Source organism: Burkholderia sp. ZZQ-2, from assembly GCF_050768715.1.
GTDB classification, from domain to species: Bacteria; Pseudomonadota; Gammaproteobacteria; order Burkholderiales; family Burkholderiaceae; genus Burkholderia; species Burkholderia cepacia.
Genome location: NZ_LDVA01000331.1, coordinates 1 through 56897 on the forward strand (window position 1 = coordinate 1; position 56897 = coordinate 56897).

Genomic DNA, 56897 nt, shown 5'->3' on the forward strand with positions numbered 1-56897 from the left:
CCGGCCGGGCGTGCCCGCGCTGACGCATTTCCCGGTGGACGCGTGGCGCCACGCGATCGACCGAGCGCTGCGCCGCAGCGGCCGCGACCTGCTCGGCTACGGCGATCCGCTCGGCGAGCGCGCGCTGCGCGAATCGATCGCGCGCCATCTGGCCGTGACGCGCGGCGTGCGCTGCGATCCCGAGCAGATCGTGATCACGGAAGGCGCACAGGGGGCGATCTCGTTGTGTGCGCAGCTGCTGACGAACCCGGGCGATACGGTGTGGGTCGAGGAGCCCGGCTATCGCGGCGCGCGCACCGCGATGCAGGCGGCCGATCTCGACGTCGTGCCGATGCCGGTCGACGCGGAAGGGATGCGCGCCGAAGCGGACGACTGGCGCGAGCGGACGCCGCGCCTCGTCTATACGACGCCGTCCAACCAGTTCCCGACCGGCGCCGTGCTGTCGATCTCGCGCCGGCTCGCGCTGATCGATGCCGCGCGCCGGCATCGCGCGTGGATCATCGAGGACGACTACGACAGCGAATTCCGTCACACCGGCGAGCCGATCGGCGCGATGCACGGGCTCGCGCCCGATTCGCCCGTCGTCTATCTCGGCTCGTTCAGCAAGACGATGTTTCCGGCGCTGCGCATCGGTTTTCTCGTGCTGCCCGACGCGCTGCTGGCCGCGGTGCGGCCGGTGCTGCCGGAGATGCTGCGCGGCGGCACGCGCCACGTGCAGCTCGCGCTGGCGGATTTCATCGAGACGGGCGAGTACGGCCGCCATCTCGGCCGCATGCGCCGGCTGTACCGCGACCGGCGGCGGTTGCTGCTCGCCGCGCTCGACGGCAGCCTGAGCGTGCCGCACCAGATCGAGGGCGGGCCGTGCGGGCTGCATCTCGCGCTGCGGATGCCTGCGCGCTACCGCGATCGCGCGATCGTCGACGCGGCGCGCGCCCACGGCATCGGGCCGTTCCCGCTGTCGGGCTTTTCGATCGATGCGGCATCGGCAGACAACGGGCTGGTGCTCGGTTTCGGCAATACGTCGGCCGACGCGTTCGAGCCGATGTTGCGGATGCTGTCGGCGATCGCGGAGCGGGTGGGCGGGGCGTGACGTGCGTACGCGTTGCCTGAGCCGGCGGCGCGGTGATCAGGTGCAGGAAGCCGCCGACCTTTGACTCGATACCGCTTCTCGGCGGTCGGCAGCAGCAAGTTCACCGCTGTCAGCGGGCCGTTTTTCGTCCATCGACCGGATGCAGCTGCCGGGTTCGGCTCCGCATACCGGCACAAGCCGCTCACCGCCGCGCACAACAATCGGACTTGTGCGGATTGACGAACCGCGCACTTTGTTCGAAACGAACGCCGTCGCGGCTCCGCGCCCGCCGTGCCGCCCGGCATACGGGTTTCGATTCGTATGTTCGAACAGGCCGCGTGGACTATAAATGGATGCGTGTACCGGTGCTTGTCAGGCGCCTGCGCGTCTCGCGCATGTCGGCGCCGCGACTCCCGGGGGAGGTGCACCGTGGTTCGCCAGACGCTTGCTCGCGCCGTGCTTCGCACCGCGTTGATCGGGGGCGTGTTTGCCGGCTGTTTGCTGCCTTCGCCGGCCGCCGTTTCCGGAACCCTCTCGCCATCCGCCACGCCACCCGCGACGAAGCAAAGGCCGGGTGCGATGCCTTATGCGATGCCGGTCGATTTTCCGGCGATCGTCGACCGCTACGGCCCGGCGGTCGTGACCGTCACGACCGCCGCACCCGACCAGCAGGCCGGTGTCCAGTCGTTCACGATCCTCGATCCCGACGATCCGCTCGCCGCATTCTTCCGGCGCGGCGCGCCGCCTCCCGCGCAGGGCCCGCAGACGCCGGCGCCCGACACGGCGCCGCGTGCGGTATCGGGCACCGGCTCGGGTTTCATCGTCAGCGCCGACGGCCTGATCCTCACCTCCGCGCACGTGGTCGACGATGCGACCGACGTGACCGTTCGGCTCACGGACCGCCGCGAATTCAAGGCGACCGTGCTGGCCGTCGATCCGCAAAGCGACGTCGCCGTGCTGCGCGTTACCGCGACGAAACTGCCGTTCGTGCGCATCGGCGATTCGGCGAAGGTACGCGCGGGCGAACCGGTGATGACGATCGGCGCGCCGGACGGATCGGGCAACACGGTCACGGCCGGCATCGTCAGCGCGACGTCGCACCGGCTGCCGGACGGCAGCGCGTTTCCGTTCTTCGAAACCGACATCGCCCCGAACCCCGACAACTCGGGCGGCCCCGTATTCAATCGCGCGGGCGACGTGATCGGCATTGCGGTGCAGGTGTATACGGGCACCGACCGCTACGCGAGCATGACGTTCGCGATTCCGATCGCGTTTGCCGCAAAGGTGCGTGCACAACTGCAGAAGCAGATGCAGGCGCAGGCGCAGCAGTCCCAGGAGCCGGGCGAGCCGTCGTCCGGCAACGCGCTTGGCGTCGACGTGCAGGATGTCGGCATCGGGCTGGCCGCCGCGTTCGGGTTGCCGCGTCCGGCGGGCGCGCTCGTCAACGGCGTGGCGCCCGGCTCGCCGGCCGCCGCGGCCGGCGTGAGGCCCGGCGACGTGATCGTCAAGCTGGGCGACAAGTCGATCGGCCGTTCGGCCGAGCTGAACGACCTGGCCGCCGCGCTGCCGCCCGGTCAGAAGACGCCGCTGCGCGTGATCCGCAATCGTGCGCCGGTGAGGCTGACGATCACGGGCGCCGACGAGGCCGCCGGCAACGCGGGCACGACCGTCGGCATGGCCGCGCCGAAGGCGGCCGCACGACCGGGGCCGGGAGCGAGTGCGGGCGCGGGCGCGGGCGACGGCGGCGACCGCCTCGGGCTGACGATGCACGCGCTGAGCGACGACGAGCGCCGCTCGACCGGGCTCGCGGTCGGGATGATGGTGGACGCGGTGCACGGCCCGGCGGCGAACGCGGGCATCCGGCCGGGCGACGTCGTGCTGGAGCTCAACGACACGCTGCTCGAGACGCCGGACGACGTGCAGTCGCTCGAAGCGAACGGCGGCAGCGTGATCGCGGTGCTGATCCAGCGCAACAACGCGCGGAAGTTCGTGTCGGTGCGTGCGCGTTAGGGCGTTGACGCGGTCGGTATCGTCCGCCTACCATCGTCCGGTATCGTCCGACACCGCACGAAGCCAGCCAGGCAACCAGGAGCCATCCGGCATGAAAGCAGCAACCTTCATCGTAGTCGTACACAGGCGCAGGGTCCGGTAGCGGCACCGCGCCGGCATCCCTGCGCCCCCGACTCGTTCGGGGGCTTTTTTTTGCATTGCGCACGGCCGTGCGGCACGTGCGCGGAGGACATCCGCTTGCAACCGAACCTGCCGATCGCTTCCGAACGGGCGTCGCCGAGGCACGCGACGCTGATCCTGCTGTGCGCGTGCTCGGTGCTGCCGCTGAGCCTGTTCCTGCCGTCGCTGCCGGCAATCGCACGCGACCTGCGCGCCGACTATGCGCTCGTCGCGCTTTCGCTCGGCGGCTACGCGGCGGTGGCCGCATCGCTGGAGTTCGTGATGGGGCCGCTGTCGGACCGGTTCGGGCGGCGGCCGGTCGTGCTGGCGGGCGTCGGCATTTTCGCGCTCGGCTCGCTCGGCTGTGCGATGGCGACCGATATCCGGGTGTTTCTGGCATGCCGGCTGACGCAGGCGGCGATCACGTCGGTTTATCCGGTGTCGATGGCGACGATCCGGGATACCGGCGGCGGTGCGCGCGCGGCGAGCCGGATCGGCTATGCGGCGATGGCGGCCGCGTTCGCGCCGATGCTCGGCCCGACGCTCGGCGGCGCGCTCGACCAGACGGCGGGGTGGCGCGCGAGCTTCTGGCTGCTCGGCGCGGCGGGCGTCGCGCTGTTCGTCTGGTGCGGGTTCGATTTCGTCGAAACCCATGCGAACCGGTCGTCGAGCCTCGGGCAGCAGCTTCGCGCGTATCCGGCGCTGCTGCGCGCGCGCCGTTTCTGGGCCTACGCGCTGTGCATGGCGTTTTCGACCGGCTCGTTCTACGCGTTCCTGGCCGGCGCGCCGCTGGCCGCGCAAACGGTGTTCGGCATCGCGCCCGCGGAGATCGGCTTCTACATGGGGACCATCACGGCCGGCTTCGTGTGCGGCAGCTTCCTGGCCGCGCGTTACGCGCGCCGCTTCGCGCTGGCCACGACGATCCTGTGCGGTCGGATCGTTGCATGCGCGGGACCGTTGATCGGCCTCGCGTCGATGTTCGGCGGCGCGACCTATGCGATCGCGTGGTTCGGGCCGTGCGTGCTGGTCGGCATCGGCAACGGGCTGACGAATCCCGGTGCCCATGCCGGCGCGGTGTCGGTGCGCCCGACGCTGGCCGGGAGCGCGTCGGGGCTGGCCGGTGCGATGACGATCGCCGGCGGCGCCGCGCTTTCGTCGCTGACGGGGGCGGTACTGACGCCCGGCAACGCGGGTTATGCGCCGCTGGCGATGATGCTGCTGTCGGCCGCGATCGCGCTGGCGGCGGCCGTCTGCGTGCGGGTGTTCGACGCGCGGGACGCCGGGCGATGAACGCGAATACGCAGCATCGCCGCGCCGGATCGGGCATCGGTGCGGGCATGGATGCGGGCACCGCTACCGTGCCGCGGGCGATTGGCGGACAATCGATCGAATATCGGGAGACGACGAACCCGCCGTGCGCCGAGCATGCACCGGCGCGCGAAGGGCGGTTGGACGAGGGAGCGATGAGCGACTTTTCTGATTTCCAGCGAGACATTGCCGACGCCGCGAGAGCGACATTCAGGGCGCTGCGGGCGCTGCACCCGGACGAGCATTTCTACGCGTTCGCGCTGTACACCGACAGCGGCGCGATGACGGTGGTGCCGGCCGCCAATTCGGTCGAGGGGCTGCGCCGGGTCCGCGAGCAGCAGGCCGTCGCGGACGACGACCCGTGGTATGCGTGGGGCTTTTCGGAATGGGCGTATGCGGCGGCGGAAGCGTCGCCGTTCAATGCGATCTGCGGCAAGCTCGCCGATGACGTGCTGAGCCCGCAGTTTGTCCGGTCGAGATTCCCGGAATTTTCGCGGCAACTGCACGCCGACATGATCGGTGCGCTGCGCCTGCTCGACCGCGAGGGCCTGTTCGGCACCGGCGACGAACGGGCGGCGATCACGCTGTTCGTGTCGATCAGCGATGACGACGCGGCCGAAGCGCTGGAAAACGAATCGGCGAAAGCGCTGAATCCGCCGGCCGTCGCCGACGCATTCCTGCGCCGCTACGACTGACTGAAATCGGGATATCGCACGGCGGCCCCGCGCGGGCGGCCGCCGTGCTTGCTGCGTCACGGCTTATGGCTTACGGCTTCGCGCCCACGACGAACTCGAACGTCGCGACGCCGTCGACGCCGCCCGTCACGCGGTCGCCCGGTTGCAGCGCGCCGACGCCGGCCGGCGTGCCCGTGAAGATCAAATCGCCGGCCTTCAACTCGACCGAGCGCGACACGTACGCGATGACATCGGGCACGGCCCAGATCATGTCGGCCAGGTCGCCTTGCTGGCGCGTGTCGCCGTTGACCGCGAGCCAGATGCGGCCCTTGGCCGGATGACCGGTGGCCGACGCCGCGCGCAACGCGGTCACGGGGCCCGACGCGTCGAAGCCTTTCGCCCAGTCCCACGGACGGCTCAGTTTCTTCGCTTCGGCCTGCAGGTCGCGGCGCGTGAGGTCGACGCCGACGCCGTAGCCCCATACGTGCGACAGGGCGTCGGCCGGGTCGATCGACCGCCCGTCCGTGCCGATCGCGACGACCAGCTCGATTTCGTGATGGAGGTCGTTCGTCAGCGGCGGATAGGGGACGGTGCCGCTGGCCGGGACGATCGCGTCGGCCGGCTTCGTGAAGAAGAACGGCGGTTCGCGGTCGGGATCGGCGCCCATTTCGCGCGCGTGGTCGGCGTAGTTGCGGCCGACGCAGAAGACGCGGCGCACCGGAAAGCGCGCGGACGACTGGTCGACTTCGACGGAAGGACGCTCGGCAGCGTCGATGACATAGGCGGACATCGGATGGCCTCGTTCGGTGGGAAGACGGATGCCGCGCCCGTGCGGCGCACGGGCCGGCATGCGTGCAACGATACCCGACGCGCGTGCGGCCGGATGCGACGCAACTGCGTTTTACCGGGACAAAACTACGCGTCGGGCGCTGCCGGTGTGTCGTCGCCGTCCGGCAGCGCGGCATTCGCGTCGCGGTACGCCTTCGGCGACACGCCGACCCGCGCGCGGAAGCGCCGCGCGAAATACCCTTCGTCGCGGAAGCCGACCGAGCGGGCGATGTCCGCGATGCGCCGGCTCGTGTGGGCCAGCAGCGACTGCGCGAGCGCGATCCGGCGCTCCGTCACGAGATCGGTGAAGGTGCTGCCGGTTTCCTTGCGGACCAGGTGCGCGAGGTAGTTGGGCGACAGGAACGCCGCCTCGGCGGTCGCGGCGAGCGTCAGGTCCTCGCGGGTGAGGTTGGCGCGGACGTGCCGCAGCACGCGCGCGAGCGCATCGCGCCGGCCGGCGCGCTGGGCGCCGCGCTGCGCGAGCTTGTCGAGCGCGCCCGCGTACTGCGTGCAGACGAGCCCGATCAGCTGCAGCAGGTAGCCGCGCAGCAACGTGGTCGAGCCGAACGTGCGCACGCGATCGGTGTCGAGCATGCACAGCGCGAGGCGGCGCGCTTCGTCGTAGGTGTCGCCGGTCAGGATGAAGTCGAGGTGTTCCTGGAAGCGGAACGGCGTCAGCTCGGGAAAGCGGTGGGCGGGCACGTCCTCCAGGTCGAGCGGGTCGACGTCGAGATCGGCACGCAGGAACGCCTGGCTGAAGTTGATCACGATGAAATGCGCGCCTTCCGGATGCGGGATCAGGTGCTCGCGGTGCGGCAGCACGAACGCGAGCGCGCCGCGCGGAAACGGCCGCGTGACGCCGCCGATCCGCTGCTCGGTGTCGCCGCCGAGATTGAACTGGATCTGGAAATACGCGTGCCGGTGCGGCTCGGTGATTGCCTGGCGCGACGCCTGGTCGCGGATGTAGAAGTCGAGCCGGTCGCTGCGTTCGGGCATCCCGTACAGGCGCGGCGGGGCGGTGGAGGGCATGAAGGATTCTGCTGGTCGTGACGCGGTTGAGCCGCGATGGTACAGCGAACCGGGCGCGACGGCGATCCGTGCCACCTTGCGGCCTGGCCCGGAACCGCTCGCGGCGTGCCGCGCGGCGGTCATTCGTCCGGGTGGAAACCGAGGTAGCGGGCGTGCGGGCTGTCGCCGCCGGCGCGCCGGCTTGCCCCGCCGACCGATGCGAGCGTGTCCACCGTCGTCGCGCGGTTCGAGATCAGCGTCCAGGCGGTGGTGGCGTCGGCGCCGGCCGGTGCGGACGCGCGCAGGTCCGTCAGCGCGGCAAGCAGCGTGGCAGCCGGCGGCGCGTGGATCGCGAACCCTTCGTTGGCCACGGCCGCCGTGTCGATCCCCAGCCTCTCGCACAACCGTGCCCGCAGCGGCGTTTCGGCTTCGCTCGCCGCGCGCGAGCGCGCGATGTTCTCGTGGGTGGCCGCGTCGACGATCGTGCCGCCGCGGACGAACGGCGTTTGCTGCCACGCGTCGGGCGAGCATTGCTTGCCGGCCGGTGCCAGCGGCACGAACGGATTCACTTCGGCCGGGTAGATCCGGCACACGAGCGGTCGCTCGTCGTAGATCGCGCACCGCAGGTCGTCGCGCAGGTTCGGGCACGGCCCCGCGTGGGACGCCGTGAGCATGACCGTCACGCGGACGGGCAGCGAGCCGCTGAGCGCGGCGGTCGAGCGTGCGCGTTTGTACGCGGCGAACGCGTTGTCGGGCTCGGGCTCGACGAGCCACGGCATCGCATCGCACAGCAGCTCCACGTGGCCGCCGCGTTGCAGCCACGCGGTGGCCTCGTCGATCGTCAGCGGAATGCGCAGGTCGCGGCAGCATCCGCCGCAGCCGTTGCAGGCAAAGTCGAGGTCGGTAGGGGTGTCGTTCATGCTTGATTCGATACGGATGACGGGGTGTCGCGAAGCGTCGCGACACGGCGGTGATTTCGTTTACCGGGCGACCAGCGGCGCGACCCGGCGCCGCAGCTCGGGCACGACGTCGGCGTCGAACCAGGGGTGGTGCTTGAACCACGCCTGGTTGCGCGGCGACGGATGCGGCAGCGGCAGCACGTCGGGGCCATAGTTGCGCCACGCGTGTACGGTGTCCGTCAGCGTGGCCTTGCGCGCGTCGCGCAGGAAATGCCGCTGCGCATACTGGCCGATCAGCAGCGTGAGCCGGATCGACGGCAACCCGGCGAGCAGCCGGTCGATCCACAGCGGCGCGCATTCGGGGCGCGGCGGGTTGTCGCCGCTCGTGCCGCGGCCCGGGTAGCAGAAGCCCATCGGCACGATCGCGAAGCGGGTTTCGTCGTAGAACGTGTCGGCGTCGACGTCGAGCCAGCCGCGCAGCCGCTTGCCGCTCGCATCGTCCCACGGGATGCCGCTCGCATGGACGCGTGCGCCCGGCGCCTGCCCGACGATCAGGATGCGCGCGTCGCGATGGGCACGCACGACCGGGCGCGGGCCGAGCGGCAGGTCGGCTTCGCAGGCACGGCACGCGCGGATTTCAGTGAGCAGCACGTCGAGCGGCGCGCGCGTGGGTTTCGGCATCGAATCGGATCGGGGACGGAGGGGTCGTGCGGCGCTCCGGGGACCGCGCGCCGGGCGCCGACAGGCGGCCCGGGCAGGCGTGGCGCGGGAGCGCGCGCCGCCTGCATCACGCGGCGCGCCTCACGCCCGCGACGGGCCCGGTGCGCCGCTTTCGGCGACGGCAGCATCATACAACGCGGTTTGCGCGATCGCGCGGGCGATCGCCGCGTCGTCGTGCGAACCGTCGAGCATGCCCCAGCGCCGGTATTGCGACAGGAACCACTCGCCTTCGCGCGGATCGGGGCGGTTCACGGTGCCGCCGTCGTGAAAGCGGATCGGCAGCGGCGGCACGGCGAACGGCCCCGATCCGTAGTCGCCGAGCAGGCGCGGCGCGATCAGCCGCGCCGGCACGCCGAGCGCGTCGGGCGACGCGAGCCAGCCGGCCGCCTCGCGACGGTGCGTGGCGCTGTCGAGCCACGCGCAGGCATCGACGAGCGTGCGGATCAGCGCGCGCGCGGTGGCCGGATACAGCGCGACGAAATCGCGCCGGGCCGCGAGCACCTTCTCCGGATGATCGGGCCAGATCTCGCTCGTGACGGCGACGGTCCGCCCCGCGTTGCAGGCCTCGGCCACGGCATGCCACGGTTCGCCGGCGCAGAAGCCGTCGAGTTCGCCGCTGGCGAGCGCGGCCACCATCTCGGGCGGCGGGATCACGACGCTGCGCACGTCGCGCAGCGGATCGACGCCGTGCGACGCGAGCCAGTGGTTCAGCCACATCGCGTGCGTGCCGGTCGGGAACGTCTGCGCGAGGAGCGGCTTGCGGCCGAGCGTCGCGAACGCGTCGCGCACGCTGCCGCTGGCGCGGTACGCGTCGGCGAGGCCGCGCGACAACGAGATCGCCTGGCCGTTGCGGTTCAGCACCATCAGCGCGGCCATGTCGGCCTGCGGGCCGCCGATCCCGAGCTGCAGCCCGCAGACCAGCCCGTACAACGCATGCGCGGCGTCGAGCTCGCCGCTCAGCAGCTTGTCGCGGACGGCGGCCCACGACGGCTGGCGGCTGAGTTCGAGCGTGAGGCCGTGCCGCGCACCGAGGTTCAGGTGCTGTGCGACGATCAGCGGGGCCGCGTCGCTCAGCGCGACGAACCCGAGGCGAAGATGCGCGCGTTCCGGCGCGACGGGAGAGGTGGTATCCATGGCGCTCATGACTGGGGTGACGCGTCGAGCAGTTGCCGCGCGACGTCGACGATGCGCAGGCCCTGGTCCATCGCGCGCTTGCGCAGCGCCGCATACGCGTCGTGTTCGGACAGCCTGCGCTGGTCCATCAGCATCCGCTTCGCGCGGTCGATCAGCTTGCGTTCGGCGAGTTCGCGCTCGACATCGGCGAGCCGGCGGCGCAGCGCATCGTCGTGCGAGAAGCGCGCGAGCGCGACTTCGAGAATCGGTGCAAGGCGTTCGGCCGACAGCCCTTCGACGAGATACGCGCTGACGCCCGCGCCGACCGCCGCGCGGATCAGCGACTGGTTGGCGTCGTGGCTGAACATCAGCACGGGGCGCGGCGCGGTCGCATGCATGACCGCGAGCTGCTCGAGCGTGTCGCGCGACGGCGAATCGGTATCGATGATCACGACGTCGGGATGCTGCTCCTCGACGGCGGCCGGCAGGCGCGCGGGCGTCGCGACGTCGTTCAGCATGTCGTAGCCGAGCTGCGCAAGCGCGTCGCCGAGCTCGCCGATCGGCTTGTCGGTATCGGTGACGAGCAGCACGCGCAGGCGGGGGGAGGAAGCGGGCGCACTCATGATGCGAACGGCGGCGGCGAAATCGTGGCGCGATGCGCGGATCGGAGGCGGCCCCGCGCGCACGTCGTGCCGGTGCCGCGCGCGGCGACCCGGCAGCCGGTGCGAACGGCGCCGCTGTTTTCATGACAGGTGGGCGGCCGGTGCCGCGTGGTGTCGCGCATGCTACGCGGCCCGGGAGAAGGCCGTGTCGATCGCGGCCCCGGCTGTGCCCGCGTCCGGCACCTCCGCCACGGCCGTTTCGCCGACTGCGCCGCCGACGAGGATCACGGCCGGACTGCCGAGCCGTGCTGCGTCGATGCCGTGCGCGAGATCGCCGAGCGTGCCGGTCCAGCGGCGTTCGTCGGGCGTGCCGGCCCATTGCACGGCCGCGGCCGGCGTCGATGCCGGCAGCACGGCGAGCAGGCCGGCGGCGATGCTGTCGACGCGGCTCATGCCCATGTAGATCGCGAGCGTGGTGCCGGTCGCGGCGAGACGCGACCAGTCGGGTTCGCCGTGGTCCTGACGATGGGCGGTGACGAACGTGACGCCGTGGCAATGCGCGCGGTGCGTGAGCGAGATGCCGAGGCTCGCGGCGGCGGCGAACCCCGACGAGATGCCGTTGACGATCTCGACCGGAATCGCGGCGGCGCGCAGCGTCGCGAGTTCTTCGCCGGCGCGCCCGAACAGCAGCGCCTCGCCGCCTTTCACGCGCACCACGTGCGCGCCGCGCAGTGCGTAACGGCGCATCAGCTTCTCGATGAATGCCTGCGGCGTGGAGCGGCAACCGCCGCGCTTGCCGACACGGATGACGCGCGCCTGCGGCGCGAGTTCGACGATGCCGGGCGCGACGAGATCGTCGAGCAGCAGCACGTCGGCAGCGGCCAGCGCTTTCACGGCCTTGAGTGTGAGGAGATCGGGATCGCCGGGGCCGGCGCCCAGCAGGGTGACTTTGCCTGTCGTCATGTCGTGTTCCAGTGCCGCCTGCATGCGGCGGCCGATAGCGCGTTGTTGCGCGGCGGCGGCGGGCGGTCGACGTATCGGCATCCGGCCGTGCCGCGCACGGGAGGACGCCGTTGTCCTGGGCGGCCCGCCTGCACGACGGGCCCGGTTTTGAGGGGACTGCCCACCGGCGCCGTTGCCGGTGTCATGCAGCGGGTTCAGCAATATCCGGGCCAACCGGTATCGCCCGTCGCGCCCGCGCGGCGGGAACGGCGCGCACCGCGCCGCGCGACGGCCACGTGCGGGCGAAATGCGGGCCGAGTATGGGCCGAATACGGGCCGAATACGGGCCAATTGCGGGCCAAGTACGGCCCCCGTGCCCGCCGGCGGCCGCCGCGCGCCGGCAGCCGCAATGCCGCATCGGCGTGCATCGTGCCCCGCCCGTGCGCACCGCGATGTCGCACGGCGACAGTGCTGCATCGCACCACATCTGTGCCTCGCTGCATCACCACGCATCGCGTGCCGGATGTCGCCGCGCGCCGCACGACGCCGGACGAGCCTTGCGCGGCGGGGCTGCAGGCCCGATTCGCGGCGACATGGCACGGCGTTTGCGTAAGCCGGTTCGGGCGAATCAATGGCGATTCGTCCGGCAGTATCGATTACAGACGCGCCCGGCAACGGGCTTCATGGGCAACGGCGTCCTACGCATCGGGTCTCGACGAGACCGGGTGCGCAGGACGCCGTTTTTCGTTTGGCGGATGACATGACCGACAAAGCTACCCGTATCGATCTCTTCAGCCTCCGCACCGCGCCGATGCGCGCGTTCCACCTGACGTGGATGGCGTTCTTCGTGTGCTTCTTCGCGTGGTTCGCGTGCGCGCCGCTGATGCCGCTGATCGCACGCGAATTTCATCTGACGGCGGCGCAGGTCGCCAACATCAACATCGCGGCCGTGGCCGCGACGATCGCCGTGCGGCTGCTGGTCGGCCCGCTGTGCGACCGCTTCGGCCCGCGCCGCGTGTACGTCGGCCTGCTGCTGCTCGGCGCGATCCCCGTGTTCGCGGTGTCGTTCACGCACGACTACCTGTCGTTCCTGATCTGCCGGCTCGGCATCGGCGCGATCGGCGCGGGCTTCGTGATCACGCAGTACCACACGTCGGTGATGTTCGCGCCGAACGTCGTCGGCACCGCGAACGCGACGACGGCCGGCTGGGGCAATGCCGGCGCGGGCGCGACGCAGGCGCTGATGCCGCTGCTCGTCGCCGCCGGCCTGATGCTCGGCTTCGGCGAGGATTCGTCGTGGCGTATCGCGCTGGTCGTGCCGGGCGTCGCGATGCTCGCGATGGCCTGGGCGTACTGGCGCTTCACGCAGGATTGCCCGCAAGGCGACTTCGTCGCGCTGCGCAAGGAAGGCGTGACGGTCGACAGCGGCAAGAAGGGCGGCTGGGCGAGCTTCTTCGCGGCCTGCGGCAACTATCGCGTGTGGATGCTGTTCATCACGTACGGCGCGTGCTTCGGCGTCGAGGTGTTCATCCACAACATCGCCGCGCTGTACTACGTCGATCACTTCAGCCTGTCGCTGAAGGACGCCGGTTTCGCGGTCGGCATGTTCGGGCTGCTCGCCCTGTTCGCCCGTGCGCTCGGCGGCTGGCTGTCCGACAAGGTCGCCGCGCGCCGCAGCCTCGACGTGCGCGCGATGCTGCTGTGCGCGCTGATCGTCGGCGAAGGGCTCGGGCTGATCTGGTTCTCGCATGCGCAAAGCGTCGGCGTCGCACTCGTCGCGATGCTCGCGTTCGGCCTCTTCACGCACATGGCGTGCGGCGCGACCTACGCGCTGGTGCCCTTCATCGACCGCAAGGCACTCGGCGGCGTCGCGGGGATCGTCGGCGCGGGCGGCAACGTCGGCGCGGTCGCCGCGAGCTTCCTGCTCAAAGGCGTCGGCGACGTGCAGCACACGCTCGGCCTGCTCGGCCTTGCCGTCACCGCGACCGCGCTGTGCGCGATGGCCGTGCGCTTCAGCGAAGAACACAAGGCGCGCGAAGCCGAGCTGCGCGACCGCGCGCTGGCTGCCGGCAGCGTCGCGAACTGATCGACCGAGGGAAACGTCATCATGAAACTCATCGTCATCGGCCACGGGATGGTCGGCCACAAGCTCCTCGAATGCGTCGCGGCGGAAGCGGGCGCGTCGGCGGCGCTGCAGGTCACCGTGCTCGGCGAGGAGCCGCGCCCGGCCTACGACCGCGTGCACCTGTCCGAATTCTTCGCGGGCAAGTCGGCGGACGACCTGTCGCTCGTCGAACCCGGCTTCTTCGAGCGTCATCCGCAGTTCGACCTGCGCCTGAACGCGCGCGTCGCGTCGATCGACCGCGACGCGCATACGGTCACGCTCGCGTCCGGGGAAACGCTCGCGTACGACAAGCTGGTGCTGGCGACGGGCTCGCGCCCGTTCGTGCCGCCGATGCCGGGGCACGATCGCGCGGGCTGCTTCGTGTACCGGACGATCGAGGATCTCGAGGCGATGCAGGCGTGCGGCACGCACGCGAAGCGCGGCGTCGTGGTCGGCGGCGGGCTGCTCGGCCTCGAATGCGCGAAGGCGCTGCGCGACATGGGGCTCGACACGCACGTCGTCGAATTCGCGCCGCGGCTGATGGCCGTGCAGGTCGACGACGGCGGCGGCCGGATGCTGCGCGCGAAGATCGAGGCGCTCGGCGTGACCGTGCATACGGGCAAGAACACGCTCGAGATCGTCGACGGCGAAGAGGGCACGCACCGGATGGCGTTCGCCGACGGCTCCCATCTCGACGCCGACATGATCGTGTTTTCGGCCGGCATTCGCGCACGCGACGAACTGGCGCGTGCGTGCGGCCTGGAAATCGGCCCGCGCGGCGGCGTCGCGATCGACGACGCATGCCGCACGAGCGACGCCGACATCTACGCGATCGGCGAATGCGCGGCCTGGAACGGCATGGTGTACGGCCTCGTCGCCCCCGGCTACGACATGGCGCGCGTGGTCGCGAAGCAGCTGGGCGGCGACACGAACGACGCACCTGCGTTCGCGGGCGCCGACATGAGCACGAAGCTGAAGCTGATGGGTGTCGACGTCGCGAGCATCGGCGACGCGCACGGCACGACGGCCGGCAGCCGCACCTACCAGTACGCGGACGAGCGTCGCCAGGTCTACAAGAAGCTCGTCGTGTCCGACTGCGGGAAGTTCCTGCACGGTGCGGTGATGGTCGGCGACGCGGCCGAATACGGCACGCTGCTGCAGATGATGCTGAACCGCATCGAGCTGCCCGAGTCGCCGGAATTCCTGATCCTGCCGTCGTCGGACGGCGTCGCGAAGCCGGCGCTCGGCGTCGACGCGCTGCCTGACGGCGCCCAGATCTGCTCGTGCAACAACGTGTCGAAGTCGCAGATCTGCACGGCGGTCGCCGGCGGCGCGACGAGCCTCGGCGCGCTGAAGTCGTGCACGGGCGCGGGCACGTCGTGCGGCGGCTGCGTGCCGCTCGTCACGCAGATCATGAAGGCCGAGATGAAGAAGCAGGGCCTCGTGGTCAACAACCATATCTGCGAGCACTTCCCGTATTCGCGCCAGGAGCTGTTCCACCTGATCCGCGTCGAGCGCATCACGACCTTCGACGCGCTGCTCGCGAAGCACGGCCATGGCCTCGGCTGCGACGTGTGCAAGCCGGCGGTGGCGGGCATCCTCGCGTCGTGCTTCAACGAATTTGTGCTGAAGAAGGAACACGCGGGGCTGCAGGATTCGAACGACTACTACCTCGCGAACATCCAGCGTGACGGCACGTATTCGGTCGTGCCGCGCATGCCGGGCGGCGAGGTCACGCCGGAAGGGCTGATCGCGGTCGGCCAGGTCGCGAAGAAGTACGGGCTCTACACGAAGATCACCGGCGGCCAGCGCGTCGACCTGTTCGGTGCGCGCGTCGAACAGCTGCCGTCGATCTGGGAGGAACTGATCGCGGCCGGTTTCGAATCGGGCCACGCATACGGCAAGGCGCTGCGCACCGTGAAGTCGTGTGTCGGCTCGACGTGGTGCCGTTACGGCGTCGACGATTCGGTCGGCCTCGCGATCGACCTCGAGAATCGCTACAAGGGGCTGCGCGCGCCGCACAAGATCAAGTTCGGCGTGTCCGGCTGCACGCGCGAGTGCGCGGAAGCGCAGGGCAAGGACGTCGGCATCATCGCGACCGAGAAGGGCTGGAACCTGTACGTGTGCGGCAACGGCGGGATGAAGCCGCGCCACGCGGAACTGCTCGCGTCCGACCTCGACCGCGCGACGCTGGTCCGCTACATCGACCGTTTGCTGATGTTCTACGTGCGCACGGCCGACCGGCTGCAGCGCACGAGCGTATGGCGCGACAACCTCGAAGGCGGCCTCGACTACCTGATCGACGTCGTCGTGCACGACCGGCTCGGGATCGGCGCCGAACTCGAAGCCGACATGCAGCACGTGGTCGACACCTACGAGTGCGAGTGGAAGCGGGCCGTCACCGATCCCGACACGCGCAGGCGCTTCCGTCACTTCGTGAACAGCGATGCGCCGGACACGACCATCGAATTCGTCGAGACGCGCGGCCAGATCCGGCCCGCGACGCCCGGCGAACGGGCGGGCGGCAAGCCCGTTTCGATTCCCGTCGTCGCCGAAGGCGTGACGCAAGCCGCAACCGAACCCTCCACCGTTTGACCCTGACCGACACCCGTGTCTTTTCCAAGGAGCCCATCATGAACGATCGTCTGCCGCCGTCCTGGACCCGCGTGTGCGCGCTCGACGACATCGTGCCGAACACCGGCGTGTGTGCGCTCGTCAACGGCGAGCAGGTCGCGGTCTTTCACGTCGCGCATGCCGAGGAAGGCGGCGTGTTCGCGATCGGCAACGTCGATCCCGTGTCGCAGGCGGCCGTGATGTCGCGCGGGCTGATCGGCAGCCTCGGCGAGCGCATCGTTGTCGCGTCGCCGCTGTACAAGCAGCATTTCGACCTGCGCACCGGCGAATGCCTGGAGGCGCCCGAGCAGTCGGTGAGCACGTATCCGTCGCGGGTCGAGGACGGCTTCGTGTGGATCGCGGCCTGACCGCCCCGGAGCGCGCATGACCGCCACCCCCATCAAGAGCGTGTGCCCGTACTGCGGCGTCGGTTGCGGGATGGTGCTGCACGTCGAGGAAGGCGAAGTCGTCAAGGTGTCCGGCGACGCCGACCATCCGGCCAACTTCGGGCGGCTATGTACGAAGGGCTCGTCGGCGCACGTCGCGCTGCGCCGCTCGGGGCGGCTGGACCGCGCGTTCGTGCGCCGCGCGCGCGAGGACGACCTCGTGCCGCTGCCGGCGCGCGACGCGATCGCCGACACCGCGCGCCGCCTGCGCGCGGTGCTCGATGCGCACGGGCCGGACGCGCTGTCGTTCTACGTGTCGGGGCAGATGTCGATCGAGGCGCAATACCTCGTCAACAAGCTCGCGAAGGGTTTCGTCGGCACCCACAACATCGAGTCGAACTCGCGCCTCTGCATGGCGAGCGCGAGCACCGGCTACAAGCAGTCGCTCGGCGCGGACGGCCCGCCCGGGTCGTACCAGGATTTCGATCGCGCGAACCTGTTCTTCGTGATCGGCGCGAACATGGCCGACTGCCATCCGATCCTGTTCCTGCGGATGATGGACCGCGTGAAGGCCGGCGCGAAGCTGATCGTCGTCGATCCGCGCCGCACCGGCACCGCCGACAAGGCCGACCTGTTCCTGCAGATCCGGCCGGGCACCGATCTCGCGCTGACCAACGGGCTGCTGCACCTGCTGCATGCGAACGGCCGCACCGACGGCGCGTTCATCGACGCGTACACCGAAGGCTGGGACGCGATGCCCGCGTTCCTCGCCGACTACACGCCCGGGCGCGTGGCTGAAATCACGGGGCTCGCGGAAGCCGACCTGCGCACGGCCGCGCAATGGATCGGCGACGCACAGGAATGGATGAGCTGCTGGACGATGGGGCTCAACCAGAGCACGCACGGCGTGTGGAACACCAACGCGATCTGCAACCTGCATCTCGCGACGGGCAGGATCTGCCGCGCCGGCAGCGGGCCGTTCTCGCTGACGGGCCAGCCGAACGCGATGGGCGGGCGCGAGATGGGCTACATGGGCCCCGGCCTGCCGGGCCAGCGCTCGGTGGCGTCCGACGGCGATCGCCGTTTCGTCGAGCAGCTGTGGCGCGTGCCGGCCGGCACGCTGCGCAAGGAAACCGGCAACGGCACCGTCGACCTGTTCGAGCGGATGGCGGCCGGCGACATCAAGGCATGCTGGATCATCTGCACGAACCCGGTCGCCACGGTGCCGAACCGGCAGAACGTGATCGCCGGATTGCAGGCCGCGGAACTCGTGATCGCACAGGACGCGTTCCTCGATACCGAGACCAACCGCTACGCGGACATCCTCCTGCCCGGCGCGCTGTGGGCCGAGGGCGACGGCGTGATGATCAACTCCGAGCGCAACATGACGCTGATGCGCGCGGCGGTCGCGCCGCCGGGCGACGCGCTGCCCGACTGGCGCATCGTCGCGGAAGTCGCGCGCGCGATGGGGTTCGGCGATGCGTTCGACTATGCGTCGGCGGCCGACGTGTTCGACGAGATCGTCCGCTTCTCGAATCCGGCGACGGGCTACGACCTGCGCGGCGCGAGCCATGCGGCGCTGCGCGACGGGCCCGTGCAGTGGCCGGTCGCGCCGGGCACCGCGCGCGAGCGGCACCCGATCCGCTACCTGAACGACGGCGTGAGCCAGCCGCTGCGCCCGGCCGCCGACGGCGACGACGCGCCGCGCATCGCGTTCCCGACGCCGTCGGGCAAGGCGCGCTTCTTCGCCCGGCCGCACGTCGATCCGGCCGAATTGCCCGACGACACGTTCCCGATCGTGCTGAACACGGGGCGGCTGCAGCATCAGTGGCACACGATGACCAAGACGGGCAAGGTCGCGATGCTGAACAAGCTGAACCCGCGCCCGTTCGTCGAGCTGCATCCGGACGACGCGAGCGCGCTCGGCATCGCCGCGAAGGACAGCGTCGAGATCCGCTCGGCGCGCGGCCGCGCGGTGCTGCCGGCCGTCGTGACCGAGCGCGTGCGGCGCGGCGACTGCTTCGCGCCGATGCACTGGAACGACGTGTACGGCGACGACCTGTGCATCAACGCGGTGACGAACGACGCGATCGATCCCGAATCGCAGCAACCCGAACTGAAATACTGCGCGGTCGCGCTGCGGCGCGTCGAGACCGCTGCGTTCGCGTCCGCCGACGACCGGACGGCGCAACCCGATGCCCGCGCCGACGACGCACGGCCCGCGTCGGCGACGGTGCAGGCGACTGCTTCACAGGAATCCGACATGGCAGACATCGACACTTTCGCGGCCGCGCTCGGCGTCGCCGACTTCGCGCCGCCGCCGTTGACGGACACCGAACGGCTGTATGTGGCCGGGTTCGTCAGCGGGCTGAAGGCAAGCGCCGGCCGGCGCGAGGGCGGCGTGCCGGTGCTGCCGGCCGGCGCGCCGCTCACGCCGCCGGTGCGGTTCTGGCTCGACGGGATGCTCGCGGGGTTGTTCAGCCGCTCGCTGCCGGCGAGCGTGCCAGGTGCCGCGGCCCCCGCGCTGCCGACCGATGCCGCCGCGTCCGGCGGCGTGCGGATCGTGCGCACGCGGCCGAAGGTCGTGCTGCTGTGGGCGTCGCAGACCGGCAACATCGAATCGTTGACCGAGGATTACGCGACGCAGCTGATGAACGCGGGCTTCGAGATCCGCACCGCGTGCATGTCCGACTATCCGGTGGCGTCGCTCGCCGGTGCGCAATACGTGCTGCTGATGACGAGCACGTTCGGCGACGGCGACGCGCCCGACAACGGCAGCGAGTTCTGGGAAGCGCTGCAGGCCGGCGGCGCTGCGCGCCTCGACGGCGTGCACTTCGCGGTGCTCGCGTTCGGCGACCGCAACTACGACCAGTTCTGCGGCCATGGCCGCCGGCTCGACGCGCGGCTCGCGGAACTCGGCGCGGCACGCCTGTGCGCGCGCGTCGATTGCGACGTCGAATTCCAGCGCGACGCCGACCAGTGGCTCGAACGCGTCGTCGCGCGGATCAAGGAGGCCGATGCCGCGCTGCACGCGGTGCCGTCCGGCGGCCTGGGCCCGTCGGGGCTCCTCCCGACGAAGGCGCATCCGGCGCCGTCGAAGCTCGTCGCGAACCTGCGGCTCAACCGTCCGGGCGCGGCGAAGGACACGCGCTACGTGTCGCTGTCGACCGAAGGCGCGAACCTCGAATACGAAACCGGCGACGCGCTCGGCGTGTGGCCGACCAACTGCCCGGAACTGGTCGACGAGCTGCTGTCCGTCACCGCGCTGAAGGCTGATGCACCCGTGTCGGTGGCGGGTGTCGGCGACGTGCGCCTCGGCGACGCACTCGCGCGTCATTTCGACATCACGCGCCCGCATCCGGACACGCTCGCGTTCATCGCGTCGCGCAGCGCGAACGGCGCGCTGAAGTCGCTGCTCGGCGACGACCGCAAGGGCGACCTGAAGCAATGGTTGTGGGGGCAACAACTTGCGGACGTGCTGCACGAGTTTCCGGTCGAGCTGTCGGGCAACGAACTCGTCGGGATGCTGAAGCGCATGCAGCCGCGTCTTTATTCGATCGCGTCGAGCCCGAGCGCGCACCCGGGCGAGATCCACCTGACCGTGTCGGCCGTGCGCTATCACAACGGCCGGCGCGCGCGCAAAGGTGTCGCGTCGACGTTCCTCGCCGATCGTGCGGACGACGGCCGCGTGCCGGTGTTCGTGCAGAAATCCGCGCATTTCCGGCCGCCGGTGAACGGCGACGTGCCGATCGTGATGGTCGGCCCGGGCACCGGCGTCGCGCCGTTCCGCGGTTTCCTGCACGAACGGCAGGCGCGCGGCGCGCGCGGGCGCAACTGGCTGTTCTTCGGCGAACAGCATGCGCAGACGGACTTCTACTACGGCGACGAGCTGGGCGCGATGCGCGACAGCGGTTTTCTGACGCGGCTCGACCTCGCGTTCTCGCGCGACCAGGCCGACAAGATCTACGTGCAGGACCGGATGCGCGAGCAGGGCGCCGAGCTGTTCGCGTGGCTGGAGGAAGGCGCGCACTTCTACGTGTGCGGCGACGCCGCGCGGATGGCGAAGGACGTCGATGCCGCGCTGAAGGCCGTCATCGCCGAGCACGGCGGCATGTCGGACGAAGCCGCGAGCGACTACGTCGCGCGGCTCGCGAAGGCGCGCCGTTACATGCGGGACGTGTACTGACCGCGAGCGGTACAGTGCGGCGCGACGCGGCCCGCCGGTTTGCGGGCCCGGCGCCGGGCGATGCGTCGGCCTGCGACGAGCCGCGCCGGGCCGTCGGGGAGGCCGTCGACGGCGAACGTCGCACGCGACAGGCCGGGCAACGGGCACGGCGTTCCTGCATGGCATGAACCGCCGGCCGCCGCCGGTTTGCGTTACTGCTGACGCTCCCACGCGCGCGCCTGTTCGGCACGGACGAACGTTTCCGACGACCGCGGCAGCAGGTTGCGGAACGCGCCGCCGTCGCTGTCGATCACGTCGACCATCTTCGCGATCATCTCTTCCGGATCGTGCTGTTCGAGCGGGAACGTCAGCCGCTCGGGCGTCACCGTGTGGACGGCCGGATCGTGCCAGCGCCGCGTCGTTTCCATCATCCGGTCGTTGAAACCCGTGCTGTACGGGCCGGGGTTCACGACCGCGACACGGATTCCGTGCGGCGCCAGCTCCGCATGCATCGCCTCCGCGATCGATTCGACCGCGTGCTTCGACGCGCAATAGGCGCCCGTGAACGGCCCGGTGATCAGGCCCGCGATCGACGACACGAACACGATCTTGCCGTGCCGGCGCGCGAGCATCCCACGCGCGACGTGCTGCGTGAGTTCGAGCGGCCCGAACACGTTGACGTCGAACAGGTCGCGGACGATCCCGACCGGCAGGTCGACGAGCGCGCCGGCTTCGCCGACGCCCGCGTTGTTCACGAGCACGTCGACGCCCAGCTCGGCCGCGCGGGCGCGATCGTCGGCCGACGTGACATCGAGCTTGATGGCGCGCAGCGTGGTGCCGCGTTGCGCGGCGGCGTCCGTCAGTGCGTCGATCTCGACGGTGACGCGCACGCCGGCCGTCACGTCGTGGCCGCGTTCGGCGAGCCGCAGCGCCACTTCACGGCCGAAGCCGGTGCCTGCGCCGGTAATGAGGATGCGTTTCCGTGCCATGTTGCTTACCTTGTGGTGGGAAGGGTTGCCTGAAAACGGTCGCGGCCGTGCCGGGCGATCGCGGTGTCTTCGTCGACGCTGCCGCCCGATACGCCGATTGCGCCGACGCAGCGTCCGCTGCCGTCGACGAGCGGTTCGCCGCCGCCGAACGTGACGAGCCCGCAGTGGCTGTGCTCGATTCCGCGCAGCGGCCCGTCGCCCGACATCGCACCGAGCGCGCCGGTCGATATGCGGAAGCGGACCGCCGTCAGCGCCTTGCGCTGCGCGAGATCGATCGCGCCGAGGAAGCAGTCGTCGGTGCGCGCGAACGCGAGCAGGTTCGCGCCGGCATCGACGATTGCGATGGCGACGCCGGCGACCTGCAGCGACGCGGCATGCGCGAGTGCTGCGTCGATCGTACGGCGGGCGGCTGCGAGCGGCAGCGCGGCGGTGAGCGGGTCCATGCGAAGCTCCAGTGGGACGACAGGCCTCAGTGTAGGCAGGTGCGGTATATGGGAGAATCCGCATTCCGCTCGAAAGAGTTTCAAGTTTTTCTAATGATGAGCCGACGCGATCCGATGGCCGGGCTGCACGTGTTCATGACGGTCGCGACGGCCGGCAACTTCACGCGGGCGGCTGCCGCGCTCGGCCTGACGCCGGCTGCCGTCAGCCTCGCGATCGGGCAGCTCGAGGGCGAGCTGAACGTGAAGCTGTTCAATCGCAGCACGCGCGGCGTGAGCCTGACGGAGGCCGGGCAGCACTACTGGCGGCAGACCGAGCCCGCGTACCGGCAGGTCGTGCATGCGCGCGACGCGCTGAGGGATGCGCGCAGCGAGCCGAGCGGCGTGTTGCGCGTCACCGCGCTGCCGCTGGCGCGCACGCTCGTGATCGCGCCGGTGCTGGCCGTATTCCGCGAGCGTTATCCGAAAGTGCGGCTCGAGATCCGTTATGAGAACGAACTCGTCGACATCGCGAAGGACGGGTTCGATGCGGGGATTCGCCTTGCCGACCGGCTGCAGCCGGGGACGATCGGCGTGCGGATCGCGCCGGCGCTTTCGTGCGCGCTGGTCGCGTCGCCCGGTTATCTGGCGCGGTACGGCACGCCGGCGTCGATCGCGGCGCTCGAACGTCATGCATGTATCCGCTTCCGGTTTTCGGAGAGCGGGCGGCTGCACAAATGGCTGCTGCACGACGGGCGCCGCGATGTCGATCTCGATCCGGAAGGCGTATTCGTGACGAACGATGCCGATGCGGTGATCGACGCGGCGCGTGCCGGTGTCGGGATCGCGTTTGCGTTCATGCGCGAGCGCATCGAACAGGACTTGCGCGACGGCACGCTCGTCGAGGTGTTGCCGGGCGCGTGCCGGACGCTGCCGCCGATGTGGCTGTATTACGTGAATCGCAAGCACGTGCCGGCGAAGCTGCGCGCGTTCATCGACGTGCTGCGGGAGCGCGACGGCGCAAGCGCGGCGTAAGCGTTGCGCCGGCTGCCTGCGGCGATTTGCCCGGCAGCGCATGATGGCGGCTCCAGCCACGAAACGATGGAGTCGCGTCATGACGGTATCTCTTCATTTTCCGGTTCGTACTTTGGCCATTGCCGCGGCGCTGGTGGCGGCCGTGACCTGCAGCGCGCCGGCCATCGGCCAGACATCGACCGTACCCGCTGGTTCGGCTGCGGCGACGCCCGACAATGCGGTGCTGCTCACCGTCTTCCTGAAACACGATCAGTCGCGTCCGCTCGCCGAGCTGAACGCGCAATTGGCGAAGCAGGGGTTCTACAAGGCGTTTCCGCCGCCGGGCGTCGAAGTGGTGAGCTGGACCGTGACGATGGGGATCGGGCAGATCGTCGTGTTGCGGTTGCCGGCATCGCGGGTGCGCGAGGTCAATCGGGTGCTCGAAGACACGGCGTGGGGTGCGTATCGGACGGAGTTCTATCCGACTTACGACTACAAGGCGATCGGGTTGGGGGAGCATGAACGGGCGAAGTGAGGTTGCGCGCACGTGCTGCATGGTCCCGTAAGAATGCAAGCAGAGGCCGAATAGCCCGATGAGGCTATTTGCCGGCAACATATCTTGACTGTTTCCCGATTATCGATATGCAGTGCCGTATTGGACGGATTCTTGTCAGTGGCGAGGTAAATTGCGAACCAATACTGGAGAATTTGATTTAATCACCATTCAAATGGGGTGAATTAATATGAGATAGTGCAGGGATAAGAAATATCCTAAAAGTGCATTACTCCAAATCCTTAAAATACTTGTCAATTGTTGACATTCGTCCTATGGTTTGCTGACGATTGCTTTGCTACTGTTCATCGGTCTGAAAGAAATCAAACAAAGAGCGATGAACTAAAAGGCCTACCGCCTGGTGTATTCCAGACTCTTGGGAATGGCGGTGGCCGTCGAAGAGACGGCTACTGCTTCGGGGAAAACAGCTTCCGGCGAGCGCCGTGCCGGCCGGAGTGCGCTCGGCGGTTCGGGCTGGCTGATCGCGGCCGCATCGCTGGCCGGCGCGCCTTCGCACGCACGGCGCAGATTGTGACGACGCCGGACGCGCCCACCCACGTGACCCGGACGCAGAACGGCTTACCGCAGGTGACTATCGCCAGGCTGATTCAGGGACAACTTGAGCAGAGCTTTCTCACGGTGTCGTCGAGCTCCGCTTGGGAGCTGAGGAGGTCGATTAATGAGAGGTTGATTGTTGCTAGAGGGGGGGATTTCCTATGTTGCAACCAATGACGTGTGGATTTCTTTGGATACTCTATTCCAGAGCATGAGGAAGATATCGGTGCTAGATCGCGATCTTTTTTGATGTGCGTCATGCTGGAATTGGTTGGATCGGTCTGGGTGGGGATGAATGTTGGGTGTGGTTTTTGGTTTTTTACTGATTTGGTTTTTTGATGTGTCTGGGTCTGGTGATGGTATGAGTAAATTCGGAAAGGTAGATCGGGAATTATCATGAGAGAATTCTCGGAAATTGATTACCAGAGGCAACTTATCGTATCTGGAATTGATGATTTTTCTCCTAATGCTGCGCTTCCCCATGTGTTTGGTGGCCAGTTCGGTTCGAGTCCTGAGAAATGGCGGGCGGCTGTTGTTGAGTTCCTGTGTATTAACGTTCGGGTGGGTTTGCTGGAGTGTGTGAACCGAAAGGAGATGTCGGGTGAAAATGGTGAGGTTTTGTTGCGGAGGTTGCTGAGTTTTGGTGATAAAGAAAGAAGCATGGATGTTGAATTGGTATGGAGCATTTTATATTTCAGTTCGACTCCAAAGATGGATGGAATATTGCAGTCGTTGGGTTTGAATTCTTGGGATGCACTCAATCAAGGCGTGAGTCGGCAGTTTTTTGAGATTTTGAGGGGGTTATATTTTAGGGTTTGAGTGGTTGGTGTGGTGATGTGTAGTGTCTGTTGTGACGTTCGGCTTCCAGCTGACGGCGCAGTTTTGACGGCGCCGGCTATGTGAAGGAAAGCTGGCGTAGCCCGCCAAGTGGGGAATGGGCTGCATCGATCAAGAGGGCATGCGGCATCAATAATTAGCAATATTTAATAAAAAAGAGAGAAGCAAATGAAAATGAATCGACTGTATGCGGCAACCGTGATCGGAGCGGCGGTATTGCTGGCGGGATGTGGCGGTGGAGATGGTGACGGTAGCGGTGCCAAGGCAACCGGTAACACCAGTAACAGCAACAACGGCTCGACCGGTTCGGCGACCGATACCACGTCGACCGATCAAACCGCCACATTCAAGTGTCCGAGTGGCTACAAGTCGATACAGGTGACGAAGAGCACGATCCCGAATGCAACGATGACGCTCGTGACCGACGATGGCGTGGCGACGTATACGTTCAAGACGCCGCAGGACGGCGTGGTTCGTGACGGGACGGTGTGTCTGGGCAAGCCCGATCCGGTTCCCGCAGGCGTTCAGGCCGATGTGATCTACGAGATCAAGACGTATGGCGGTTTCTACGAAATGTCCGACCGGAAACTGACCCTGAACTTCACGTCGAACCTCATTCCCGATCCGTCCCCGCCGGTGATCGAGCTGGCGGACGTATCGAGCGGGACGGTCACGTACAAGCCGGCTATTCAGGGGAGCCTCATTTCAACTCCGCCGAATTTCAGCCTGAGTGTCTATCCGAACGCTCCCGGTTTGTATGTGGTGCGCCTGAAACGATAAGCACCGTGCCCGGCCATGGCGAGCGTCCCGTGTCGTCAGACCGACGACTTGGCGCGTTGAGCCGCGGCAGTCATGGCGAGCACTGCTTCTTTGATATCGGGTCGCCCAGGCATCCTTGCACGTTTGGGCGGCGAAGGGCCAGCAAGATATGACAAGCTGGCCGAAAGCATTTGACCCCATTCAAAGAAGCCCGCCCGGCCTTGCGAATTCGTGCTCGTCGCGGCGCTCCGCCCGGCAGATTTCTCCCAAATGCATCACAAGTCATTCATCCGATGAAAAATCCCCGCCGGTTCCCGGTATGATGCGCACCTTGCGTTTGTCGAACGCCCTATTTTTGATGCAATTTTGATGGGCGAGGCCCCACAAAACCGCACAATCCGAAGCTGAAAGATTCTGTAATATAAATTCCGTATACTCGTAAGTTCTGATCCAGGCGCCGCCTGCCATTTCTTCGGCCGACCGCCCACGCAGAACAACCAGATACGTCGCCGCCTGGCCGTCTTGCGCCGCGACACGCTATGCACCACCACTGAACATCTATGTCTTCCCGCCACTCTGGTTCGCCCGGCCGCGCCGCGGCGGTGATCGCCCGTGTCCGGGCGCTGATCCGCAACGAGCGTGTGCTGTCGCCGCTGCTCGCGCTCGGCATCGGCCTGCTGCTGATCGTGGTTTTCCAGCACCTGTCGGAATCCGTCGACTACCGGTCGGTGATCCGCGAGTTGCGTCACATGTCCGTCGGCGAGTGGGGCGCATCGCTGGCCGCGACGGCCCTCAGTTATCTCGCGCTCGTCGCCCGCGATGCGGTCGGCCTGCGTTATGTCGCCGCGAAGGTGCCGCGCGTCGCGTTGTGGATCGGCGCGATCGCCGGGTCCGCGCTCGGTAACGCGACCGGCTTCGGCGCACTGACGGGCGGCGCGGTCCGCGCACGCGTGTACGGCGTGTCGGGCGTCACGCCCGCGCAGATCGGCCGGATGACGGTGTTCACGAGCGGCACGCTGGCGCTCGCCATGGTGTTGATGACGGCGGTCGGCATGGTCTGCGTGCCGGAGGCGCTCGCCGCGATGCTGCACGTCGCGCCCGGCGTGCTGACGTGGGGCGGCGCCGCGCTGCTCGTGATACTGGCCGCGATCGTCGCGATGTGCGGCAGAACGGCGCGCCCGGTCGTCACGCGTTTCAAGTGGCTGTCGTTCGACGTGCCGGCGCGGCGCGATCTCGTCGCGCAGGTCGTCTATGCGATCCTCGACGTGGTCGCCGCGGGCCTGACGCTGTGGGTGCTGCTGCCGGCCGCGCCGGTCGGCTTCCCGACCTTCATCACGGTGTATGCGGCCGCGCTGCTGCTCGGGATGATCGGCCATACGCCGGGCGGGATCGGCGTGTTCGAAGCCGCGATGGTCTTCACGCTCGGTCGCGAAGTGCCCCCGCACGCGATGGTCGCCGCGCTCATCGCGTATCGCGCAATCTACTTCGGCGTGCCGCTCGTGCTGTCGGCCGGCCTGCTGGCCGGTTTCGAGGGCCGCGCGCTGCGCCGCCGGCTCGTCACGCGGCAGGCCGTGCGCGTGTCGCAGCTCGCGCCGGTGTTCCTGAGCCTCGTGACGTTCGCGGTCGGTAGCATGCTGGTGATCTCGAGCGCGACGCCCGCGTTCTGGCACCGGATCGCGATCCTGCGCCACCTCGTGCCGCTGTGGGTGCTTGAAGGCTCGCAGGTGATTTGCAGCGTGCTCGGCGTCGCGCTGCTGTTCGTCGCGCGCGGGCTGCTGCGCCGCCTCGACGGTGCGTGGTGGATGACCTTCGCGCTGACGCTCGCAAGCCTCGCGCTGTCGCTCGCGAAAGGCCTCGCGTTCGTCGAGGCCGGCGTGCTCGGCACGCTGCTGGTGCTGCTGCTCGTCAGCCGCCGCCGTTTCAACCGCCATTCGTCGCTGCTCGCGGAGCGCTTCACGGTGAGCTGGTTCGTGTCGGTGGCGATGGTGCTGATGCTGGCCGTGTGGGTGCTGTTCTTCGCGTTCCGCGACGTGCCGTACACGCGCGAGCTGTGGTCGCATTTCTCGTTCGACGCGCGTGCGCCGCGTGCGCTGCGCGCGACGCTCGCAGCCGGCGTGTTCGTCGCGCTGTTCGCGCTGTGGCAACTGCTGCGCCCGGCGCCCGGCCGTTTCGTGAAGCCCGCGGCGCAGGACCTGTCGGATGCCGAACGGATCATCCGCGCGCAGGAATGCAGCGATGCGGGCCTCGCGCTGATGGGCGACAAGTCGTTCCTGTTCTCCGAATCGCGCCAGGCGTTCCTGATGTACGCGAAGTACGGCCGCACGTGGGCCGCGCTGCACGACCCGGTCGGGCCGCGCGAGGAATGGCCTGCGCTGATCGGCAAGTTCATCGCGCTCGCGCACGCGCACAGCGGTCGTGCGGCGTTCTACCAGGTGCGCGCCAACGCGCTGCCGCTGTATCTCGACGCGGGGCTCACGCTGATGAAGCTCGGCGAGGAAGCGCATATCGCGCTCGACCAGTTCGACCTGAAGGGTTCGAACCGGTCGCACCTGCGCTACGCGCTGCGCCGCGGCGACAAGGATGCGCTGACGGTCGAGGTGATCGCACCGCCGGACGTGCCGGCCACGCTGCCGGCCTTGCGCGACATCTCCGATGGCTGGCTCGACAGCCGCGACGCGCGTGAGAAGAGCTTCTCGGTGGCGGCGTTCCACGACGGCTATCTGGCGACGCAGTCGGTGATGCTCGTGCGGCAGGCCGACAAGCCGATCGCATTCGTCACGTTCATGACGACCGACCTCAACACCGAGGCGACGGTCGGCGTGATGCGGCACCTGCCGGACGCATCGCCGTACGCGATGGAATATCTGTTTACGCAGCTCGCGCTGCATCTGAAGGAAGCGGGCTTCCGCAAGCTGAGCCTGGGCATCGCGCCGTTCTCGGGGATGGGGGCGGCGAAGATGCCGTCGCCGTGGCACCGGGTCGGCCTGATGGTCTGGCGCTTCGGCGGCCGCTTCTACAACTTCCGCGGCTTGCGCGCATTCAAGAGCAAGTTCGAACCGCACTGGGAGCCGCGTTATCTCGCGGCCTCGGGCTCGGTCGGCGTGTTCGTCACGCTCGCGGACCTGTCATTGCTGGCTGGAGGTCGGCGTTCATGATGTTGAAGAAGGGAATCGCGCGGGCGGCAGCCGCCTGCGCGGGAATGATGCTGGCCGGCGCCGCGTGCGCCACGCAGCCGGCCGCGGTGAAGGCCGAAACCGTATCGGGCGGCCGCTACGGGCCCGTGACCGTGACCAAGCCCGGCGGGCCGCTGCGCGGCTTCGTCGTGCTGTTCTCGCGCGAGGCCGGCTGGAGCGCGGCCGACCAGCAGGCCGCCGATGCGCTCGCGAAAGCCGGTGCGATGACGGTCGGCGTCGATTCGGAGCGTTACGCGACGAATCTCGCCGCGAAGCAGGAGACCTGCCACCACCTCGACGGCGACGCCGAAGCGGTCAGCCACCAGCTCGAACGCCTCGCGCAATCGTCGCGCTATTTCACGCCGATCGTCGCGGGCGTGGGCCAGGGCGGCGCGATCGCGAAGCAGATCCTGTCGATGGCGCCGGAGAACACGATCGCCGGCGTCGTATCGGTCGGTCCGGCGGCCAGGCTCGATCCGCGCTTCAAGCCGTGCCCGCCCGATCCGACGATCGTGCGCCGCGCGATGCCGGGTTTCGTCGAAACGGCGGCCGCGGGCGATTCCGCGAAGCTCGTGTCGCTCGTCACGTCGCACCTGCGGGACACCACCAGCAGCGACGAACTCGACGTGTCGGATCTGCCGCTCGTCGAGCTGCCGGCCAAGGGCGGCAACGGCCAGCTCGCGATCGTGATCTCGGGCGACGGCGGCTGGCGGGATCTCGACAAGACGATCGCCGAGGCGCTGCAGCGCGACGGCGTGTCGGTGGTCGGCATCGACAGCCTGCGCTATTTCTGGAGCGAGAAGCCGCCGGCGCAGGTGAGCCGCGATCTCGCGCGCGTGATGCGCACCTACATGGCGCGCTGGCACGCGAATCGCGTGGCGCTGGTCGGCTACTCGTTCGGTGCCGACGTGATGCCGTTCGCGTACAACCGGCTGCCGGCCGACCTGCGCGACAAGGTCGCCGTGATGTCGCTGCTCGGCTTCGCGCCGGCCGCCGATTTCCAGATCCGCGTGACGGGCTGGCTCGGCATGCCCGCGAGCGACAAGGCGCTGAAGGTCGCGCCGGAAATCGCGAAGGTGCCGCCGCAGCTCGTGCAGTGCTTCTATGGCGCGGAGGAGAAGGACACGATGTGTCCGGCGCTCGTGAATACGGGCGCCGACGTGATCAAGACGCAGGGCGATCACCACTTCGGCCGCGACTACATCGCGCTCGAGAAGAAGATTCTCGGCGCGTTCGGCAAGCCGGTGGCGGCGCGCTGAACGCCGGCGCCCGCTTCGCGGCGGGCGCCGGCCGGACCTTTCCGGTTCTTCGTACGGGCGGCCAGCGTGCCGCCCGTTTCATTTTGCGGCGGGCGTTGCCGCGTTCTGCTGCGGCATCGCCGTTCTCGCATCGCGCTGATAGAAGCCCGGGAACCGGTCGAGCTGCCGCCGCGCGGCCGTGATGTCCGTGCCGTCGCCGAGCACCGCGCTCGAAAACCCGGTGCGCTCCATCAGCAGCAACTGGTCGACCAGCACGTCGCCGGTCGCGCGCAGGTCGCCGGCGAAGCCGTAGCGCTTGCGCAGCAGGTAGGCCTGGCTGTACGCACGGCCGTCGGTGAACGACGGAAACTGCAGGTCGATGCGCGCGGCCAGTGCGATTTGCGCGGCAAGCGGCGGCAGTTCCTCGTCGTTGCCGATCGTCAGCGTCGCGGCGTCGTGCCGCTGCGTATCGGCGGCATGTTCGACCGGCGTCAGCAGCCGGATGCGTTCGGTCGGGTGTTCTGGCTTCATGCGGGCTCCACCTGATGGCGCGCGTTGTTCGCCGCGGCCTTGAAGGGTTCCGTGCCGATGCGGCGGACGGTGTCGATGAACCGTTCGCTGCGGCCGTCGCTGTCGATCCGCGCGTCGAGGTACGCGTTGACGATCGCTTCGACGACATCGACGATCTCGTCCGCCGAAAACGACGGGCCGATCACCTTGCCCGGCCGCGCCGGGCCGCTTGCGGTCGAGCCGTCCGAGCCGCCGAGCGTGACCTGGTACCACTCGGCGCCGTCCTTGTCGACGCCGAGGATGCCGAGGTGGCCGCTGTGATGATGGCCGCACGAGTTGATGCAGCCGCTGATGTGCAGGTCGATGTCGCCGACGTCGTGCAGCATGTCGAGATCCTGGAAGCGCTCGGCGATCGCGTCGGCGATCGGGATCGAGCGTGCGTTCGCCAGCGCGCAGAAGTCACCGCCGGGGCACGCGATCATGTCCGTCAGGAGTCCGACGTTCGCGCTGGCAAGCCCGATCGCGCGGGCGTTTTCCCACAGCGGGAACAGGTCGTCGACATGCACCCACGGCAGCACGACGTTTTGCGTGTGCGTGACGCGCGCCTCGCCGGCCGAGAAGCGGTCGGCGAGATCGGCGAGCGCATCGAGCTGGTCCGGCGATGCGTCGCCCGGTGCCTGCAGGCGGCGCTTGAACGACAGCGTGACGATGCGCAGCGCCGGGTCGCGGTGATCGGCGACATTGCGTGCGAGCCAGCGCGCGAAGGCCGGATGGTGTGCCGCCTGGGCCGATACGCGCAGGTTCGCGTCGCGCGGGCTGACCGTGCGCGGCTTGAGGCACGGCGCGACGAACGACGCGGCGACGCGGTCGAACTCGACCTGGGCGATCGTGTGCAGCCCGCCGTCGTGTTCGACGATCTGGCGGAACTCTTCCTCGACGTCGTCGATGTAGCGTTGCCCCTCGGTCTTCACGAGGATCTTGATGCGCGCCTTGTACTTGTTGTCGCGCCGTCCGTAGCGGTTGTACACGCGGACGATCGCCTCGATGTAGTTCATCACGTGCTGCCAGGGCAGGAACGCGCGCAGCAGCGTCGCGATCGTCGGCGTACGGCCCATCCCGCCGCCCACGCTCACGCGAAAGCCGAGTGCGCCCGTATCGTCGCGCACGAGCTTGAGGCCGACGTCGTGCCAGTCGGTCGCGGCGCGATCCTCGGCCGCCCCGGTGATCGCGATCTTGAACTTGCGCGGCAGGAACGCGAATTCGGGGTGCAGCGTCGTCCACTGGCGCATCACCTCGGCGAACGGGCGCGGATCGGCGATCTCGTCCGGCGCGACGCCGGCGCGCTCGTCGCACGAAATATTGCGGATGCAGTTGCCGCTCGTCTGGATGCCGTGCATGTCGACGGTCGCGAGCAGGTCCATCACGTCGGCGGCCCTGGCGAGCGGAATCCAGTTGAACTGCACGTTGGTGCGCGTCGTGAAATGCGCGCTGCGGGTCGGCAGGCGCAGCGTGCCGAGCAGGGCCTGCGCGTCGCATGCGGCGCGGTAGGTGGCGTCGTCGGGCACATCGTAGTCGCGCGCGATCCGCGCGAGCACGCGCAGCTGCGCGCTGGACAGTTCGCCATAGGGCACGGCCACGCGCAGCATCGGCGCGTGGCGCTGCACGTACCAGCCGTTCTGCAGGCGCAGCGGCCGGAACGCGTCTTCGCTCAGCGTGCCGAGCTGCCAGCGCTCGAGCTGGTCGCGAAACTGGGCGGCGCGGCTGTGCACGAGCGCCCGGTCGAAAACGGTATATCGATACATGACGTGATACGCGAGAGGAGCCACGGCACGATGCGCACGGCTCGGGAGGGCGTTGCGACGGGTGTCAGGCAACCGGAGACAGCGTAGGGAACGCGGGGCGGCGGGACAAGCAGCAGATCGGGACGAAAAGGGCGCAGCAGATGGCCGGCGAAAGGCCGGTGCGGGCCGGTGCGGGCCGGGCATGCGCGCATGCCCGTGACAGGGGCTTACGCGTCGGCGTCGACGACGAGCGCCGGATCGAGCGCGCGGATGCGCTGGTCGATGAAGTAGCCGCCGCCTTCCTGGTAGCGCAGGAACAGCCGGCCGCACGCGCGGCAGCGGCTCACGGTGCAGCGGTTGTACGGGAAATGGCGCAGTGCGATCGGCGCGTCGTCCGACGCGTAGCGCGTGCCGGCCGGATGATATTCGGCGTAGGTCGGCTCAGCCTCGCCGGGCGGCGTGAGCGTGGCGACTTCGGTCAGTTGCGCGTCCTGCAGCGACAGCGGCAAGGTCGTCCATCCGGCGAGCGGCGTTTTCGTGCAGGTGCACGGCTGCGTGACGTGCGCTGCTTCGGTGGCCAGTTTCAACAGCGCGTCGTGATCGAGGTAGGGCAGTTGACTCATGGGAAGTCATGAAGAGGCGGCGGGATCAGCACTGTAACCCGCGCACGGGTTGCGTGCAGGGTCGTGACGCAGGCGGCGTACCGTGCGCGCTTCAGTCGCCCTTGCGGACCGACGGCTGCGCGACCAGTTCGCCGAGCACGCGGATCGCGCGTTCGATGTCGCGACTCCACGGATGGCCGAAGTTCACGCGCACGCAACGTTCGAAGCCGTGCGCGGCCGAAAACAGCGGCCCCGGCGCGAAACTGATCCCGCGTGCGATCGCCTGGCGATGCAGCTCCATCGCGTCGATCGCGTCGGGAAACGCGAGCCACAGAAAATAGCCGCCTTCGGGCCGTACCCACTCGACGCCGGCCGGCAGCCAGCGGCGCAGCGCGTCGTCCATCCGGTCGAGCTGCGTGTGCAGCGCGCCGCGCAGCTTGCGCAAGTGCCGGTCGTAGCCGCCGTGCTCGAGATAGTTCGCGATGCCGGCCTGCGCGGGAATGCTGGCCGACAGCGTCGTCATCAGCTTGAGCCGCTGCACCTTCTCCGCGAACCGGCCGGCGGCGGCCCAGCCGATCCGGTAGCCGGGCGCGAGCGTCTTCGAGAACGAGCTGCAGTGCATCACGAGTCCGTGCCGATCGAACGCGCGCGCGGGCAGCGGGTAGTCGGGGCCGAAATGCAGCTCGCCGTATACGTCGTCCTCGATCAGCGGCACGTCGCGCGCGGCGAGCAATTCGACGAGCGCACGCTTTTTTTCGGTGGACAGCGTGACGCCGGTCGGATTCTGGAAATTGGTCATGAACCAGCACGCGCGGATGTCGTGCCGGTCGAGTGCGTTCGCGAGCGCATCGAGATCGAGGCCCGTGCGCGGATCGACGGGAATCTCGACCGCGCGCAGGTCGAGCCGTTCGATCGCCTGCAGCGCCGCATAGAAGCCGGGCGCTTCGACGGCCACGACGTCGCCGGGCCGCGTGACGGCCATCAGGCACAGGTTCAGCGCTTCGAGTGCGCCGTTCGTGACGACGATTTCGTCGATGGGCTGCGAGATGCCCGTCGCGAGATAGCGCCGGGCGATCTGCTGGCGCAGCGCCTCGTTGCCGGGCGGCAGGTCGACGACCGTGCTCCACGGGCTGACGAGCCGCGTGGCCTGCGCGAGCGATTTCGCGAGGCGCGGCAACGGAAACAGTTGCGGCGACGGGAATGCGGAGCCGAGCGGCACGATGCCGGGCTGCGTGGCTGCGTCGAGGACGGAGAACACGAGGCTGCTGATGTCGACCTTGCGCGTGGCGCCGGCCCGTTTCGCGCGGCGTGTGGGCGCCGGGCCCGCCTCCGGCGTTGCGCCCGGCGCGACGTAGTAGCCCGAGCGTTCGCGCGCACGGATCAGCCCCCACTGTTCGAGCAGGTAGTACGCGCGAAACACCGTCGACTGGCTCACGCCGTGCTGCGCGATGATCTGCCGCAGCGACGGCAGGCGCGTGCCGACGGCGAGGTTGCCGTTGCGGATGTCGTCGGCGATCGTATGGGCGAGGGTTTCGTAGCGTTTCATCGGCGAGGGTGGCGCGCGCCGTCGCCGCGCGCGGGCCGGACTGGCGCCGCGCCGGCGGGCGCGGCTCATTGTCCGATGCGCGGCCCGAAAAGGAAAGTGCACGCGTGCCGGCCGCGCGTTCTCGCCGCGTCAGGCCGCGTTCGGCTCCACGTTCCGCCGGTTCGCACCGCTGCGCAGCGGCGGCAGCGGCTCGACCTTGCCGACGATGAACAGGTACGACAGCGCGCCGACCACGCACAACGCGCCGGCCACCGCGAGCGGCACGACGAACGAGCCCTTCGTGATCGACAGCATCACGCCCGTGAACGTCGTGATGAAGATCCCCGCGAGATTGCCCGCGAAATTCTGGATGCCGCCGAGCGACGCGACATGCGCCGGCGTCGGCGCGACTTCGCCGACGAGCGTCCATACGTTGGCGCCCGCGAACGACAGGCTGGCATACGCGAGCGCGAACAGCGCAAGGCACGCCCAGACGTTCTCGACAAAGGCCGACAGCGCGATCGACGAAGACAGCAGCATCCCGAGCACGAGGCAGGTCTTGCGCGCGGCGGTCGCGCTCCAGCCGCGGCGGAACAGGCTGTCCGACACGTAGCCGCCGAGCCAGCCGCCCGGAATCGCGAGCAGCGCGGGCAGCATGCCCCACGTGCCGAGTGACGCGAGCGAGAAGCCGCGCGACTGCAGCAGGTAGCTCGGGAACCACGTGATGAAGAAGTAGATCGCGAAGTTCAGGCAGAACAGGCCGATCATCATGCCCCACACGGTGCGATAGCGGAACAGGTCGAGCCACGACACCTTCGGGCCGTCGGTTGCGGCCGCAACGGCCGATGCGCCGCGCTGCGCGAGCAGGGCATCGACGGCATCGGGCGCGATTGCGCGATAGCGTTCCGGGTCTCGATAGACGAACCACCACGCCAGTGCCCACACGATGCCGATGCCGCCCGTGATCACGAACGACCCGCGCCAGCCGACGATCGAGATCAGCCACGCGACGAGCGGCAGCGACAGCGCGGAGCCGACGCGCGAGCCGCTGTCGAAGATGCTGCTCGCGAGCCCGCGTTCGCTGCGCGGGAACCAGTTGAACGCGACCTTCGCGAACGACGGGATCGCGGCCGCTTCGCCGACGCCGAGCATCAGCCGCACGCCGACGAGCTGCGCGAGGCCGCGTGCGGCGCCCGTCGCGACGGTGAACACCGACCACCAGCCGACCGCGAGCGCGAGGCTCACGCGCACGCCGACCTTGTCGATGAACCAGCCGGCCGGCAACTGCAGGAACGCGTAGGTCCAGAAGAACGCGCTCAGCACGAGCCCCATGCCGACCGCGTCGAGGCCGAGGTCGGCGCGGATGCTGGGCGCCGCGATCGCGAGGTTCGCGCGATCGATGAAGTTGATGACGTTGGCCAGGAAGCACATCAGGATCATGGCCCATCGGATGCGTGGCATGGGGTGTCTCCGTGCGGAATGTCGTGACGGGCGGCCGGCGATCCGCTGCGCCGGCCGCCTCGATGGGCGGGTTATTGCGACGCTTGCGGCGCGCGGTCGTACTTCGCCAGCGCTTCCCACAGGCCGTTCAGGTAGACCGCGCCGAGCGCGCGGTCGTAGAGGCCATAACCGGGCTTGCCCGTCTCGCCCCAGATCATCCGGCCGTGGTCGGGGCGCACGTAGCCGGTGAAGCCGGTGTCGTGGTACGCCTTCACGATTGCGGCGATGTCAAGCGAGCCGCAGCTCGACAGGTGTGCGGTTTCCTCGAAATCGCCGTTCGCATCGACCTTCACGTTGCGGATGTGCGCGAAATGGATGCGGCCCATCGCGCCGAACTCGCGCACGAGCGCTTCGACATCGTTCTGCGGGCCCGCGCCGAGCGAGCCCGAGCACAGCGTCAGCCCGTTTGCGGGCGTGTCGACGATGCGCACGATCCGCGCGAGATCGTCGCGGTTCTTCACGATGCGCGGCAGCCCGAAGATCGGGCGCGGCGGATCGTCGGGGTGGATCGCCATCTTCACGCCGGCTTCCTCGGCCGCGGGGACGATCGCCTTCAGGAAGTATTCGAGGTTCGCCCACAGCGCGTTTTCGTCGACTTCGCGATAGTCGGCGAGCAGCGCCTGCAGTTGTTCGGGCCGGTAGCTCGAATCCCAGCCGGGTAGCGCGATGCCGTCGTTCGGATCGATCCGGTCGACCGATGCGGTGCTGAACGCGAGGCAGGTCGAGCCGTCGTCGAGCGTCTTCGACAGCTCGGTGCGCGTCCAGTCGAACACGGGCATGAAGTTGTAGCAGATGACGCGGATGCCGGCCGCGCCCAGATGGCGGATCGTCTGCCGGTAGTGGTCGATCAGGCGGTCGCGGCCCGGTTTGCCGAGCTTGATGTCCTCGTGAACGGGCACCGATTCGACGACTTCGAACTGCAGGCCGGCGCGTTCGATCGTCGCCTTCAGCGTGTCGATCTTGTGCGCGGGCCAGACTTCGCCCACCGGTTCGTCGTAGATCGCGGACACGATATGCGTGACGCCCGGAATCTGGCGGATGTATTGCAGCGAGACCGGATCGGACTCGCCGTACCAACGGAAAGACATCTTCACTGGAGCGGCTCCTGGCTGGCGGTTCATGCATCGGGCGACCGGGCGGCAGTGTGCCGGCCCGTCGTCGGTGTGCGGATTATGATTGGTATGCCAGTTGTGTGGGATAGTGGTTTACCAGTTGTCCGATTCAGGATTGGCCGGAACGACGCTTCCGGGAGCGTCCAGTCGAGCTGGCCGACAGGCCGAACCGGATGCGGGCCGGAATTGGTGTACCATTTTGGCGATCCGGCGCCGCGACGGCGCCGGCCAGCTTGTTGAGAGCCTTTCGATGACCGATCTTTCCAGCCTGCCCGCCAACCGCGACACCGATGCCGCGGACCGCTCCTATATCGGCCTTGCGCGGCAGATTCACGCGATGGTGGCCGCCGGCGCGTTCGAAGCCGGCGCGCGGCTGCCGTCGGAGCGCAGCCTGGCCGACCAGTTCGGCGTGAGCCGCACGCAGGTGCGCGAGGCGATCATCGCGCTCGAAGTGCAGGGGATCGTCGAGGTGCGGATCGGTTCGGGCATCTACGTGTCGGCGGCCGATGCCGCGCGGCCGGTGACGTTCGAGGTGCCGCGCGGCCCGGGGCCGATCGAGACGCTGCGCGCGCGCGGGCTGATCGAGGCGGAGGTTGCCGCGCTCGCGGCGACCGAGCGCAAGGATGCCGATCTCGATCGCCTGTTTTTCTCGCTGACGACGATGCGCGAGCAGATGGACGACAAGGCTGCATACGACGCGGCCGATCGCCAGTTCCACCTGCGGATCGCGGAATCGACCGGCAACACGGTGCTGCTGCACATGGTCACCGCGATGTGGGACTGCGCGCGCAGCGATCCGCTGTGGGACAAGATCGAGGAGCACTTTCACTCGACCGCGCTGCGCGAGGCGTCGCAGGAGGATCACCAGCGGATCTTCGCGGCGATCATGGCGCGCGATGCGGGAGGGGCCCGCGACGCGATGCGCGCGCACCTGTCGCGCGTGATCGCGGAGTTCACGCAAGCGTGGCGCTAGCGCGCCGGCAGCAGGCGAGCGGTGCGACAGGCCCGCTGCCGCGGGCCGCGTTTCAGGCCGCCGCTACCACCATCAAAGCCCTTCGAACAACGCGACATGCTCGTCATACGCGCGCTGCTGCCGTGCGTACGCATCGTCGAGATGCTCGTGCAGTGCGCGCTCGGCCGCATCGGCGTCGTGCCGCTCGAGCGCGTCGAGCACTTTCTGATGCTGCGCAAGCGTGACCTCGCCGACGATCGGATCGCGCACGGTCACGTGCCGCACACGGTCGATCGGCGCGCGCACGATCTCGACGAGCTGCTGCACGCGCGGTAGCCGGGCGGCCGCGCTGACGGTTGCATGAAACGCGTTGTCGCACGCGATCGCCGCGACCGCGTTGCCGCGTTCGATCGCGCGCCGGTGCGCATCCTGGATGTCGTGGAGCTGTTCGAGCTCGCGCGCGCTGATGACTTCGGCCGCGCGGCGGATCGCGGCCGTTTCCAGCACCTTGCGGATCAGCGCGCTCTCGACGAACTGCTCGCGCTTCACGGGCGCGACGAAGGTGCCCGATTGCGCGGCGATCAGCACGAGCTCCTCGCGTGCAAGCTGCAGCAGCGCCTCGCGCACGGGCGTGCGCGACACGCCGAGCGCCTCCGCGATCGCGCGCTCGTAGATCACGTCGTTCGGAAGCAGCGTCATCGTCACGATCGCGTCGCGCAACAGCGCGTGAATCTGCACGGACAGGGCCTGCGAGCGGTCCAGCGTGAATTCGGCTGGGATCAGGCGGGCGATGAAGGTGTCCTGGGTGGTGCGTTCTGACTTCATGAATGGGCTAGAGGGTGGCAGGCGACCGGCGTCCTCGGTGGGTGCCGGTCGATCAGTATATTAGTGCGCATACCGATTTCGGCGGATCGGTGGCGGATTCTCGATCGATCGATTCCGGGGTTTACCCCCGTATCGGCACCGGAAGGTATCTCTATAATCGCCAACTAATATATTAGTTGGCCAACGCTTCGAAGAAAGCGTGACCGGCGACCCATTCCCACTGGAGACACGTATGCACCTCGAAGACTCAGCCGGACCCCGCCCGACGGCCCATGCCTCGACCGCCGCGCCGACGGCCGTGCGCTGGCGGATTTTCTGGCTGCTGTTGTTGCTGTCGTCGATCAACTACATCGACCGCGCGTCGCTGTCCGTCGCGCTGCCGATCATCTCGACCGAATTCAGCCTGTCGCCCGCGATGGAAGGCGTGCTGCTCAGCGCGTTCTTCTGGACGTACGCGCTGATGCAGATCCCGAGCGGGCTGCTGGTCGACCGCTTCAAGGCGCGCACCATCGTCGGCCTCGCGACGATCGGCTGGGGCGCATGTCAGGCCGTCGCGGCCGCGTGCTTCAGTTGGATGCCGCTGCTGCTGACGCGGCTCGGACTCGGCATCGCCGAATCGCCGATCATGCCGGCCGGCGCGAAGCTCGCGGGTACGTGGCTCACGCCGGCCGAGCGCGGCCGCGGCGCCGCGCTGCTCGACGGCGGCGCGCCGCTCGGCTCGGCGTGCGGTGCGATCATCATCACCGCGCTGATCGCGGGCCTCGGCTCGTGGCGGCTCGCGTTCGTCGTCGCGGGCGCGGGCACGATCGTCGTCGGCATCTTCGCGTGGTGGTACATCCGCAACCATCCGTCCGAGCATGCCGGCGTGAACGCGGCCGAGCTCGAGCACGTGACCGCGCATGCGGCCGCGGCCCGCGCGGGCGAGCCGAAGGGCAGCGTGCCGTTTCGCGAACTGCTGCGCGACCGTTCCGTGCTGTTCATGTTCGCGAGCTGGGCCTGCTACAACAGCGTGTTCTACGGGCTGATGACGTGGATGCCCAGCTACCTGCACAAGGCGCACGGCTTCGACCTCAAGCAGATGGGCGGCGCGACCTTCATCATCTTCATGTGCGGCTTCGTCGGCGAGCTGTTCGGCGGCTGGCTCGCCGACAAGTGGCGTGCGGCCGGCGGCGCGCCGAACCGCGTGATGCGCGCGATGTTCTCGGTCGCGGGCCTCGCGTCCGCCGCGGCGATCCTCGCGGTGAGCTTCGCGACGGGGCTCGTCAGCGTCGTCGTGCTGCTGTCGGTCGCGTTGTTCTTCATCCGCTGGTGCGGGATGTTCTGGGGCGTGCCGGCGGCGCTCGGCGGCCAGTCCCGGGCGGGCCTGCTCGCGGGCGCGATGAACTTCGGCGGCAACATCGTCGGCGTCATCGTGCCGATCCTGATCGGCCTCATCGTGCAGTTCACCGGCACCTATTTCCTTGCGCTGATGTTCTTCGTCGTCGCGGCATTCGGCCTGGCCGTCTGCGCGAGCCTCATCGATTACCGCGACCGGGGCCTCGACTGAAGCCCGTCGCCCGATTCAACCGGAACCGAACCATGTCGTCACTTCCCACCGAAACCCGGCAGCCGCCGGCCGCGTCGCGCACGCGCGCGATCCGGCTCGATCCCGCCGACGATGTCGTCATCGCCGTCGAGCAGCTCGTCAGCGGCACGCGCCTCGACGACGAAGGCGTGAGCGTCGCGGGGCTGATCCCGCCCGGTCACAAGATTGCGACGCGCGCGATCGACGCCGGCGCGCCCGTGCGCCGCTACGGCCAGATCATCGGCTTCGCGAGTCAGCCGATCCGGCCCGGCCAGCACGTCCACACGCACAACCTCGACATGGGCGAGTTCGCGCGCGATTACGCGTTCGGCGAAGGCACCCGCGATACCGCGTTCGTGCCCGAGGCGCAGCGCGCGACGTTCGACGGCATCGTGCGCGCCGACGGCCGGGTCGCGACGCGCAACTACATCGGCATCCTGACGTCGGTGAACTGCTCGGCGACGGTCGCGCGCGCTGTCGCCGATCATTTCCGCCGCGACATCCACCCCGACGCGCTCGCCGCGTATCCGAACGTCGACGGCGTGGTGGCGCTGACGCACGGCGTCGGCTGCGCGGTCGACCCCGACGGCGACGCCCTCGCGATCCTGCAGCGCACGCTCGGCGGCTATGCGTGCCATCCGAATTTCGCGGCCGTGCTGGTGATCGGGCTCGGTTGCGAAACCAACCAGATTCCGCGCCTGCTCGAAACCCAGGGGCTGACGGAGCACGCGCGGCTGCGCACGTTCACGATCCAGGACAGCGGCGGCACGCGCAAGACGATCGAGAAGGGCATCGCGCTCGTCGAGTCGATGCTGGCCGCCGCGAACGACGTGCGGCGCGAGCCCGTCGATGCGAGCCACCTGACGGTCGGCCTGCAATGCGGCGGCTCCGACGGCTATTCGGGCATCACCGCGAACCCCGTGCTCGGCGCGGCGGTCGACCTGCTGGTGAAGCACGGCGGCACCGCGATCCTGTCCGAAACGCCGGAGATCTACGGCGCCGAGCATTTGCTCACGCGCCGCGCGGAGTCGCGCGACGTCGGCGAGAAGCTGGTCGCGCGGATCCGCTGGTGGGAGGACTATTGCGCGCGCCATCACGCGGCGATGAACAACAACCCGTCGGCCGGCAACAAGGCGGGCGGTCTCACGACCGTGCTGGAGAAATCGCTCGGCGGCATCGCGAAGGCCGGCAGCACGAATCTCGTCGACGTCTACGAATACGCGATGCCCGTTCGCGCGAAAGGGCTCGTGTTCATGGATACGCCAGGCTACGACCCGATCTCCGCGACCGGGCAGGTCGCGGGCGGTGCGAACCTGATCTGCTTCACGACGGGGCGCGGCTCCGCATACGGCTGCGCGCCGACGCCGTCGCTGAAGCTCGCGACCAACAGCGCGCTGTGGCGGCGGCAGGCCGACGACATCGACCTGAACTGCGGCGATGTGCTCGACGGCGGCGCGCGCATCGACGCGCTCGGCGCGACGCTGTTCCGGATGATGCTCGACGCGGCGTCCGGCCACGCGACGCGCAGCGAGCTGCACGGCTACGGGCAGAACGAATTCGTGCCGTGGCAGATCGGCGCGATCACCTGATTTGAATCCTCTGCGGCAAGGAGTGCCACTGATGCAACCGAACATTTCATCCGCGCGCTTTCGTGGCGTGTTTCCCGTCGTGCCGACGATCTTCACCGACGACGGCCGTCTCGACCTCGACGGACAACGCCGCTGCGTCGACTTCATGATCGATGCGGGATCGAACGGCCTGTGCGTGCTCGCGAATTTCTCCGAGCAGTTCTCGCTCGCCGACGACGAGCGCGATGCGGTGATGCACTGTGTGCTCGAGCACGTCGCCGGCCGCGTGCCGGTGATCGTCACCACATCGCATTTCGGCACGACCGTGTGCGCGCAGCGCAGCCGCCGCGCGCAGGACGCGGGCGCCGCGATGGTGATGGTGATGCCGCCGTATCACGGTGCGACGTTTCGCGCGGGCGAGGCGGCGATCGTCGAGTTCTTCCGCAGCGTCTCCGATGCGATCGACATCCCGATCATGATCCAGGACGCGCCGGCGAGCGGCACGCACCTGCCTGCCGCGCTGCTCGCGCGGATGGCGATCGAGATTCCGAACGTGTCGTACTTCAAGATCGAGGTGCCGCAGGCGGCCGCGAAGCTGCGCGAGCTGATCGCGCTCGGCGGCGACGCGATCGTCGGGCCGTGGGACGGCGAGGAGGCGATCACGCTGATGGCCGATCTCGAAGCAGGCGCGACGGGGGCCATGACGGGCGGCGCGTATCCGGACGGGATCCGCCGGATCGTCGACGCATGGGCGGCCGGCCGTGCGGACGAAGCCGAGCGCGAGTACGGGCGCTGGCTGCCGCTCATCAATCACGAGAACCGCCAAGGCGGCATCGCGACCGCGAAGGTGCTGATGAAGGCGGGCGGCGTGATCGCGTCGGACGCCGTGCGTCATCCGCTGCCGTCGATGCATCCCGACACGCGCGCGAGCCTGCTGCGGATCGCCCGCTCGCTCGATCCGCTTGTGCTGCGCTGGGGCCGCTGAGCGCTGCGCGCGACGGCACGGTTCAACGATTTCACGATTCAACGATGTTCAACGAGGACGATTTATGCAGATTTCTGGCGCTTCCCTGATCGGTCGACGCAGCGCGGCCGGCGCCGCGGGATTCCAGGCGATCGACCCGGCGACCGGCGCGGTACTTGCCCCCGTGTTCGGCCGCGCATCGGCGCAGGACGTCGACGCAGCCTGCGTGCTGGCCGCACAGGCATTCGACGCGTATTCGCATACGTCGCTGCACGCGCGCGCGGCGTTTCTCGACACGATCGCCGAGAGGCTGCTCGCGCTCGGGGATTCACTGGTCGAGCGCTGCGTCGCGGAAAGCGGTCTGCCGCGCGCGCGCATCGAAGGCGAGCGCGCCCGCACCGTCGCGCAGCTTCGGATGTTCGCGCAGGTCGTGCGGGCGGGCGACTTTGTCGGCGTGCGCATCGATCCCGCGCAGCCGGCGCGTCAGCCGCTGCCGCGCGTCGACCTGCGCGTACAGCACGTCGCGCTGGGCCCCGTCGCCGTGTTCGGTGCGAGCAATTTCCCGCTGGCATTCTCGGTCGCGGGCGGCGACACGGCGTCGGCGCTGGCGGCCGGCTGCCCGGTGATCGTGAAGGCGCATCCCGCGCATCCGGGCACGTCGGCGCTCGTCGGTCGCGCGATTCAGCAAGCCGTGGAGGCATGTGCGATGCCGGATGGCACGTTCTCGCTGCTGTTCGACGACGGTTACGAGGTGGGTGCCGCGCTCGTGCGCGATCCACGCATCCAGGCGGTGGGCTTTACGGGCTCGCGCGGCGGCGGCGTCGCGCTGATGGCGCTCGCGGCTGCGCGACCGCAGCCGATACCCGTCTACGCGGAGATGAGCAGCGTGAATCCCGTGCTGCTGTTTGCGCATGCGCTCGACGCGCGCGCGGAGGCGATCGGCCGCGCATTTGCGGCGGCGCTGACGCTCGGCGTCGGTCAGTTCTGCACGAATCCGGGCCTGATTCTCGGCGTCGACGGCCCCGCGCTGCGGCGCTTCGAGGCCGCCGCCGCCGCCACGCTGGCCGATCTGCCCGCGGCTGCGATGCTTACGCCCGGCATTCACCGCGCGTACGACGAGGCGGTCGTGCGCCTTGGTGCGCAGGCCGGTGTCGAATTGCTTGCGCGCGGCGCGGCGGCCGATGACGGGATCCGTCATGCGGGCCGCGCGGCGCTGTTCGCGACGCAGGCCGACCGGTTCGCGCATCAGCCCGGGTTGCACGACGAAGTGTTCGGCCCCGCATCGCTCGTCGTGCGCTGCCCGGATCTCGACACGATGCATGCGCTCGTCGAGCGGCTCGACGGGCAGCTCACGACAGCGCTGCATGTCGACGACGGCGATCACGACGCGGCGCGTGCATTCATGCCGCTGCTCGAACGGCGCGCGGGGCGCATTCTCGTGAACGGCTTCGGCACGGGTGTCGAGGTCGCGCATGCGATGGTGCACGGCGGTCCGTATCCGGCGACGTCGGACGGCCGCTCGACATCGGTGGGCAGCCTCGCGATCGGCCGCTTCCTGCGCCCGGTCTGCTATCAGGACGTGCCCGATGCGCTGCTGCCCGATGCGCTGCGCGATGCGAATCCGCTGGGCGTGCCGCGCGCCATCGACGGACATCGCGATGCGCAAGCGTGACGGGCCGGTTCCCGAACCGGTGAAGCGACGACGGCGCGCTTTCGACTGATCATTGGCCGCTCGCCCGACGGCGTTTCATGCGTGTGCGGCGATGTGCCGGCGAAGCGGCGCCGTCGTCGCCGCGCACGCGCTGCGTGCGGCTTCTGCCGATTGCGCGGCGATGCGTTTTATGGTCTCGTTGCGGGATATCGCATCGACTCGAAAAAGGACGTCGAATGCAGCCGGGCGATTCACACGGGGTCCGATTAGTCAGGGGAATCGGCGCACGTACGCGCGCCCGCGGCGCCGTGCGCAGGCTGCTCATCATATTGACACTGGGCTTGCTCGCGCCCGGCCTGCCGGCTTTCGCCGACTCTCCCGAAACCGTCAACGACAACGTGCTGCGCGTGCTGGCCTGGCCCGGTTATGCGGACCGCGACGTCGTCAGCGCGTTCGAGTCGCAATTTCACGTACGCGTCGAAGTGACGTTCGTCGACTCCGACGAAGCGTTGTGGACCCGGATGCACAGCGCGGCGCCGCCGCCGTACGACGTGCTGGCCGCAAACACGGCCGAGATCCAGCGCTACGCGCACGAACGTCTGCTCGCGCCGATCGACCTGTCGCGCATCCCGAACCGGCGGCGGCAGTTGCCGAACTTCCAGCAGCTCGCGACGATCGACGGGCTCGTCGAAGAGGGGGCTGCCCATGCGATCCCGTTTACGTATTCGTCGATGGGGCTGATCTACGACCGCAAGCAGGTTTCCGCCGCACCGCGCTCGATGCGGGAGCTGTGGAATCCGCGCTACCGCGGCAAGGTGCTCGACTTCAACAGCGCGCAGCACAATTTTTCGTTCACGGCGCTGGCGCTCGGCTATCCCGATCCGTTCCGCCTGTCGCCCGCGCAGACGCTCGCCGTCGCGCACAAGCTGATCGACCTGCGCCGCAACCTGCTGACGTACTACACGCTTCCTGAAGAAGCGACCGCGCTGTTCGTCGAGCATCGCGCGGCGCTGATGTTCGGCAATTACGGCACGCAGCAGGTGGAACTGCTGCGGCGCGCCGGCGCGGACGTCGGCTACGTGATCCCGGACGAAGGCGCGCTCGCGTGGCTCGACTGCTGGGCCGTCACGCGCGGCGCGCAGCATCCCGAGCTCGCGTTCGCGTGGATCAACTACATGCTGGAACCGGCGATCGGCGCGCTGCTGACCGAACGCCAGGGCCTCGCGAACACGCTCGCGCCGCCGCCGGGCCTCGACACCGGGCACCAGCATCTCGTCTGGCTCCAGCCCGTCGAGGACATCGCGCGGCGCGAATCGCTGTGGAGCCGTATCGTGTCGGGCGACCGTCCGGAGCGGTTCGGAAAATGATCCGGCTCGGGCTCACATCGAAACTGTCGGTGCTGTTCGCATGCATCGGCGTGATCGCGTCCGGCACGACCGGCTATTACGCATATCGCGCGAACCGCGCGATGCTCGTGCAGGAGGCACAGCACAGCCTGCTGATGTCGACGCAACTGCTCGGGCAACGCTTCACCACCGCGCTGTCCGACGTCGCGGACGATGCGCTCGTGCTCGCGCAGATGCCGTCGTGCGCGCTGGTCTCGGGCGGCGACAACCGGGAAGGCGCGTCACGCGCGCGGCTCGAGCTCGAGCAGGTGTTCTACAGCTTCATGAGAAATCACCCGGAATACCTGCAGGTTCGCCTGATCGCGCGCGGGGATTTCGGGATCGAACGCATTCGCGTCGATCGCGATGCGCACGGCATCGTCGTGCTGCCGGACAGCGCGTTCCAGGAGAAAGGACAGTTTTCCTACGTATTCGATACGCTCGCGACGGCACCGGGTCATATCTACCTGTCGCCGATCGTGATCAACCACGAGACGGGAACGCATGCGGCCGAGGGGCTGCCGATCCTGCGCGTGGGCACGCCGGTCGTCGACGCGTCGGGCCAGACGGTCGGCGCACTCGTCGTCGATGTCGAACTGTCGCGCGTGTTCGACCGGCTCGAGCGCGATCTGCCGGAAGACTACGCGGTGTATCTCGCGAACGAGTGGGGCGATTTCCTCGTGCACCCCGATCCGTCGCAGACGTTCGGCTTCGATCGCGGGCGGCGCGTGCTGATGCAGGACCGCTTCGCCGTCACGCGCGCGCTGTTCGACAGCGCCCGCACGAACGTTACCCTCAATGGCCTGACCGATCCCGCCGATGCGCCGGGGCAGATGTTCGCGTTCGCGCGTACGCCGTTCGGGCACGACGAGGGCAACCGCTTCGTCGTGCTCGGGATGGGACGCCCGCTGGCCGACGTGCTGGTGCCGGCCGGCGTGCTCGGCGAACGGATCATCCGGATGGTGCTCGTGTCGAGCCTGATGGCGGTCATCCTCGCGATCCTGTTCGCGCGTGCGATCACGCGGCCGCTGCAGACGCTCGCGCGCGCGGCGACGCACGTGTTCGACGATCCGGCCGCCGAGCAGTTGCCGGTCGGGCGCGCCGACGAGATCGGCGTGCTCGCGCGCTGTTTCGACAGCATGCGCGTCGAGATTCGCACGCAGGTCGCGATGCTGCGCGCGAAGCAACTGGAGCTCACGCACCTCGCCGGCCACGATGCGCTGACCGCGCTGCCGAACCGCCTGCTGTTCATGGAGCAGCTCGATGCCGCGATCCGGCGTGCGGCCGCGATGCATGAAGGGCTGGCCGTGATGTTCGTCGATCTCGACCGCTTCAAGCAGATCAACGACCAGCACGGGCACTCGGCCGGCGACCGTGCGCTCGTCGCGGTCGCCAAGCGGTTGAGCCTCGTGCTGCGCGGCGGCGACATGGTCGCGCGGCTCGGCGGCGACGAGTTCATCGTGCTGATCGCGGACGTGCGCTCACCGGCGGTGATCGGCGACGTCGCGTCGCGCATCCAGCTCGTGATGGCTGAAGAACTGGAGTTCGGCGACCGGCGCATGGCCGTCGGCGCGAGCATCGGCGTCAGCGAGTTTCCGGCCGACGGCGCGTCCGCCGAGGAACTGCTCGTCAAGGCCGACGCGGCGATGTACGCGGCGAAGGCGTCTGCGCAATGCGCATACGTGCGCTACCAGGAACTGGTCGGCAGCGGGAGTGCCGCCGGCGGCGGCGCGGACGAAGCGGCCGGCCGCATCGCGTCGGGCGAAAGCCGGTGACGGCCGGCCGCACGATACGTGCGATGCAAACGCAACGAGCCCGTCGCGGGACGGGCTCGTTGATGGTGCAGGCTGCGCGCGAAGGCGCGCGGCGGCAGGCTTAGTGGCCGAAGTAGACCGAGTCGCGCGGGTTCTGCACCTTGACGACCGGTGCGCCACCCTGGACGGTCGCGGCCGGTTGCGCACCGTAGCCGCTGTTGTCGGCGCCGCGCACGCGGGCTTGCGCGGCTTCGATGTCGGCCGGGTAGTGCGGGCTCGCCTGGCTCGGCTTGTAGCCGGCTTTTTCGAGCTGAACCAGTTCGTTCTTCACTTGCGCGCGGGTCACGGTGCTTTGGGCGAATGCGCCGAACGAAGCGGACAGGGCGACAGCGGCAACGACTGCGGAAACGAGCGATTTCATGATGACCTCCGATGTTTATTGGCTTTCCGCGTTCGACACCATGTCGTAAGCGGTTGATTACATCGTAGGCGCCGGTCGACCTAGGGTAAACGTGAGTTTTGGTGAAAGATCGTTGTCGCTGGAGTAATAATTCCGAGATATGCGCGTTCCGTCCCTATTCGATGTTGCCGGATTTGCAAGGGAGCGGAGCGAATGCGCGCGACGCGGATGGCGTACACGGACGGGTGCCCGACGGCGAATGCGCGGGTGGAGAGGCGGCCGACGGGTGGTGTTGCCGACGGGTCAGACGTCGTCGTCGATTTCCTTGCGTTCCCGGCGTTCCTCGTTGCCGCGGCGCGCGCGCAGGCGCTGGCGTGACAGCACGGCGATCACCTGCTGGGTCGGCGCGCCGGACGGCAGTTCGTTGCGGATGCGATCGGGCACCATGGGCAGGCCCGCGCGCTGCCGGCGCAGCGCCTTGGCGATTGCCCGGCGGCATTCGTCACCGTGGCAATCCCATTCATCGCGGATTCTCTGGCAATAACGGCATTGTTCCATCCGGACAGTCTAACGCGTCTTCGGGAACGGGGCTGGACGCCGGCCTGAGTGGATCAGGCGCCGGGTGCGGCATCGGCGAGCGCGTTTGCATGAGACTGGAAGCGGCGATGTTCTTCCGGCGGCACGAGCGAGCCGCCCGTCGCCCAGATGACGTGCGTTGCCCGGCGCAGGTCGATCGCGTGGCGATGCACGTAGTCCTTTCCGGCCGGGGAGTGCGTCAGCCAGCCGGGGCCGCCGACGGCAGCGGCGGCCGACGGCTCGAGTTCCACGCCCGTCGCGCGCCGGACCGCGAGCAACTGCGCGTAAAGCTGCGCGTCGCTGACGGTGAAGACGCCCGACAGCTGGGACGCCATCAGCGGGCTGACGAGGTGCGACGCCTGCGCGACTGCCAGGCCATCGGCCTCGGTCCGGTTGTCGAGCCCCGCGTCGTAGACGGATACGGGCTTCCCGAGGCCGGCGGCCAGTTGGACCAGCATGCACGGCGAAGCGACGGGTTCCGCGAAAAAGCAATGCACGTGCTCGCCGAACAGCGCCTTGAGACCATAGGCGATGCCGCCCGGTGCGCCGCCGACGCCGCACGGGATATGGACGAAGAGCGGATGCGCCGCATCCACGCCGCGGCCCGCCCCGGCGAGCTGTGCGGCGAGATGCCGGGCACCGGCCGCGTAGCCGAGGAACAGCATCAGCGAGCCTTCGTCGTCGACGAAGTGGTTGCGCGGCTGATGGCGTGCCTGCGAGCGTCCCGCCGCGACGGCTTGCGCGTAGTCGCCGTCATGTTCGATCACGCGAACGCCGCGTGCTCTCAGGCGCGCCTTCTTCCACGGCTTCGCGTCGGTCGACATGTGAACGACCGACTCGAACCCCAGCGCGGCGGCCATCACGCCGATGCTCAGGCCGAGATTGCCGGTGCTGCCCACGATGACGGTGTGCGCGGCAAACAGTTCGCGTGCGGCGGTCGAGGCGAGGAGCCGACGGTCGCCCGCGGGTTCGAGCAGGCCGTGTTCGATCGCGATTGACTCCGCGAGCGCGAGCACTTCATGAAAGCCGCCGCGCGCCTTGATCGAGCCGGCGACCGGCAGTGCGTCGTCGCGCTTGATGAACCACGCGCCGTGTTCGTCTGCCGGGAGCGACAAGCTGCGCTGCAGGCTGTCTGCCGGCATCAGCGGCGATTCGATTTTTCCCGCGCTCGCCGCGAGTTCGGGAAACAGCTCGGCCATCAGCGGTTCGCAGCGCGCCAGCCGTGCTTCGGCCATTGCAATGGCGTCGATCGCCGGTGCGTCGTGCGGCAGCGGGCTGCCGGCGTGGGGGTTCAGCCACAGCAGCGGGTGGCGCGATTGCAGCTTGGCTAATAGATCGGAAGGCTGGAGCGTGAAGGTCATGGATCGGTCTTGCGTCGGATGAACGGCGAATCAGGCTTGAATGCTACGATTCGAACCGGTTGCGCGAAAGCGCCGATTTCTAATGAATGCATTAGCCTGACTTATAACGATGCGACTCGACGGTTCGATCCTTGGTGCGTTGCTGTGCTTTGAAACGGCCGGCCGGTTGCTGAGCTTCACGAAGACGGCACAGGCGTTCAACCTGACGCAAAGCGCCGTGAGTCAGCAGATCCGGAACCTGGAGGACCGGCTGGGTTACCCGCTGTTCGTGCGTCAGGCGCGCGGGCTGAAGTTGACCGAGAAGGGCGCGACCCTGCTCGGAACGATGTCGAGCGCGTTCGGCGACATCCATCGCACGCTTCAGGCACTCGGGATGCCGGACGCGCCACTGCAGGTGAGTTGTCTGCCGTCGCTCGCGCTGCAATGGCTGATGCCGCGCCTGTCCGAATTTCATCGGCTGCAACCGGACGTGCCGGTTCGCGTGAAGGCCGAGTTTCAGGTGCTGGATCGTCAGGCCATGGAGACCGACGACATCGACGTGGCGGTGCGCTACGACCCGGTGCAATACGGGCGGCTGCATGCCGAGGCCATCCTCGACGAAATCCTGTTTCCGGTCGCCACGCCCGCGTATCTGGCGCAGCATCCGTCCTTTGCCGGCGGGGAGTCGCTGGACGGCGTCGTCCTGCTGCACGACGCGGCTCCGTGGGGCGGCGCACCCGAGTTCGTGGAGTGGCGCACGTGGCTGGAGGCGGTGCGTCCCGCGTGGACGGCGCATCTTGACGGCCCGCAGTTCAATTTCTCCAGCCTGGCAATCACGGCCGCGCTGAACCATCAGGGCGTCGCGATGGGGCGCGCCGCGCTGGTACATGACGAGATCGCGAGCGGACGGCTCGTGGATGTTTTCGGCAGGCACGTGCGTGCGCCGGCGCGCTACATGCTGTTGTCACGCAATCCCGACGATCCGCGCACCACGGTTTTTTCGGACTGGCTCAAGGCCGAGTGCGCACGCTTCGATGCGGCTCGGTCACGCCTGCTTTCGAACGGAAGCCGGCACGGGTAGCCGAAGCTGCCGGATGGCTGGGTCGGAGTGCGAAGGAGTTGAGAAATGAGCGCCGCAAACTACGATTTCCCGTCCGTCTCCATACGGAATGCTTGCGCACGGACGCGGATGGCGAGCGTTACTTGAGTTGCCAGATACCCCAGACGGCGATCAACAGGCCAAGGCCGAATCCGCAGCCGAGCAACACGTAGGTTTCCATTGCAGGTCTCTGAAAGCGTGGCAGCGCCGATGCGGACATCGGCGTGCGAGCAGGACAGTCGGTGACGTATCGTTCGCATCGTCGGGCGCGGCGATACGCCGGGTCCGCGAATACTACGCTCGGCAGCTTTCAGAACGCATGCGGGATCGATGGCAATCCGCCGCCCGTCAGTGCGTGCCCGCGTGCGTGTTGTCCACCTGGGTAACGTGCGATCCGCCGTGCCGGAACACGCCCGATTTCCAGATCATCTGCGATGCCGCGACGAGCACGAAGAGCAGCACGACCATCCTGAAGCTGCGGGGCGACATCTTGTCCCGCAGCGGGCGAACGAGCCACATGCCGGCAATGGCCGGCAGGCTGGCCGCCGCCGAGATCGCGAGGTCGGCGGCGCTCGCGTGCGCGGCGCCGCTGAACGTCGTGAGCAGCGTGACGATCGACACCACGAGGATGATCGCGATCTGCTTCGTGAAGACGCGCCCGGTCGCGCCGGACGAAATCAGGTAGGTGGCGAGCAGCGGGCCGGGAACCGACGCGATGCTTTCCATCAGCGCGGCGCCGAAGCCGAGTGCGAAGCCGACGGGTTTCTGCCAAGCGGGAGGCAGGTTGAGCTTCGGCGCGGCGAGCATCAGCGTCGCGGCGACGATCAGCAGCGCGCCGGACGCCGCCTGCGCATGACCCGGATTGAGCGAGAGCAGGATCGCGACACCGACGATGTTGCCGATCACGGTGCCCGCGATCGGTGCGGCGATCTTGCGTGCGGTCGCCAGCACCTGGCCGCCTTCCAGCGCCTGCGGAATGTTGCCGAGGATGATCGGCATCGACAGCAGCAGCACCGCATGCCGGATCGGCAGGAACTGGCTGAGTATCGGCATCGCGATCAGCGGCACGCCTATGCCGGTGATCCCCTTGGCCATGCCGCCCAGCAGCAGCGCGACGGCGATGCCGGCCAGATCGAACGCGCCGAGCCCCTGCAGGCTGGAAACCAGCACACCTTCAGTCAGATTGAAATGCATCATGGAATGGCTTGTCGCGGCATATCCGGCAGCGAGCGCTGTCGAAGGAGCCCGTTGCGGCGCGTGCGTGTTGCACGCATGTGTTCTGGATCGGCTTGGCCGGGCGTCGATCGCACGGCGCCGCATCGTTGCGCGGCCGGGTCCGCAGGCAATCGACGCGCGGTTCGAGGATGCATCTTACCCGAGCGTTGCGGAGGATATTCGGCGCGGGGCGCGGCGTGCCGCCGGTATCGTCGGCGCGATCATGTACGCGGTTCAATACAATTCATGACCGTGTATCGCCTCATGCGCGATATGCATCTACTGGAACAAGGAGACCCGATGACCCTTGCGCAGTTGCAGGCCCTGGCGGCCGTGGTCGAACTCGGCTCGCTCACGGCCGCGGCCGACCGGCTGAGCCGCAGTCAATCCGCGATCAGTCATGCGCTGACCGAGCTGGAAGACGTCACGGAGGTCAAGCTGCTCTGGCGCGACCGGCAGCCGGTCGTCCTGACGGCGGCGGGCGAACGCCTGTGGCCGTACATCCAGAACGTGGTGCGCGAAGCGCAGTTGCTGCGCCAGCAGTTCAGCCTGTCGCGCGGCAAGCTCGAAGGGAAGCTGGTGGTCGCGTCGCTGCCAAGCGTGTCGCTGGCATTCGTCGTGCCGGCACTCGAGGCGCTGAAGGAGATGCACCAGGGCGTGTCGGCGGTGCTGCTCGAAGGCACGGACAGCGAAGTCGAAGGGTGGATCGAGGACGGTACCGCCGACGTCGGCGTGGTGGCCGGCACGAAGACCTTCGCGCACACGCTGCCGCTGCTCGACGAGGACTTCGTCGCGGTGGCGGCGGATGGCATGTTCACGGGCCGCAAGAGCGTGTCGGCGAAGCAGTTGTCCGCGGCCCCGTTCATTTTCTCGAAGGCAGGATGCGGGCCGGTGATCGCGGATTACTTCGCGCGCAGCGGCACGCCGCTGCACGCCGCGTTCAACGTGGTCGAGATGCGCACCATCCTGTCGATGGCGGAGGCGGGCATGGGCGTGTCGATCGTTCCGCGCATCACGCTCACGTACACCCCGTTCGGCGGCCGCGTGCTGGCGCTTTCGCCACGGCTGCATCGTTCCGTCCGGCTGTCGTGGAACACGTCCGGCAATGCGATCGCCGATGCGTTCGTGCGGCTCGTCGACGCACAACGCGCGAAGGCGGCGAAGGCGATTCACGCGCGCGCGAAAAGGAGCCGGTAACGAACGGCCGGTGCGATGAAAAGCGCTCATGGGCGGCTTGCAGTTTATTCATGCCGATGGTGGTCGAGATGCAATACATTGATCGAACTCGCCCCTGACCGCTTTGCCCCGAAGGAGATTGCCGTGCCGGCCTTGCCCACCTTGCTTGCATTCGGACTCGTGTCGCTCGGCATGGTGCTGACACCCGGGCCGAACATGATCTACCTGGTGTCGCGCTCGATCTGCCAGGGCCGCCGTGCCGGGCTGGTGTCGCTCGGCGGCGTCGCGTTGGGGTTCGTCTTCTACATGGTGTGCGCGGCGCTGGGCATCACCGCGCTGGTGTTGGCCGTGCCGTATGCGTACGACGTGCTGCGCTTTGCCGGTGCGCTTTATCTGGCGTACCTGGCGTGGCAGGCGCTGAAGCCGGGCGGCCGCTCGGCGTTCCAGATCAGGCAGCTGCCGCACGATAGCCGCGCCAGGCTCTTCACGATGGGCTTCGTCACGAACCTCGCGAATCCGAAGATCGCGGTGATGTATCTGTCGCTGCTGCCGCAGTTCATTTCGCCGGGGCACGGCAGCGTGCTCGCACAATCGCTGGCGCTCGGCAGCGTGCAGATCGCGGTGAGCGTCAGCGTGAATGCGCTGATTGCCTGCATGGCCGGCGCCATCGCGGGTTTCCTGGCGGGGCGGCCGGTCTGGGCGTCGGTTCAGCGCTGGTTGATGGGCACGGTGCTGGCGGGACTCGCCGTGCGTATCGCACTGGAGTCGCGCAGCTGACGCGAGTGAGTGGCCGACGGGTTGCGGGATCGCAGGGGGCTTCCGAGTTGCATCGTGACGAACGCGCCCGGTTTCGTCAGCCCTGTCTGTTGCCCTGCGCTTCGTTGCCGACCCGCACGGGCGCGGCTTTTGCGTTGCGCCGGCCGCGCGTCGCGAGCCAGCACAGGATCGACCCGCCGCATACCATCGACGCGCCTTGCCAGAATTCGATCGACAGCGGCGCATGCAGCAGCGTCGCGGCGAGCATGGCGGCGAGTACCGGGGTGAAATACGATGCGCCGACGATGATCGTCACGTTGCCGTGCATGATGCCGGTGTTCCAGGCCGCATAGCCGAACCCCAGCGCCGATGCCGCCAGCACGATGTAGATGGCCGCTTGCAGGCTGAACGTCATGCCGCCGCCGCCTTCGACCGCGAACTTGATCCAGAGCGCCAGCGCAACCAGCATGAAGAACGGCGTGACGCCGTTCTTGCCGTCCGCGATGCGCGCCGTCACCGTGCAATAGCCGGCCCAGATCAGCGCGCCGAAGAACGCGAGGCCGTAGCTCAACGGATTGTCCGTGACGTTGCGCAGCATGCCGGCCGGATCGAGCCCCTGGTCGCCGCCGAGCACCCGGCAGATCCCGAGCATCGACAGCAGGACGCCGGGCACGACCAGCAGGTTGGCGCGCTGCTTGTTGAACACGATTGCCGCGACCAGCGTGAAGCTCGGCCACAGATAGTTGACCATCGCGACTTCGATCGCCTGCCGGCCGTTGCTGGCATAGCCGATCGACAGCGAGAGACACACCTCGTACGAGACGAACAGCAGCCCGCCCCAGAGCAGATAGTTTTTCGGGAACCGGCTCAGGTCGGGGAACCCGACCGAGAACAGCAGAAGCACGGATGCCACCGTATAGATCATCGCTGCGCCGCCGGTCGCGCCGAGGCTTTCGCTGACTCCACGAACGAGGGCGACCACGGAGGCCCACAACAACACCGCGCCGAGCCCGGCGAGCGTTGCCTTATTCTTGCGCTTCATGCGTCCTGCCTGTTTCAACATTCAAATTCGCTATCGGATGATTCGGTTCCGCCCGCGCGGGATCCACGGGTACGTCGATCAAGATGGTCTCGATCCCGGTGTGCCGGCCGCGCACCGGGATCGGCATGTCACGGCCGCCGACCCCGGACGCGTCGTCGCCGTCGAACGGCGTCGTCCCGTCGTCTTCGCCGAAGCAGTTGACGGTCGCGAACGTCCCGCTCGTGGCGGAGTACGAGGCGCGCAGTCTACCGCGTGTCGTCGCGCGATGGCTTGTGACGGGCGTACAACAGGTGCCCGTGCGCCATCGCGGTATAGTCGCGCGGCAGATTCGCATCGAGCAATTGGTCCGGTTTTCGTTGAAGCCAGTCGCCCGTATCGCGCTTTCAGGGAGGGAAGCCATGAAAGAAGTGCCGTATTTCTCGCAGTGGGAATCGATGCACCTGGTTTCGCGGTTCGTGTCCCGCGAATTGCGCGCGGAGGACGACCCGTTGTGGCATCGCTCCGGCGCAAGCACGCCGGAGGAATACGCGCAGTGGAGCCCGAACATCTGCGGTATCGCGTGCCTGAAGATGCTGCTCGCATACCGCTCGAACACGATCGTGCCGCTGCTCGAACTGGTACGCGAGGCCGTCGGGTTCGGCGTCTACCGGCCCGAACTCGGCGACACGGGCAAGCGTCTGCATTACCGGCCCTTCGTGCACTGGGTGCGCGAGCGCTACGGGATCGATGGCGATGTGGTGGAAGGAGTCGATTCGGCCGCGCTCGAACCGAAGCTGCATGACGGGCACATGCTGATGGCGTCGGTGCATCCCGGCATCCGGCACGACGGCTTCGAGCCGCCGTCGCGGGGCGGCCACCTGGTGCTCGTGTTCGGCGCGAACCGCGACACCGGCGACTGGCTGTTCCACAACCCGTCCGGGTTCGACGTGCGCACGCAGCGCAACGTGGCGATGCCGCGCGCCACGTTCGACCGCTATTTCGCGAACCGCGGCATCCTGATTGCCCCATGACGTTGCGCATGCAACGAATCCCGCGCGCACGGCGTCAGGCGCCCGTCGCAACGGGCGCCTGACCGATCACCGGCCGTTGCGCTTCTTGCTCAGCTCGATCGTCTCGAACAGCGTGTAGTCGGCGGTCGGGTGCTGGTCGGCGCCCGGTGCGTGGTAGTAGCGCATCGTGATCGTCGTATGCCCGCCCGGCTTGCCCGGGTCGTGGTCGAACACGGCAATCCCGTAGCCGGTGCCGGTATCGCGACGCGCGGACCAGATCGCATCCTCGAGCGCATCGGCCGGCTGGCGCACGAACGTATTCGGTGCCGTGCCCGGCACCGGCCGGTTGGGCTTCGTGAACACCTTCGCCCGCGCAAAGCCGGTCGCCGGGTTCTCGCCGTATACGTCGAGCGGCGCGCTGGTGCCGCCGCCGCCCAGGATCAGGTGGATCGTGCCGTGGCTCGTGTCGAACGT

The 56897-nt window shown here is 68.4% G+C and carries 50 protein-coding genes (1 of these 50 running past the window's edge); 27 read left to right on the plus strand and 23 right to left on the minus strand.

Going from position 1 to position 56897, the window contains the following annotated elements:
• From ABY44_RS31220 to ABY44_RS31235, 4 genes are all read left to right on the plus strand, one after another.
• A partial coding sequence (locus ABY44_RS31220) for a PLP-dependent aminotransferase family protein (RefSeq protein WP_431643109.1) occupies window positions 1-1090 on the plus strand: 1090 nt, incomplete at its 5' end.
• Window positions 1091-1498: 408 nt separating this feature from the next.
• Complete coding sequence (locus ABY44_RS31225; RefSeq protein WP_060170591.1) at window positions 1499-3079, plus strand: trypsin-like peptidase domain-containing protein; 1581 nt, start codon at window positions 1499-1501, stop codon at window positions 3077-3079.
• 237 nt (window positions 3080-3316) lie between these two features.
• Window positions 3317-4528, plus strand: coding sequence for an MFS transporter (locus tag ABY44_RS31230; RefSeq protein ID WP_060170594.1), 1212 nt, complete (start codon window positions 3317-3319; stop codon window positions 4526-4528).
• A 173-nt stretch (window positions 4529-4701) separates the two neighbouring features.
• Window positions 4702-5241 carry a DUF4303 domain-containing protein gene (locus ABY44_RS31235; protein ID WP_059488020.1) on the plus strand — a complete coding sequence of 180 codons (540 nt, stop codon included), beginning with the start codon at window positions 4702-4704 and terminating at the stop codon, window positions 5239-5241.
• Window positions 5242-5311: 70 nt separating this feature from the next.
• Here ABY44_RS31235 and ABY44_RS31240 read toward each other — a convergent pair whose 3' ends face one another.
• The 7 genes from ABY44_RS31240 to cobA all read right to left on the minus strand — a co-directional run bounded on the left by ABY44_RS31240 (window position 5312) and on the right by cobA (window position 11353).
• Window positions 5312-6010 carry a fumarylacetoacetate hydrolase family protein gene (locus tag ABY44_RS31240; protein WP_060170596.1) on the minus strand — a complete coding sequence of 233 codons (699 nt, stop codon included), beginning with the start codon at window positions 6008-6010 and terminating at the stop codon, window positions 5312-5314.
• 125 nt (window positions 6011-6135) lie between these two features.
• The gene (locus ABY44_RS31245) at window positions 6136-7077 is read right to left on the minus strand and encodes a helix-turn-helix transcriptional regulator (RefSeq protein ID WP_027791818.1); all 942 of its coding nucleotides are present in this window, start codon (window positions 7075-7077) and stop codon (window positions 6136-6138) included.
• 119 nt (window positions 7078-7196) lie between these two features.
• On the minus strand, window positions 7197-7976 hold the full coding sequence (locus ABY44_RS31250) for a YkgJ family cysteine cluster protein (RefSeq protein WP_060170599.1): 780 nt from the start codon (window positions 7974-7976) through the stop codon (window positions 7197-7199).
• Window positions 7977-8036: 60 nt separating this feature from the next.
• Window positions 8037-8636: a uracil-DNA glycosylase family protein gene (locus ABY44_RS31255; RefSeq protein ID WP_060170601.1), complete on the minus strand. Its 600-nt coding sequence runs from the start codon at window positions 8634-8636 to the stop codon at window positions 8037-8039.
• A 120-nt stretch (window positions 8637-8756) separates the two neighbouring features.
• Window positions 8757-9809: a CmpA/NrtA family ABC transporter substrate-binding protein gene (locus ABY44_RS31260; RefSeq protein WP_431643113.1), complete on the minus strand. Its 1053-nt coding sequence runs from the start codon at window positions 9807-9809 to the stop codon at window positions 8757-8759.
• A 5-nt stretch (window positions 9810-9814) separates the two neighbouring features.
• Entirely contained in the window at window positions 9815-10411 is a 597-nt protein-coding gene (locus tag ABY44_RS31265) for an ANTAR domain-containing response regulator (RefSeq protein ID WP_042977474.1), read from the minus strand.
• A 162-nt stretch (window positions 10412-10573) separates the two neighbouring features.
• Window positions 10574-11353 carry a uroporphyrinogen-III C-methyltransferase gene (cobA, locus tag ABY44_RS31270; RefSeq protein ID WP_060171228.1) on the minus strand — a complete coding sequence of 260 codons (780 nt, stop codon included), beginning with the start codon at window positions 11351-11353 and terminating at the stop codon, window positions 10574-10576.
• Between the two features lie 739 nt (window positions 11354-12092).
• Here cobA and ABY44_RS31275 point away from each other — a divergent pair.
• The 4 genes from ABY44_RS31275 to ABY44_RS31290 are packed head-to-tail and all read left to right on the plus strand — an operon-like array spanning window position 12093 to window position 20621.
• Window positions 12093-13418, plus strand: coding sequence for an MFS transporter (locus tag ABY44_RS31275; protein WP_060170606.1), 1326 nt, complete (start codon window positions 12093-12095; stop codon window positions 13416-13418).
• Window positions 13419-13439: 21 nt separating this feature from the next.
• Complete coding sequence (gene nirB, locus ABY44_RS31280; protein WP_060170608.1) at window positions 13440-16031, plus strand: nitrite reductase large subunit NirB; 2592 nt, start codon at window positions 13440-13442, stop codon at window positions 16029-16031.
• A gap of 38 nt (window positions 16032-16069) precedes the next feature.
• The gene (gene nirD / locus ABY44_RS31285) at window positions 16070-16417 is read left to right on the plus strand and encodes a nitrite reductase small subunit NirD (protein WP_060170610.1); all 348 of its coding nucleotides are present in this window, start codon (window positions 16070-16072) and stop codon (window positions 16415-16417) included.
• A 16-nt stretch (window positions 16418-16433) separates the two neighbouring features.
• Entirely contained in the window at window positions 16434-20621 is a 4188-nt protein-coding gene (locus tag ABY44_RS31290) for a bifunctional nitrate reductase/sulfite reductase flavoprotein subunit alpha (protein ID WP_060170612.1), read from the plus strand.
• 191 nt (window positions 20622-20812) lie between these two features.
• Here ABY44_RS31290 and ABY44_RS31295 read toward each other — a convergent pair whose 3' ends face one another.
• Window positions 20813-21589: an SDR family oxidoreductase gene (locus ABY44_RS31295; protein ID WP_060170614.1), complete on the minus strand. Its 777-nt coding sequence runs from the start codon at window positions 21587-21589 to the stop codon at window positions 20813-20815.
• A 5-nt stretch (window positions 21590-21594) separates the two neighbouring features.
• Complete coding sequence (locus ABY44_RS31300) at window positions 21595-22032, minus strand: GlcG/HbpS family heme-binding protein (RefSeq protein ID WP_060170616.1); 438 nt, start codon at window positions 22030-22032, stop codon at window positions 21595-21597.
• Window positions 22033-22128: 96 nt separating this feature from the next.
• Between ABY44_RS31300 and ABY44_RS31305 the strand changes: the two genes are divergently transcribed.
• The 7 genes from ABY44_RS31305 to ABY44_RS31335 all read left to right on the plus strand — a co-directional run bounded on the left by ABY44_RS31305 (window position 22129) and on the right by ABY44_RS31335 (window position 30158).
• Complete coding sequence (locus tag ABY44_RS31305; RefSeq protein ID WP_081072598.1) at window positions 22129-23043, plus strand: LysR family transcriptional regulator; 915 nt, start codon at window positions 22129-22131, stop codon at window positions 23041-23043.
• A gap of 79 nt (window positions 23044-23122) precedes the next feature.
• A complete protein-coding gene (locus ABY44_RS31310) occupies window positions 23123-23557 on the plus strand; it encodes a hypothetical protein (RefSeq protein WP_021162920.1) in 435 nt (144 codons plus the stop codon).
• 400 nt (window positions 23558-23957) lie between these two features.
• Window positions 23958-24110, plus strand: coding sequence for a hypothetical protein (locus tag ABY44_RS31315; RefSeq protein ID WP_220091928.1), 153 nt, complete (start codon window positions 23958-23960; stop codon window positions 24108-24110).
• A gap of 416 nt (window positions 24111-24526) precedes the next feature.
• Window positions 24527-24949 carry a hypothetical protein gene (locus tag ABY44_RS31320; RefSeq protein ID WP_124840467.1) on the plus strand — a complete coding sequence of 141 codons (423 nt, stop codon included), beginning with the start codon at window positions 24527-24529 and terminating at the stop codon, window positions 24947-24949.
• Window positions 24950-25141: 192 nt separating this feature from the next.
• A complete protein-coding gene (locus ABY44_RS31325) occupies window positions 25142-25747 on the plus strand; it encodes a hypothetical protein (RefSeq protein ID WP_060170621.1) in 606 nt (201 codons plus the stop codon).
• A gap of 539 nt (window positions 25748-26286) precedes the next feature.
• Window positions 26287-28881, plus strand: a complete 2595-nt coding sequence (gene mprF, locus ABY44_RS31330) for a bifunctional lysylphosphatidylglycerol flippase/synthetase MprF (protein ID WP_059697370.1) — start codon at window positions 26287-26289, stop codon at window positions 28879-28881.
• A complete protein-coding gene (locus ABY44_RS31335; RefSeq protein WP_059697369.1) occupies window positions 28878-30158 on the plus strand; it encodes a virulence factor family protein in 1281 nt (426 codons plus the stop codon). The genes mprF and ABY44_RS31335 overlap by 4 nt, the downstream gene beginning before the upstream one ends.
• A gap of 78 nt (window positions 30159-30236) precedes the next feature.
• Here ABY44_RS31335 and ABY44_RS31340 read toward each other — a convergent pair whose 3' ends face one another.
• The 6 genes from ABY44_RS31340 to uxuA all read right to left on the minus strand — a co-directional run bounded on the left by ABY44_RS31340 (window position 30237) and on the right by uxuA (window position 37149).
• On the minus strand, window positions 30237-30668 hold the full coding sequence (locus ABY44_RS31340; RefSeq protein WP_060170624.1) for a DUF934 domain-containing protein: 432 nt from the start codon (window positions 30666-30668) through the stop codon (window positions 30237-30239).
• Entirely contained in the window at window positions 30665-32449 is a 1785-nt protein-coding gene (locus ABY44_RS31345) for a nitrite/sulfite reductase (protein ID WP_091919301.1), read from the minus strand. Before ABY44_RS31345 ends, ABY44_RS31340 begins: the two co-directional genes overlap by 4 nt.
• 206 nt (window positions 32450-32655) lie before the next feature.
• Entirely contained in the window at window positions 32656-33051 is a 396-nt protein-coding gene (locus tag ABY44_RS31350) for a hypothetical protein (RefSeq protein ID WP_027791795.1), read from the minus strand.
• Between the two features lie 91 nt (window positions 33052-33142).
• Window positions 33143-34576, minus strand: a complete 1434-nt coding sequence (locus ABY44_RS31355) for a PLP-dependent aminotransferase family protein (protein WP_059683774.1) — start codon at window positions 34574-34576, stop codon at window positions 33143-33145.
• A gap of 129 nt (window positions 34577-34705) precedes the next feature.
• Window positions 34706-36016 (minus strand): MFS transporter, encoded by a 1311-nt coding sequence (locus ABY44_RS31360; protein WP_060170628.1) that lies wholly within the window; start codon window positions 36014-36016, stop codon window positions 34706-34708.
• 71 nt (window positions 36017-36087) lie between these two features.
• The gene (gene uxuA, locus ABY44_RS31365; protein WP_196487865.1) at window positions 36088-37149 is read right to left on the minus strand and encodes a mannonate dehydratase; all 1062 of its coding nucleotides are present in this window, start codon (window positions 37147-37149) and stop codon (window positions 36088-36090) included.
• Between the two features lie 268 nt (window positions 37150-37417).
• On the opposite strand from uxuA, the gene ABY44_RS31370 reads away from it, so the two are divergent.
• On the plus strand, window positions 37418-38140 hold the full coding sequence (locus ABY44_RS31370) for a FadR/GntR family transcriptional regulator (RefSeq protein WP_059697364.1): 723 nt from the start codon (window positions 37418-37420) through the stop codon (window positions 38138-38140).
• A gap of 72 nt (window positions 38141-38212) precedes the next feature.
• Here ABY44_RS31370 and ABY44_RS31375 read toward each other — a convergent pair whose 3' ends face one another.
• Window positions 38213-38944, minus strand: a complete 732-nt coding sequence (locus tag ABY44_RS31375) for a GntR family transcriptional regulator (protein ID WP_059697363.1) — start codon at window positions 38942-38944, stop codon at window positions 38213-38215.
• Between the two features lie 232 nt (window positions 38945-39176).
• Between ABY44_RS31375 and ABY44_RS31380 the strand changes: the two genes are divergently transcribed.
• The 6 genes from ABY44_RS31380 (at window position 39177) to ABY44_RS31405 (ending at window position 47851) form a co-directional block, all read left to right on the plus strand.
• Window positions 39177-40490, plus strand: a complete 1314-nt coding sequence (locus tag ABY44_RS31380; RefSeq protein WP_060170630.1) for an MFS transporter — start codon at window positions 39177-39179, stop codon at window positions 40488-40490.
• Between the two features lie 32 nt (window positions 40491-40522).
• The gene (locus ABY44_RS31385) at window positions 40523-42097 is read left to right on the plus strand and encodes a UxaA family hydrolase (RefSeq protein WP_059683767.1); all 1575 of its coding nucleotides are present in this window, start codon (window positions 40523-40525) and stop codon (window positions 42095-42097) included.
• 31 nt (window positions 42098-42128) lie between these two features.
• Window positions 42129-43061, plus strand: coding sequence for a dihydrodipicolinate synthase family protein (locus ABY44_RS31390; RefSeq protein ID WP_059683765.1), 933 nt, complete (start codon window positions 42129-42131; stop codon window positions 43059-43061).
• A 64-nt stretch (window positions 43062-43125) separates the two neighbouring features.
• Window positions 43126-44712 (plus strand): aldehyde dehydrogenase (NADP(+)), encoded by a 1587-nt coding sequence (locus ABY44_RS31395; protein WP_059683764.1) that lies wholly within the window; start codon window positions 43126-43128, stop codon window positions 44710-44712.
• A gap of 215 nt (window positions 44713-44927) precedes the next feature.
• A complete protein-coding gene (locus tag ABY44_RS31400; RefSeq protein WP_060170632.1) occupies window positions 44928-46058 on the plus strand; it encodes an extracellular solute-binding protein in 1131 nt (376 codons plus the stop codon).
• The gene (locus ABY44_RS31405; protein WP_060170634.1) at window positions 46055-47851 is read left to right on the plus strand and encodes a GGDEF domain-containing protein; all 1797 of its coding nucleotides are present in this window, start codon (window positions 46055-46057) and stop codon (window positions 47849-47851) included. The genes ABY44_RS31400 and ABY44_RS31405 overlap by 4 nt, the downstream gene beginning before the upstream one ends.
• A gap of 100 nt (window positions 47852-47951) precedes the next feature.
• On the opposite strand, the gene ABY44_RS31410 is transcribed toward ABY44_RS31405, so the two are convergent.
• The 3 genes from ABY44_RS31410 to ABY44_RS31420 form a co-directional block, all read right to left on the minus strand.
• On the minus strand, window positions 47952-48251 hold the full coding sequence (locus tag ABY44_RS31410) for a DUF4148 domain-containing protein (RefSeq protein ID WP_060170636.1): 300 nt from the start codon (window positions 48249-48251) through the stop codon (window positions 47952-47954).
• A 282-nt stretch (window positions 48252-48533) separates the two neighbouring features.
• Complete coding sequence (locus ABY44_RS31415; RefSeq protein ID WP_027791787.1) at window positions 48534-48788, minus strand: hypothetical protein; 255 nt, start codon at window positions 48786-48788, stop codon at window positions 48534-48536.
• A 53-nt stretch (window positions 48789-48841) separates the two neighbouring features.
• Window positions 48842-50167 carry a D-serine ammonia-lyase gene (locus tag ABY44_RS31420; protein ID WP_060170638.1) on the minus strand — a complete coding sequence of 442 codons (1326 nt, stop codon included), beginning with the start codon at window positions 50165-50167 and terminating at the stop codon, window positions 48842-48844.
• A gap of 109 nt (window positions 50168-50276) precedes the next feature.
• On the opposite strand from ABY44_RS31420, the gene ABY44_RS31425 reads away from it, so the two are divergent.
• The gene (locus tag ABY44_RS31425) at window positions 50277-51227 is read left to right on the plus strand and encodes a LysR substrate-binding domain-containing protein (RefSeq protein WP_060170640.1); all 951 of its coding nucleotides are present in this window, start codon (window positions 50277-50279) and stop codon (window positions 51225-51227) included.
• A 366-nt stretch (window positions 51228-51593) separates the two neighbouring features.
• On the opposite strand, the gene ABY44_RS31430 is transcribed toward ABY44_RS31425, so the two are convergent.
• Window positions 51594-52442, minus strand: coding sequence for a sulfite exporter TauE/SafE family protein (locus tag ABY44_RS31430; RefSeq protein WP_060170642.1), 849 nt, complete (start codon window positions 52440-52442; stop codon window positions 51594-51596).
• Here ABY44_RS31430 and ABY44_RS31435 point away from each other — a divergent pair.
• The 3 genes from ABY44_RS31435 to ABY44_RS31445 all read left to right on the plus strand — a co-directional run bounded on the left by ABY44_RS31435 (window position 52441) and on the right by ABY44_RS31445 (window position 54413).
• Window positions 52441-52710, plus strand: a complete 270-nt coding sequence (locus tag ABY44_RS31435; protein WP_060170644.1) for a hypothetical protein — start codon at window positions 52441-52443, stop codon at window positions 52708-52710. The genes ABY44_RS31430 and ABY44_RS31435 overlap by 2 nt on opposite strands.
• Before the next feature lie 50 nt (window positions 52711-52760).
• Window positions 52761-53657 (plus strand): LysR family transcriptional regulator, encoded by an 897-nt coding sequence (locus ABY44_RS31440; protein ID WP_060170646.1) that lies wholly within the window; start codon window positions 52761-52763, stop codon window positions 53655-53657.
• Window positions 53658-53780: 123 nt separating this feature from the next.
• The gene (locus ABY44_RS31445) at window positions 53781-54413 is read left to right on the plus strand and encodes a LysE family translocator (protein ID WP_060170648.1); all 633 of its coding nucleotides are present in this window, start codon (window positions 53781-53783) and stop codon (window positions 54411-54413) included.
• Window positions 54414-54489: 76 nt separating this feature from the next.
• Here the strand turns inward: ABY44_RS31445 and yddG are convergent, their stop codons facing one another.
• Together yddG and ABY44_RS31455 are read right to left on the minus strand one after the other, a co-directional pair.
• Window positions 54490-55434, minus strand: coding sequence for an aromatic amino acid DMT transporter YddG (gene yddG, locus ABY44_RS31450; RefSeq protein WP_155637840.1), 945 nt, complete (start codon window positions 55432-55434; stop codon window positions 54490-54492).
• Entirely contained in the window at window positions 55418-55834 is a 417-nt protein-coding gene (locus ABY44_RS31455; RefSeq protein ID WP_155637841.1) for a hypothetical protein, read from the minus strand. Before ABY44_RS31455 ends, yddG begins: the two co-directional genes overlap by 17 nt.
• Between ABY44_RS31455 and ABY44_RS31460 the strand changes: the two genes are divergently transcribed.
• Window positions 55833-56444 carry a C39 family peptidase gene (locus tag ABY44_RS31460; RefSeq protein ID WP_060170652.1) on the plus strand — a complete coding sequence of 204 codons (612 nt, stop codon included), beginning with the start codon at window positions 55833-55835 and terminating at the stop codon, window positions 56442-56444. The two genes, ABY44_RS31455 and ABY44_RS31460, sit on opposite strands and share 2 nt — an antisense overlap.
• 66 nt (window positions 56445-56510) lie before the next feature.
• Here the strand turns inward: ABY44_RS31460 and ABY44_RS31465 are convergent, their stop codons facing one another.
• Window positions 56511-56897: the end of a purple acid phosphatase family protein gene (locus ABY44_RS31465; protein ID WP_060170655.1), read on the minus strand. 1299 nt of this gene lie beyond the right edge of the window; only the last 387 of its 1686 coding nucleotides appear in the window; its start codon lies beyond the right edge, outside the window — the gene reads right to left on this strand; the stop codon is at window positions 56511-56513.

Excerpts from the sequence above, each read along its gene's own strand:
- yddG (WP_155637840.1), bottom strand. The coding sequence starts at position 55,434 with ATGAAGCGCAAGAATAAGGCAACGCTCGCCGGGCTCGGCGCGGTGTTG.
- nirB (WP_060170608.1), top strand. The coding sequence starts at position 13,440 with ATGAAACTCATCGTCATCGGCCACGGGATGGTCGGCCACAAGCTCCTC.
- ABY44_RS31320 (WP_124840467.1), top strand. The coding sequence starts at position 24,527 with ATGAGAGAATTCTCGGAAATTGATTACCAGAGGCAACTTATCGTATCT.
- ABY44_RS31300 (WP_060170616.1), bottom strand. The coding sequence starts at position 22,032 with ATGGACCCGCTCACCGCCGCGCTGCCGCTCGCAGCCGCCCGCCGTACG.
- ABY44_RS31355 (WP_059683774.1), bottom strand. The coding sequence starts at position 34,576 with ATGAAACGCTACGAAACCCTCGCCCATACGATCGCCGACGACATCCGC.
- ABY44_RS31460 (WP_060170652.1), top strand. The coding sequence starts at position 55,833 with ATGAAAGAAGTGCCGTATTTCTCGCAGTGGGAATCGATGCACCTGGTT.
- ABY44_RS31400 (WP_060170632.1), top strand. The coding sequence starts at position 44,928 with ATGCAGCCGGGCGATTCACACGGGGTCCGATTAGTCAGGGGAATCGGC.
- ABY44_RS31410 (WP_060170636.1), bottom strand. The coding sequence starts at position 48,251 with ATGAAATCGCTCGTTTCCGCAGTCGTTGCCGCTGTCGCCCTGTCCGCT.
- ABY44_RS31415 (WP_027791787.1), bottom strand. The coding sequence starts at position 48,788 with ATGGAACAATGCCGTTATTGCCAGAGAATCCGCGATGAATGGGATTGC.
- ABY44_RS31395 (WP_059683764.1), top strand. The coding sequence starts at position 43,126 with ATGCAGATTTCTGGCGCTTCCCTGATCGGTCGACGCAGCGCGGCCGGC.
- ABY44_RS31360 (WP_060170628.1), bottom strand. The coding sequence starts at position 36,016 with ATGCCACGCATCCGATGGGCCATGATCCTGATGTGCTTCCTGGCCAAC.
- ABY44_RS31350 (WP_027791795.1), bottom strand. The coding sequence starts at position 33,051 with ATGAGTCAACTGCCCTACCTCGATCACGACGCGCTGTTGAAACTGGCC.
- ABY44_RS31315 (WP_220091928.1), top strand. The coding sequence starts at position 23,958 with ATGGCGGTGGCCGTCGAAGAGACGGCTACTGCTTCGGGGAAAACAGCT.
- ABY44_RS31240 (WP_060170596.1), bottom strand. The coding sequence starts at position 6,010 with ATGTCCGCCTATGTCATCGACGCTGCCGAGCGTCCTTCCGTCGAAGTC.
- ABY44_RS31440 (WP_060170646.1), top strand. The coding sequence starts at position 52,761 with ATGACCCTTGCGCAGTTGCAGGCCCTGGCGGCCGTGGTCGAACTCGGC.
- ABY44_RS31345 (WP_091919301.1), bottom strand. The coding sequence starts at position 32,449 with ATGTATCGATATACCGTTTTCGACCGGGCGCTCGTGCACAGCCGCGCC.
- ABY44_RS31455 (WP_155637841.1), bottom strand. The coding sequence starts at position 55,834 with ATGGCTTCCCTCCCTGAAAGCGCGATACGGGCGACTGGCTTCAACGAA.
- ABY44_RS31235 (WP_059488020.1), top strand. The coding sequence starts at position 4,702 with ATGAGCGACTTTTCTGATTTCCAGCGAGACATTGCCGACGCCGCGAGA.
- ABY44_RS31370 (WP_059697364.1), top strand. The coding sequence starts at position 37,418 with ATGACCGATCTTTCCAGCCTGCCCGCCAACCGCGACACCGATGCCGCG.
- ABY44_RS31290 (WP_060170612.1), top strand. The coding sequence starts at position 16,434 with ATGACCGCCACCCCCATCAAGAGCGTGTGCCCGTACTGCGGCGTCGGT.
- ABY44_RS31425 (WP_060170640.1), top strand. The coding sequence starts at position 50,277 with ATGCGACTCGACGGTTCGATCCTTGGTGCGTTGCTGTGCTTTGAAACG.
- ABY44_RS31405 (WP_060170634.1), top strand. The coding sequence starts at position 46,055 with ATGATCCGGCTCGGGCTCACATCGAAACTGTCGGTGCTGTTCGCATGC.
- ABY44_RS31385 (WP_059683767.1), top strand. The coding sequence starts at position 40,523 with ATGTCGTCACTTCCCACCGAAACCCGGCAGCCGCCGGCCGCGTCGCGC.
- ABY44_RS31435 (WP_060170644.1), top strand. The coding sequence starts at position 52,441 with ATGGAATGGCTTGTCGCGGCATATCCGGCAGCGAGCGCTGTCGAAGGA.
- ABY44_RS31245 (WP_027791818.1), bottom strand. The coding sequence starts at position 7,077 with ATGCCCTCCACCGCCCCGCCGCGCCTGTACGGGATGCCCGAACGCAGC.
- ABY44_RS31335 (WP_059697369.1), top strand. The coding sequence starts at position 28,878 with ATGATGTTGAAGAAGGGAATCGCGCGGGCGGCAGCCGCCTGCGCGGGA.
- nirD (WP_060170610.1), top strand. The coding sequence starts at position 16,070 with ATGAACGATCGTCTGCCGCCGTCCTGGACCCGCGTGTGCGCGCTCGAC.
- ABY44_RS31325 (WP_060170621.1), top strand. The coding sequence starts at position 25,142 with ATGAATCGACTGTATGCGGCAACCGTGATCGGAGCGGCGGTATTGCTG.
- ABY44_RS31375 (WP_059697363.1), bottom strand. The coding sequence starts at position 38,944 with ATGAAGTCAGAACGCACCACCCAGGACACCTTCATCGCCCGCCTGATC.
- ABY44_RS31340 (WP_060170624.1), bottom strand. The coding sequence starts at position 30,668 with ATGAAGCCAGAACACCCGACCGAACGCATCCGGCTGCTGACGCCGGTC.
- mprF (WP_059697370.1), top strand. The coding sequence starts at position 26,287 with ATGTCTTCCCGCCACTCTGGTTCGCCCGGCCGCGCCGCGGCGGTGATC.
- ABY44_RS31380 (WP_060170630.1), top strand. The coding sequence starts at position 39,177 with ATGCACCTCGAAGACTCAGCCGGACCCCGCCCGACGGCCCATGCCTCG.
- ABY44_RS31260 (WP_431643113.1), bottom strand. The coding sequence starts at position 9,809 with ATGGATACCACCTCTCCCGTCGCGCCGGAACGCGCGCATCTTCGCCTC.
- ABY44_RS31390 (WP_059683765.1), top strand. The coding sequence starts at position 42,129 with ATGCAACCGAACATTTCATCCGCGCGCTTTCGTGGCGTGTTTCCCGTC.
- ABY44_RS31305 (WP_081072598.1), top strand. The coding sequence starts at position 22,129 with ATGAGCCGACGCGATCCGATGGCCGGGCTGCACGTGTTCATGACGGTC.
- cobA (WP_060171228.1), bottom strand. The coding sequence starts at position 11,353 with ATGACGACAGGCAAAGTCACCCTGCTGGGCGCCGGCCCCGGCGATCCC.
- ABY44_RS31430 (WP_060170642.1), bottom strand. The coding sequence starts at position 52,442 with ATGATGCATTTCAATCTGACTGAAGGTGTGCTGGTTTCCAGCCTGCAG.
- ABY44_RS31255 (WP_060170601.1), bottom strand. The coding sequence starts at position 8,636 with ATGCCGAAACCCACGCGCGCGCCGCTCGACGTGCTGCTCACTGAAATC.
- ABY44_RS31250 (WP_060170599.1), bottom strand. The coding sequence starts at position 7,976 with ATGAACGACACCCCTACCGACCTCGACTTTGCCTGCAACGGCTGCGGC.
- ABY44_RS31310 (WP_021162920.1), top strand. The coding sequence starts at position 23,123 with ATGACGGTATCTCTTCATTTTCCGGTTCGTACTTTGGCCATTGCCGCG.
- ABY44_RS31295 (WP_060170614.1), bottom strand. The coding sequence starts at position 21,589 with ATGGCACGGAAACGCATCCTCATTACCGGCGCAGGCACCGGCTTCGGC.
- ABY44_RS31420 (WP_060170638.1), bottom strand. The coding sequence starts at position 50,167 with ATGACCTTCACGCTCCAGCCTTCCGATCTATTAGCCAAGCTGCAATCG.
- ABY44_RS31275 (WP_060170606.1), top strand. The coding sequence starts at position 12,093 with ATGACCGACAAAGCTACCCGTATCGATCTCTTCAGCCTCCGCACCGCG.
- ABY44_RS31265 (WP_042977474.1), bottom strand. The coding sequence starts at position 10,411 with ATGAGTGCGCCCGCTTCCTCCCCCCGCCTGCGCGTGCTGCTCGTCACC.